40 protein-coding genes and 1 pseudogene are annotated in these 43,329 nt (G+C 54.0%); 35 read left to right on the top strand and 6 right to left on the bottom strand.

Going from position 1 to position 43,329, the window contains the following annotated elements; translation table 11 throughout:
- Nucleotides 1-89 precede the first annotated feature (89 nt).
- Nucleotides 90-1,574 carry a bifunctional 2-methylcitrate dehydratase/aconitate hydratase gene (locus Q1A48_RS15000; RefSeq protein WP_299946449.1) on the top strand — a complete coding sequence of 495 codons (1,485 nt, stop codon included), beginning with the start codon at nucleotides 90-92 and terminating at the stop codon, nucleotides 1,572-1,574.
- A gap of 138 nt (nucleotides 1,575-1,712) precedes the next feature.
- Here Q1A48_RS15000 and Q1A48_RS14995 read toward each other — a convergent pair whose 3' ends face one another.
- Nucleotides 1,713-2,687 carry a porin gene (locus tag Q1A48_RS14995; RefSeq protein ID WP_299946446.1) on the bottom strand — a complete coding sequence of 325 codons (975 nt, stop codon included), beginning with the start codon at nucleotides 2,685-2,687 and terminating at the stop codon, nucleotides 1,713-1,715.
- A gap of 346 nt (nucleotides 2,688-3,033) precedes the next feature.
- On the opposite strand from Q1A48_RS14995, the gene Q1A48_RS14990 reads away from it, so the two are divergent.
- From Q1A48_RS14990 to Q1A48_RS14935, 12 genes are all read left to right on the top strand, one after another.
- Nucleotides 3,034-5,556 (top strand): DNA internalization-related competence protein ComEC/Rec2, encoded by a 2,523-nt coding sequence (locus tag Q1A48_RS14990; RefSeq protein ID WP_299946444.1) that lies wholly within the window; start codon nucleotides 3,034-3,036, stop codon nucleotides 5,554-5,556.
- 81 nt (nucleotides 5,557-5,637) lie between these two features.
- The gene (locus Q1A48_RS14985; RefSeq protein ID WP_299946441.1) at nucleotides 5,638-6,261 is read left to right on the top strand and encodes a MotA/TolQ/ExbB proton channel family protein; all 624 of its coding nucleotides are present in this window, start codon (nucleotides 5,638-5,640) and stop codon (nucleotides 6,259-6,261) included.
- 15 nt (nucleotides 6,262-6,276) lie between these two features.
- The gene (locus Q1A48_RS14980) at nucleotides 6,277-6,696 is read left to right on the top strand and encodes a biopolymer transporter ExbD (protein ID WP_299946438.1); all 420 of its coding nucleotides are present in this window, start codon (nucleotides 6,277-6,279) and stop codon (nucleotides 6,694-6,696) included.
- Nucleotides 6,697-6,782: 86 nt separating this feature from the next.
- Entirely contained in the window at nucleotides 6,783-8,612 is a 1,830-nt protein-coding gene (gene msbA, locus Q1A48_RS14975; protein ID WP_299946435.1) for a lipid A export permease/ATP-binding protein MsbA, read from the top strand.
- 9 nt (nucleotides 8,613-8,621) lie between these two features.
- Complete coding sequence (lpxK, locus tag Q1A48_RS14970) at nucleotides 8,622-9,656, top strand: tetraacyldisaccharide 4'-kinase (RefSeq protein WP_299946434.1); 1,035 nt, start codon at nucleotides 8,622-8,624, stop codon at nucleotides 9,654-9,656.
- The gene (gene kdsB / locus Q1A48_RS14965) at nucleotides 9,646-10,413 is read left to right on the top strand and encodes a 3-deoxy-manno-octulosonate cytidylyltransferase (protein WP_299946452.1); all 768 of its coding nucleotides are present in this window, start codon (nucleotides 9,646-9,648) and stop codon (nucleotides 10,411-10,413) included. The genes lpxK and kdsB overlap by 11 nt, the downstream gene beginning before the upstream one ends.
- A gap of 12 nt (nucleotides 10,414-10,425) precedes the next feature.
- Nucleotides 10,426-11,442 carry a UDP-N-acetylmuramate dehydrogenase gene (gene murB / locus Q1A48_RS14960; protein ID WP_299946431.1) on the top strand — a complete coding sequence of 339 codons (1,017 nt, stop codon included), beginning with the start codon at nucleotides 10,426-10,428 and terminating at the stop codon, nucleotides 11,440-11,442.
- A 356-nt stretch (nucleotides 11,443-11,798) separates the two neighbouring features.
- Complete coding sequence (locus Q1A48_RS14955; protein WP_299946428.1) at nucleotides 11,799-12,011, top strand: hypothetical protein; 213 nt, start codon at nucleotides 11,799-11,801, stop codon at nucleotides 12,009-12,011.
- A gap of 11 nt (nucleotides 12,012-12,022) precedes the next feature.
- Entirely contained in the window at nucleotides 12,023-12,676 is a 654-nt protein-coding gene (gene uvrY, locus Q1A48_RS14950; RefSeq protein ID WP_299946426.1) for a UvrY/SirA/GacA family response regulator transcription factor, read from the top strand.
- A 40-nt stretch (nucleotides 12,677-12,716) separates the two neighbouring features.
- On the top strand, nucleotides 12,717-14,531 hold the full coding sequence (gene uvrC, locus Q1A48_RS14945; RefSeq protein ID WP_299946424.1) for an excinuclease ABC subunit UvrC: 1,815 nt from the start codon (nucleotides 12,717-12,719) through the stop codon (nucleotides 14,529-14,531).
- 104 nt (nucleotides 14,532-14,635) lie between these two features.
- Nucleotides 14,636-15,202, top strand: coding sequence for a CDP-diacylglycerol--glycerol-3-phosphate 3-phosphatidyltransferase (pgsA, locus tag Q1A48_RS14940; RefSeq protein ID WP_299946423.1), 567 nt, complete (start codon nucleotides 14,636-14,638; stop codon nucleotides 15,200-15,202).
- A gap of 706 nt (nucleotides 15,203-15,908) precedes the next feature.
- Complete coding sequence (locus Q1A48_RS14935; protein ID WP_299946421.1) at nucleotides 15,909-16,868, top strand: lipid A-modifier LpxR family protein; 960 nt, start codon at nucleotides 15,909-15,911, stop codon at nucleotides 16,866-16,868.
- 199 nt (nucleotides 16,869-17,067) lie between these two features.
- On the opposite strand, the gene Q1A48_RS14930 is transcribed toward Q1A48_RS14935, so the two are convergent.
- On the bottom strand, nucleotides 17,068-17,448 hold the full coding sequence (locus Q1A48_RS14930; RefSeq protein ID WP_299946419.1) for a YchJ family metal-binding protein: 381 nt from the start codon (nucleotides 17,446-17,448) through the stop codon (nucleotides 17,068-17,070).
- A 173-nt stretch (nucleotides 17,449-17,621) separates the two neighbouring features.
- On the opposite strand from Q1A48_RS14930, the gene Q1A48_RS14925 reads away from it, so the two are divergent.
- From Q1A48_RS14925 to Q1A48_RS14900, 6 genes are all read left to right on the top strand, one after another.
- Entirely contained in the window at nucleotides 17,622-18,149 is a 528-nt protein-coding gene (locus Q1A48_RS14925; RefSeq protein WP_299946416.1) for a TetR/AcrR family transcriptional regulator, read from the top strand.
- 40 nt (nucleotides 18,150-18,189) lie between these two features.
- Nucleotides 18,190-19,254, top strand: coding sequence for an efflux RND transporter periplasmic adaptor subunit (locus Q1A48_RS14920; protein WP_299946413.1), 1,065 nt, complete (start codon nucleotides 18,190-18,192; stop codon nucleotides 19,252-19,254).
- Nucleotides 19,255-19,296: 42 nt separating this feature from the next.
- Nucleotides 19,297-22,407 (top strand): efflux RND transporter permease subunit, encoded by a 3,111-nt coding sequence (locus Q1A48_RS14915; RefSeq protein WP_299946411.1) that lies wholly within the window; start codon nucleotides 19,297-19,299, stop codon nucleotides 22,405-22,407.
- 249 nt (nucleotides 22,408-22,656) lie between these two features.
- Complete coding sequence (locus Q1A48_RS14910; RefSeq protein ID WP_299946407.1) at nucleotides 22,657-23,208, top strand: DUF1524 domain-containing protein; 552 nt, start codon at nucleotides 22,657-22,659, stop codon at nucleotides 23,206-23,208.
- Between the two features lie 78 nt (nucleotides 23,209-23,286).
- Nucleotides 23,287-26,013 carry an ATP-binding protein gene (locus Q1A48_RS14905; protein ID WP_299946405.1) on the top strand — a complete coding sequence of 909 codons (2,727 nt, stop codon included), beginning with the start codon at nucleotides 23,287-23,289 and terminating at the stop codon, nucleotides 26,011-26,013.
- A gap of 135 nt (nucleotides 26,014-26,148) precedes the next feature.
- Nucleotides 26,149-26,400 (top strand): hypothetical protein, encoded by a 252-nt coding sequence (locus tag Q1A48_RS14900; protein WP_299946403.1) that lies wholly within the window; start codon nucleotides 26,149-26,151, stop codon nucleotides 26,398-26,400.
- A 147-nt stretch (nucleotides 26,401-26,547) separates the two neighbouring features.
- Here Q1A48_RS14900 and Q1A48_RS14895 read toward each other — a convergent pair whose 3' ends face one another.
- The gene (locus tag Q1A48_RS14895; protein WP_299946401.1) at nucleotides 26,548-26,862 is read right to left on the bottom strand and encodes a DUF6471 domain-containing protein; all 315 of its coding nucleotides are present in this window, start codon (nucleotides 26,860-26,862) and stop codon (nucleotides 26,548-26,550) included.
- Nucleotides 26,863-27,010: 148 nt separating this feature from the next.
- On the opposite strand from Q1A48_RS14895, the gene Q1A48_RS14890 reads away from it, so the two are divergent.
- The 7 genes from Q1A48_RS14890 to Q1A48_RS14860 are packed head-to-tail and all read left to right on the top strand — an operon-like array spanning nucleotide 27,011 to nucleotide 32,060.
- Nucleotides 27,011-27,415: a DUF2170 family protein gene (locus Q1A48_RS14890; protein WP_299946399.1), complete on the top strand. Its 405-nt coding sequence runs from the start codon at nucleotides 27,011-27,013 to the stop codon at nucleotides 27,413-27,415.
- Nucleotides 27,412-28,107 carry a PspA/IM30 family protein gene (locus tag Q1A48_RS14885; RefSeq protein WP_299946397.1) on the top strand — a complete coding sequence of 232 codons (696 nt, stop codon included), beginning with the start codon at nucleotides 27,412-27,414 and terminating at the stop codon, nucleotides 28,105-28,107. Before Q1A48_RS14890 ends, Q1A48_RS14885 begins: the two co-directional genes overlap by 4 nt.
- Before the next feature lie 4 nt (nucleotides 28,108-28,111).
- Nucleotides 28,112-29,185 (top strand): potassium channel family protein, encoded by a 1,074-nt coding sequence (locus Q1A48_RS14880; RefSeq protein WP_299946395.1) that lies wholly within the window; start codon nucleotides 28,112-28,114, stop codon nucleotides 29,183-29,185.
- Nucleotides 29,170-29,823 carry a YjfK family protein gene (locus tag Q1A48_RS14875; RefSeq protein WP_299946393.1) on the top strand — a complete coding sequence of 218 codons (654 nt, stop codon included), beginning with the start codon at nucleotides 29,170-29,172 and terminating at the stop codon, nucleotides 29,821-29,823. The genes Q1A48_RS14880 and Q1A48_RS14875 overlap by 16 nt, the downstream gene beginning before the upstream one ends.
- Nucleotides 29,824-29,838: 15 nt before the next feature.
- Complete coding sequence (locus Q1A48_RS14870; protein WP_299946391.1) at nucleotides 29,839-30,255, top strand: DUF350 domain-containing protein; 417 nt, start codon at nucleotides 29,839-29,841, stop codon at nucleotides 30,253-30,255.
- A gap of 17 nt (nucleotides 30,256-30,272) precedes the next feature.
- Complete coding sequence (locus Q1A48_RS14865; RefSeq protein WP_299946389.1) at nucleotides 30,273-30,893, top strand: DUF1190 domain-containing protein; 621 nt, start codon at nucleotides 30,273-30,275, stop codon at nucleotides 30,891-30,893.
- A gap of 3 nt (nucleotides 30,894-30,896) precedes the next feature.
- Nucleotides 30,897-32,060, top strand: coding sequence for a glutathionylspermidine synthase family protein (locus Q1A48_RS14860; RefSeq protein ID WP_299946387.1), 1,164 nt, complete (start codon nucleotides 30,897-30,899; stop codon nucleotides 32,058-32,060).
- A 103-nt stretch (nucleotides 32,061-32,163) separates the two neighbouring features.
- Here Q1A48_RS14860 and Q1A48_RS14855 read toward each other — a convergent pair whose 3' ends face one another.
- A complete protein-coding gene (locus tag Q1A48_RS14855; RefSeq protein WP_299946386.1) occupies nucleotides 32,164-33,795 on the bottom strand; it encodes a response regulator in 1,632 nt (543 codons plus the stop codon).
- A gap of 302 nt (nucleotides 33,796-34,097) precedes the next feature.
- On the opposite strand from Q1A48_RS14855, the gene Q1A48_RS14850 reads away from it, so the two are divergent.
- From Q1A48_RS14850 to Q1A48_RS14840, 3 genes are all read left to right on the top strand, one after another.
- Nucleotides 34,098-35,513: an amidohydrolase gene (locus tag Q1A48_RS14850; RefSeq protein ID WP_299946383.1), complete on the top strand. Its 1,416-nt coding sequence runs from the start codon at nucleotides 34,098-34,100 to the stop codon at nucleotides 35,511-35,513.
- Complete coding sequence (locus tag Q1A48_RS14845; protein ID WP_299946381.1) at nucleotides 35,510-36,811, top strand: amidohydrolase family protein; 1,302 nt, start codon at nucleotides 35,510-35,512, stop codon at nucleotides 36,809-36,811. The genes Q1A48_RS14850 and Q1A48_RS14845 overlap by 4 nt, the downstream gene beginning before the upstream one ends.
- A gap of 215 nt (nucleotides 36,812-37,026) precedes the next feature.
- Complete coding sequence (locus tag Q1A48_RS14840) at nucleotides 37,027-37,422, top strand: MAPEG family protein (RefSeq protein WP_299946379.1); 396 nt, start codon at nucleotides 37,027-37,029, stop codon at nucleotides 37,420-37,422.
- 129 nt (nucleotides 37,423-37,551) lie between these two features.
- Here the strand turns inward: Q1A48_RS14840 and Q1A48_RS14835 are convergent, their stop codons facing one another.
- Entirely contained in the window at nucleotides 37,552-37,851 is a 300-nt protein-coding gene (locus Q1A48_RS14835) for a YebG family protein (protein ID WP_299946377.1), read from the bottom strand.
- Between the two features lie 311 nt (nucleotides 37,852-38,162).
- The gene (locus Q1A48_RS14830; RefSeq protein WP_299946375.1) at nucleotides 38,163-38,780 is read right to left on the bottom strand and encodes a LysE family translocator; all 618 of its coding nucleotides are present in this window, start codon (nucleotides 38,778-38,780) and stop codon (nucleotides 38,163-38,165) included.
- 440 nt (nucleotides 38,781-39,220) lie between these two features.
- Between Q1A48_RS14830 and Q1A48_RS14825 the strand changes: the two genes are divergently transcribed.
- The 6 genes and pseudogenes from Q1A48_RS14825 to Q1A48_RS14800 form a co-directional block, all read left to right on the top strand.
- Nucleotides 39,221-39,517 carry a hypothetical protein gene (locus Q1A48_RS14825; protein ID WP_299946373.1) on the top strand — a complete coding sequence of 99 codons (297 nt, stop codon included), beginning with the start codon at nucleotides 39,221-39,223 and terminating at the stop codon, nucleotides 39,515-39,517.
- 70 nt (nucleotides 39,518-39,587) lie between these two features.
- Nucleotides 39,588-40,385 carry a DUF6249 domain-containing protein gene (locus Q1A48_RS14820; RefSeq protein ID WP_299946371.1) on the top strand — a complete coding sequence of 266 codons (798 nt, stop codon included), beginning with the start codon at nucleotides 39,588-39,590 and terminating at the stop codon, nucleotides 40,383-40,385.
- 11 nt (nucleotides 40,386-40,396) lie between these two features.
- Entirely contained in the window at nucleotides 40,397-40,951 is a 555-nt protein-coding gene (locus Q1A48_RS14815) for a sigma-70 family RNA polymerase sigma factor (protein WP_299946369.1), read from the top strand.
- Nucleotides 40,944-41,318 (top strand): hypothetical protein, encoded by a 375-nt coding sequence (locus tag Q1A48_RS14810; RefSeq protein ID WP_299946367.1) that lies wholly within the window; start codon nucleotides 40,944-40,946, stop codon nucleotides 41,316-41,318. Before Q1A48_RS14815 ends, Q1A48_RS14810 begins: the two co-directional genes overlap by 8 nt.
- 145 nt (nucleotides 41,319-41,463) lie before the next feature.
- On the top strand, nucleotides 41,464-42,942 hold the full coding sequence (locus Q1A48_RS14805; protein ID WP_299946365.1) for a serine hydrolase domain-containing protein: 1,479 nt from the start codon (nucleotides 41,464-41,466) through the stop codon (nucleotides 42,940-42,942).
- 90 nt (nucleotides 42,943-43,032) lie between these two features.
- Nucleotides 43,033-43,329 (top strand): annotated as a pseudogene (locus tag Q1A48_RS14800) (transposase); the annotation flags it as partial.

The following is a 43,329-nucleotide window of genomic DNA, read 5'->3' as shown; positions in this document are numbered from 1 at the left end:
TCGAAAGTAGGTTTGGTCATAGGTCATCTCTTTTTTGCTAATGATAAAGAAATGACACAGAATTCTGAACACTACCTGGAAGTCCCGCTATGCACCCCGGCATCGACCAGAATACGCGGCCCGATTACGATCCTGTGATTCAGGATATCGCTGACTATGTCCTGAATTACTCTATTGATTCCGATGCAGCCTGGGATGCCGCACGCTATTGCCTGATGGATGCCCTTGGCTGCGCTCTTCTGGCGCTGCGCTTTCCCGAATGTACCAAGTTGCTGGGTCCTTTGGTGGAGGGGACCTGGGTGCCCGGTGGCGCGCGAGTGCCGGGCACCCGGTTTCATCTGGACCCTGTGAAAGCGGCCTGGGATATCGGCTGTACAATACGCTGGCTGGATTTTAACGATACCTGGTTGGCCGCGGAGTGGAGTCATCCCTCGGATAACCTGGGCGCTATACTCGCGGTGGGCGATTATCTGTCGCAACAGCAGCGGGTACAGGGTGGCCCCCAAGTGCCGATGCAAAAAGTACTTGAGGCCATGGTCAAAGCCTACGAAATTCAGGGCGTGCTGGCGGTGGCAAACAGCTTTAACCGCGTTGGCTTGGACCATGTACTGTTGGTGCGAGTGGCTTCAGCGGCGGTCGCGGCCTGGATGAAAGGTGGCAGTCGAGCGGAAATAATGGCGGCGGTATCCCTGGCCTGGGTGGATGGCAGCGCCCTGCGCACCTATCGGCACACCCCCAATACCGGTTCGCGCAAGTCCTGGGCAGCGGGGGATGCCTCATCTAGGGGTCTATGGCTTGCGCAGATGGCAGTGCTTGGGGAAATGGGAGTGCCCACTGCCCTCAGCGCACATCAGTGGGGTTTTTACGATGTCTGTTTTAGCAAAACCAATGCGGATCAGAAAGTAAAGCTGGAGGGAGACCGGCAGTTTCAATTTTCCTGTGGCTATGGGTCTTATGTGATAGAGAACATTCTGTTTAAGGTCTCCTTTCCGGCCGAGTTCCACAGCCAGACTGCCTGTGAAGCAGCCATTGCGCTGCACCCGCAAGTGGTTGAAAGGCTTACAGAGGTCGACAGGATTGTGGTGACAACGCAGGAGTCGGCGATCCGTATTATCTCGAAACGCGGCCCTTTGGCGAATGCGGCGGATAGAGATCACTGTCTCCAGTATGTGGTTGCCGTGTCACTGTTATTTGGCAATCTGCAGGCTGAATACTACCAAGATGATTTCCATAGGGCGCATCCGGAAATTGATGTGCTGCGCGACAAAATGGCGGTGGTTGAGGACAACTGCTACTCGAGGGATTACCTGGACCCGGACAAACGCTCTATTGCCAATGCAGTGCAGGTCTTTTTTCGAGACGGCAGCTCGACAAAAAAGATCGAGGTGGCATACCCCATTGGACACCGCCGTCGCCGGCAGGAGGGAATTCCACTGCTGGAGAACAAGTTTCGCCAGAACCTGGCTTCCCGCTTTCCCCGGGGCCAAATGGAGAAAATTTTGGCGTTATGCCAGGACTTGCGACGCCTCCGGAACCTGCCGGTACATCGGTTTATGGATTTATTGGTGATTTAGTGCCCCGTGTCGTCAGCGGGGGGAAGGACTGTCAGGTGAGCATTAGGGCGGCGGCCAGTGGCCGCCTATTCAAGCACTCACAGGGTGGGGTGATCAGATGGCCCTTCCCAATTGGAGTCGCCGGCGTATCAAGTGCTCCTAGAATTTGTACTCGGCACCGATGCCAGCGTAGCTGCGGTCGTAGCCTGCGTCTGCGCTTTCATCGGTGTAGAATCCAAAAACCTTGGCCGCGCTGTTGAACTTGTAGTCGACCCCGAGGCTGTAGGTTTTTCCGTCCTCCTTGACAATGTCGGACTGGCCGTACTGGGCTTTCAGGGTCCACTGCTCGACCTTGTAGGCAACAGAACCCATCCAGCCGTCCTGGTTGCTGCCGTCAGCTTTTTCCTGATCTTCGAACAGGGCGCCGACCTGGAGGGGGCCAAGATTGTATTGGGCGACGAAGCGCTGAACGTCACGGTCATTTTCTTCAACGTCCTGGTCAACAGCGTAGGCCAGGTAAACACCGTTGTTGTCGTAGGCGATCGAGACGGAAACACCGTTTTCCCGGGTGATCTCCCTGAGTATTTCGTCACCTGCCTCATTTAGGCCGAGGTCCTCATAGCCAATCACAGCGTCTTTGTGGCTGATGTAAGCGGCAGAGGCTTTAAAACCAGCGAAAGACGGAGTAGTGTATTGAAAGCTGTCTGCTTCGCGGTTGTCGCTCTTGGTGATCAGGCTCTTGATGTCGCCCTCCAGATCGTTGAACAAATCCACCTTCTTCTGGGCAACCTTCAGTGGGGTGTCAAACTTGCCCGCGATCACCTGACCGAAACCGCCTTCCAGGCCAGCGTAGATATTGCGCTGGGAGAAGGTGTCTTCGGTGTCGCCGTCCATATCCACTTCGTATTCCATACGGTAGATACCCTTGATGCTCTCGGTCAGAGCGATTTCGCCCTTCACGCCCAGGCGAGAGGCATTGCTCTGAACGTCGGTGACAGAGCCGTCGCCCTCGTCGGCAGACTGCAGGGCGACATTGGCTTTGCCGTAAAAATCCACTAGTTCGCCTTCATCCTGAGCATTGGCCACAGTGGGGATCAGGGTAACGATGGCCAGAGAGAGCGCGGTCTTGTTCATAATCGTCTCGCACAGTTTATGGTTTTGGGCAGAGGGGGGCGTTCGTTCGCTTTATTGACGACCCCTCAATCTGGTGCGGATTCTGCGACCTGAATATTACAAAAATGTTAAAGATGGCACTTTTTTTAAAATAATATGACCAGCGAGTGTTATGCAAAGGCATTAATGCCGCCTGGAGGCAGCATAAGGTAACGATACCCACTTTCTTTTGGTTCACTTGCTTTTGGTTCACTTGTACCTGCTCTTGGGTTTCTGGCAGTCCCTCAGGTTGATTCCAGTGCGAATGGGGGTATTACCTGTTGATGTAAAGGCATTGAATCGGGCAGGGACAGCGGGGGAAATGGGTATGCCTTATTGGCGGAGGGTATCTGGTGAGAGGCGACTCTGGGGTCCCACCCCGCTGCTCTGGATATTTTCACTGTCCCTCATGGGCGTCGGTTGTCTACCTGAACTTCCTGAAACGGGGCTGCTGTTGGGCGTCTATGTGTCATTGGCCCTGGTGGTGCTCATACAGCCTCGGCACAGGCCCGCACTGATTGTGTTGGTCGCCTCCCTTGCCGGTGCTGGCTGGGGGTTGTGGAGCAACCAGAAAGCGCTGCAACAACGCCTGCCCATTGAGATACACGGCTCCGACCATCTGCTCCGGGTCCAAATCGTATCCCTGCCGGAAATCCGCTCCGGTAGCGGTGATCAATGGGACGGGTCGCAGGCACGCAGCGTGCGTTTCCAGGCGGTGGTCTTGGGGGCGCCTCCGGGCAAAAGGCGGAGCCCGGTTGCAGTGGGTAGCCTCTTGTATCTCACCTGGTATCGTGCCGATGCCGACACGCTGTCCCGATTGCGCGGTACCAGCCGCTGGTTATTACCGGTGCGATTGATGCGCCCGCGGGGCAGTGTGAACCCCCACAGTTTTGATTATGAGCATTGGCTCCTGCAAAGGGGGGTATTTGCGACAGGCTATGTGCGCCCTGGGGACGCGACCCCGCAGTGGTTGGGACAGGGCGCGGGAATAGGGTCGCTGCGCAGTATGTTGCGCGACAGGTTGCAAGCACTGCCGGTGGGGCGAACAGCACTGATCAGCGCGTTATTGCTGGGCGATCGCAGCGGCCTTGTCCAGGCGGATCGAGACCTGTTGAAGCGGACGGGTACAGCGCACCTGCTGGCGATTTCCGGGCTGCATGTGGGCATGGTGGCGGGATTTCTATTGCTGCTCGGTCATGGCATTGCCCGGGGTGTCGGCATTCTGACAGGCGTTACCCCCGCGGCCCTGCCTGTGGCGCTGGCTTTGGCGGGCACCCTGATTTATACCCTGCTAGCTGGTGCGCCCCTTTCGGCGCAAAGGGCGTTGGTGATGACCTGGGTATTGCTGCTGGGTTGGCAATGGCGGCGCAGAATTGGTGCCGGCATTGCCTTTGCCCTGGCGCTTGCCCTGGTGCTCACCCTGCAGCCGCTGGCCTTTTACGCAGTGGGATTCTGGTTGTCTTTCACTGCAGTTGCAGCCCTGCTGCTGGGTTTCAGAGGGCGCCTGGCACTGGCACTTGAGCCTGTATCGACCGCTCAGGCGCTCAAAGCGGGGGCTTTCCCTGCAGTGCGATCCCTGTGGCTCACCCGTATTCTGCAGCTGCTGCGCAGCCAGTGGCTGGTGGCTCTGGGATTGCTTCTGCCTTCGGTCGTGTATTTTTCCGGATTCAGTGCCGGCGGCATGTTGTTCAACTTGGTGGCGATTCCCTGGCTTGGTGTGCTCATCCTGCCTGTGCTGATGCTGGGCGTCCTGCTGATGGAGACAGGCTTAGGGCTTCTTTGTTTCAGGTTCGCCGGTTGGCAGCTGGACCTTTTGATAAGGTGCCTGGAGGCTGCGGATCGTCTGTTGCCCAGTTGGCAGACCCTGGCGCCGCCGCAGGGCCCAGTGCTGCTGGCGGTTGCAGCGCTGGGTGTATTGGCGCTGTTGCTACCGCGAGGTTGGCCGGGGCGCAACCTGGGCTGGCTGTTTCTGTTCCCCTTACTCCAGCCGCTGCTGCCTCTGTCGGTGTCGGAACGCCAGGGGTTTCGGTTCACCGCCCTCGATGTTGGCCAGGGACTGGCGCTGGTGTTTTACTCCTCACAAGCCCATGTCGTCTATGACGCGGGTCCTCTGTCTTCGACAGGTTGGAGCGCCGGCAGCGCCATAATCACCCCCTACCTTGCCGCGGCGCGGGCAGGTACCCTGGATGCGCTGATTGTCAGCCATGGAGACAGTGATCACGCTGGTGGTGTGCAGGGGCTGCTGCAGACCTTTCTGCCGGACAGGCTGTATGCGCCGGGGCGACTGGGATTTAACCTGGCGGGTAATTCCAGTGTGCCAACGGAATCCTGCGTGGCCGGCAGAAGCGCCAGTATTGGCGATATCACTATTGACTGGCTCTGGCCCCAGGGAGAGTCACTAAGCGGTACGGAAAATGACCACAGTTGTGTGGCCCTGGTACAGTGGCGCAAGGTTCGATTGTTGCTGACAGGGGATATCAGCAGTGCGGTGGAAAGCCGTCTACAGCAGATGTACCCCCATTTCCCGCCAGTGGATCTACTGGTGGCGCCACATCATGGGTCGCGGACTTCGTCATCGACAAGCCTGCTGGTTTGGTCGAAGCCGGAGCGGGTTGTTTTCAGCGCAGGTTTTCGCCATCACTTTGGCCATCCCCATGCCGAGGTGGTCGAGCGTTACCGCAAAATGGGTACTCAAATTTTCAATACTGCGCAAAGCGGCGCGGTGGCGTTTTTTTGGCGGGAGGGAATCAACCGGCCCCAGGTGCGCCTGGCCCGGTCCGCTGCGCGATTTTGGTATGCGGGTCACAGTGATGAGGCAGGCCACGATGGAGGACTTAGCCGCCGGGAATAGCTGTGGTAAAGTGCTAAACCCGCATCTGTGATGCAGTAGTTAAATTCCCGAAATCCCTCTCGCTGTTTGGGGCTGAGAAACGTGTTAGAAATCATAAAATCCGGCGGCTGGCTGATGCTGCCGATCCTGCTCTGTTCTGTTGCCGTAATTGCGATCTGTATTGAGCGCCTTTGGACATTGCACCCCCAGCGCATAGCGCCACCGACCCTGTTGAGCGAAGTTTGGGGGTGGCTGAAAAACAATCAGCTGGATGCGGAGCAACTGAAAGCGTTGCGGGACTCCAGTCCATTGGGGCGCATTTTTGCCTCCGGCCTGTCCAATTCCCGCCATGGTCGCGATGTGATGAAAGACAGCATTGAGGAGACTGCGAGTCAAGTGGTGCATGAACTCGAGCGTTATTTGGGTGTGTTGGGCACCATTGCAGCGGTTGCACCACTGATCGGCCTGCTCGGCACCGTGATTGGTATGATCCAGGTATTTACCGCCATTATGCTGGAGGGAACCGGCAATGCCGGGGTACTGGCCGGTGGCATCAGCCAGGCCTTGATCACCACCGCTGCGGGCCTGACCGTGGCTATCCCCGCGCTGATGGCACACAGATATTTCCAGCGCCGGGTGGATACCATAGTGGTGGCGATGGAACAGGAAGCCGTGAAGCTTGTGGATGCTTTGCACAGCGACCGCAACATCAAAGCCGCGGCCTGAGCGAGGTAGCAACCCATGCACTTTCGCCGTCAAGCCAAAGAGTCTGATGGAGTGAACCTCACGCCGCTGATTGACGTGGTTTTTCTCCTGTTGATTTTCTTTATGGTGTCTACCACCTTTACCAAGGAGAGCCACCTCAAGCTGAACCTGCCGGAAGCCGCTGGGCCCCAGGCGGCAGAGCAGCCCCGTGCTGTGGAAATTTTGATCAGTGCGGATGGTGGTTACGCTGTGGAAGGTCAGCCTTTAATCAACAAAAAACTGACCACCTTGAAATCCGCGCTGTCAGAAGTTTCCGCAGGCGAGTACAATCGCCCGCTTGTGATCACCGCCGACGCCACAGCCCATCATCAAGCCGTGGTTCGGGCAATGGATGCCGCTGGACAGTTGGGTTTTGTCAACCTAAGCATTACTACACGGCAACCGGAACAAAACTAGCGCGCAGAGTCTGTATCTGGCCGTGGTGGATGGTGAGATTCGCGCGTGCATTCATCCCGTTTGGGTGAATCCATTCATTGGTCTGTATGAAGAGAGAAATCCCGTCCCCCAGCAAACCGCAACGAGGGGCGCAAACCTATCGCCGTCTGCTCATTTACGCCCGACCGCATATTGCCATCTTTGGTGTTGCAGTCCTGGGTTTTTTGCTGTTTTCTGTGATGGGGGTCAGCCTGATTGCCGTAACCGAGCTGCTGCTCGATGCGGTGGGGGCGGGTATTCAGGAGAATCGCGGTTTTCTCTCAAAATTTGTAGCCTCTCACTATGCCGGAGGCGTGATGCCCCAGGAAACCGCGCGCTGGCTGGTTCCCCTGGCGATGTTCTTGATTATTGTGTTGCGGGCGCTGGGCAACTTTATTGGCAGCTACGGTCTTTCCCATGTGGCGCGCGCAGTGATTCACCAGCTTCGCACCGAATTGTTCGAAAGGATCGGCCAGCTTCCCAGTGCCTATTTTGACCGTTATACCGGCGCCTACCTGATTTCCAAGGTCTCCTATAACGTCGAGCAGGTTACCAACGCCATCACCAAGGCGATCAAAGTGCTTTTCCGCGAATCCTTTACCACGCTTGGCCTGTTGATATACCTGCTGTTGGTGAACTGGAAACTCACGTTGACCTTTTTTCTGTTTGCGCCACTGATCGCCCTTATTGTGCGGGTGGTCGGCAAGCGGTTTCGCAAATTGAGTCATCGTATCCAGAACTCCATGGGAGATGTTACCCACGTCACCCAGGAAGCCATCAATGGCTACCAGGTTGTACGTATGTATGGTGGCCAGGCTTATGAGCGTTCCCGTTTTCTGTCAGCCAGTGACAACAATCGCAGACAATTTATGAAGCTGGTGGTGACCAATACTGCCAGTGTGTCGGTTATCCAGATTTTGGTGGGGCTCTCGACGGCTACCATTGTATGGCTGGCTCTGGCACCAGGTATGGTGGAGTCCATGACTGCGGGGGTTTTTGCCGCCTATATCGGCGCTGCGGCCTCCCTGGCGAAACCGGTACGCAGTCTCTCCGAGGTGTTTGCGGATATTCAAAAAGGCATTGCCGCGGCGGAGAGTATTTTCGAGGTGATGGATGCACCCAAGGAGCCGCAGGGGGGCAAGCAGAGGTTACCCAGGCCGGTGCGCGGGGCGGTCAGTTTTGAAGCGCTGGAGTTCAGCTATGATGAGGCGGCACCAAAAGTCCTTGAAGGGATCAGCTTTTCTGTGGGAGTGGGTGAAACGGTGGCCCTGGTCGGGGCTTCGGGTTCCGGCAAAAGTACCCTGGTAAGTCTGCTGGCCCGTTTTTATGAACCCAGTGGCGGGTGCATTCTGGTGGATGGCACAGATATCTCCGCTGTACCTGTCACCGAATTGCGCCATCATATCAGTATGGTATCGCAGAATATCGTCTTATTTAACGATACCGTTTACCGCAATATCGCCTATGGCGAACTGGAAGATGCCCCTCGGGAAAATGTACTGCGCGCCATAGAACAGGCGCATGCGGCTCAATTTATCGAAGCACTGCCACAGGGGCTGGAGACCGCCCTGGGTGACAATGCGCAGACGCTCTCCGGCGGTCAGCGCCAGCGTCTGTCGATCGCACGGGCCCTGCTCAAGGATGCTCCCATTCTTATTCTGGACGAGGCGACTTCGGCATTGGATAATGAGTCCGAACGCCATATTCAGGCCGGCCTGAAGGAGGTGATGAAAAACCGCACTACGTTTGTCATTGCCCATCGCCTGAGTACGATCGAAAATGCCGATCGGATCCTGGTGATGGAGAGGGGCCGTATAGTGGAGAGCGGTAGTCACACGGAGTTGCTCGCACGCGGGGGGCATTATGCCGTATTGTTGCAACGGCAGGCGATGGGGTAGGGCACAGGGATGTCACTGGAAGACTGGTTGAATACGCGCTGGTATCCGAAACAGGGCGGGAGGCGGGCTCTGTACCTGCTCACACCACTGGAGATGCTCTACCGTCAATTGATCGAGCGGCGCAGGGTCAGGCTGGCCCGCACGCCGCCACCGCCACTACCGGCGCCGGTCATTGTGGTGGGTAATATCACAGTTGGTGGTGCCGGCAAAACGCCGTTGGTGGCGGAACTCGCGCGCTGGTTGAAAGAGCGGGGTAGAAACCCCGGTATTGTCAGTCGCGGATACGGCGGCCGCGCCAAGCGCTATCCCTACCAGGTTACGGCCCAGTCGCACCCGCTGGAATCCGGTGATGAACCACTGATGCTGCACCTGATTTCCGGTGTGCCGGTGATGGTTTCCCCCAATCGAACAGAGGCGGCCCGGGCACTGATTGATTATCACCAGTGCAATGTCATTTTGTCCGATGACGGTTTGCAGCATTACAATCTTTGGCGCAGCCTGGAAATTTGTGTTGTGGATGGCCTGCGCGGTCTCGGCAATGGCCATTTGCTGCCCTGTGGCCCCCTGAGAGAGCCCGAAACCCGTTTGCGGGCTGTGGATATTGTGGTGAGTAACGGCAAGCCCGATACGGGAGTCAGGCAGCAGTGCGGAGATCTGCTGGATTTCCAGATGACACTGGAGCCATCCTGCTGGCATCAATTCAACCTCGATCAGACTTCTACACTGCGACTGCTCTCGGGGCCGGAACCCGGTCCCTGCCACGGGGTGGCGGCGATCGGCAACCCGCAGCGCTTTTTCCGCGCACTTCGCCAACTCGGCTTTAAGGTGATGGAGCAACCCTTTGCCGATCACCATCAGTTCAGTCCGCAGGAGCTGCACTTTGATGGCAAAACACCGGTCATCATGACGATGAAGGATGCGGTAAAATGCCGCGACTTCTGGCAGAGCCACTGGTGGGCGCTGGAGGTACGCGCCAAGTTACCCGATCTATTTTATCAAAAGGTGCATCGGCACCTGCAGCAGTTTTCTGATGATGAAAAATAATTGCTCTTTCGATGTTATTATTCCCGCCCGTTTCGCGGCCAGTCGATTACCGGGCAAGCCCCTGGCGGATATTGCCGGCAAACCCATGGTGCAGCATGTCTATGAGCGGGCGCGGGAGAGCAGTGCCGAGCGGGTGATTGTCGCCACTGACGATATGCGCGTAGCCGAAGCTGTGCGGGCATTCGGTGGGGCGGTGTGTATGACCTCGGCGGATCATGCCTCCGGCACCGATCGCCTGCAGGAAGTGGCGATGAATCTCGGGCTCGCCGATGACCGCGTGCTGGTGAATGTACAAGGGGATGAGCCTCTGATCCCGGCCCGGGTTATCAATCAGGTCGCGCACAATCTCGCGGTAAATGGGCGCGCCGGTGTGGCCACCCTGGCGGAGCCTATTCATACCCCGGACGACTTTCGCAATCCGAATATTGTAAAAGTCGTCACTGCAAAATCGGGGATGGCGCGCTATTTTTCCCGCGCACCAATACCCTGGCCGCGGGATGCCTTTAGCCTGGAAGCCATTGAACTGCCCGTTGGCCTGGAACCTCGCCGACATATTGGTATCTATGCCTACCGGGTGGCGCTGTTGCAAAGCTTCGTATCCTGGCCTGTGGCCCCGCTTGAGCGGTTCGAAGCGCTGGAACAGCTGCGTTTTTTGTACCACGATGAACATATCCATGTGGCCGATGCCTGTGCGGAAGTGCCTGGCGGTATAGATACCGAGCGGGATCTTCAGCGTGTACGGGCACTTTTCGGCTAAAGCTGTTTCCCGATGATAGAAGCCGATATCGATTTACAACCCCATAATACCCTGGCAATACCTGCTCAGAGTGCCCATTTTGCGCGGGTGCGAACGCTGGATCAGTTGCGGGAAGCTTTGGCGTTTGCGCGGCGGCGGCGCCTTCCCATTTTGCCCTTGGGTGGCGGCAGCAATATCGTGTTGACCGGGGATTTCCCCGGTCTGGCTATCCAGTTGGATCTTCGTGGTCTCTCACTTAAGTCGGAGGACCTTGGTCACACTGTCAGCGCCGCCGCCGGTGAGAATTGGCATCAATTGGTGATGACGACGGTGAAAAAAGGATTGGGTGGGCTGGAAAACCTTGCCTTGATTCCGGGCAAGGTGGGTGCAGCGCCAATTCAGAACATCGGTGCCTATGGGATTGAGTTGCGCGATCGCTTTAGCAGCTTGCAAGCAATGGAAATTGCCAGCGGGGAAATACATACATTCGATACCGGGGACTGCGCCTTTGCCTACCGCGACAGTGTGTTCAAAGGCTCGCTGCGAGACCAGTACATCATCACCCAGGTGAGCCTGGTGCTTCCCGGCAAATGGCAGCCCTATATCGGCTATCCTGCACTGCGCGAGTATCTACAAAAACGCAACTGGGACCGCGCCGCGCTGACGCCGGCTCTGGTGGCGCGAGCAGTGAGTGATATCCGCAATAGCAAATTGCCTTTGCCGGAAATAATTCCCAATGCCGGCAGTTTTTTCAAGAATCCTGTCGTAGATACCGCTCGCTATGAAAGCCTTAGGGTGGCACACCCGGATTTGGTGGCTTTTGCGGTGGGGGATCGCTGGAAGTTGGCTGCGGCATGGTTGATTGATCGCGCCGGTTGGCGGGGGGCCCGGCGCAATGCTGTGGGGGTGCACGATTCTCAGGCCCTGGTGCTGGTCAACCCCGGCAGAGGTAATGGGGATGAACTGACGGGGCTGGCCAAGGAGATCGCCGCTGACGTGCGTGCAAAATTTGGTGTGTCACTGGAACCCGAGCCACGCTACTACCCATAGTGGGGCGCTCCGGCTGAGCGGTGGCCCTTGACGGCGCCAATCCAGCGCCTTCTACAGCCCTGTTATTTCCATATCGCTCCCTGCTGCCTATGCGGTTACCCTGGCACGAGGCTTTAGGCGGAATCTTGACGTCCAATCATTGCTTAAGTCATCGGGTTCAACAGAGATTTGTGTTGTGGCGCAGATCCCAGTATCTATAACTAAAAGAAATTTAATTGTATTAAATATATTTCTAATTCTATTATCCATAGAATCTTCGTTATCTGACTTTTTGCCGTGCAAATCGTGCGGAATAAAAACCTGTTGATTGCAGGAAAATAACTTGGTACGTTTTTACAGTGTAACGATTGCGTATAATGGCAGCAGAATTCTTTGCCGATCAGACTTTTTGGCAGCATTTGAAACGCCAATTTTGCTTTGCGGTAGCGTTTTTGTCTGGTATGTTGTCGTTGGATTCTTGGGGTGGATCTGTGCGGGGCAGTTTCCCCGCAATTAAGAAAAAGAAGGCAGTTTCGAGGGCGCAGGCGGTGGGGATGAAGACGCTGCGCAATCGCTGCACTTATCCGTAGTTGGGGATAGCTTGATCAAAGTCTTGGTGGTAGACGATCACGATCTTGTGCGAATGGGGATTTCGCGCATGTTGAGTGATGTCGAGGGAGTAGAGGTCGTTGGCGAGGCAAATTGTGGCGAGGAAGCCCTGGAATTTGTGCGCCAGCGCGAAGTCGATGTGATTCTCATGGATGTAAAAATGCCCGGCATGGGCGGGCTCGAAGCGACCCGAAAGCTGCTCCGCCGTTGTCCGCAGGCGAGAGTTGTCGCGGTGAGTGCGCTGGATGACGATTTGTTCCCCGGTCGCTTGATCGAGGCGGGCGCCCGGGGGTATGTCACCAAGGGCGCCGACCTGGCAGAGATGGTCCTCGCAATTCGCACCGTGGTGTCCGGTGAACCGTATATCAGCAAGTCCATGGCGACCAAAATGGCACTGCGCAATGTCTCCGGCCAAACGGGTAACCGCTCTCCGTTCGAAAAACTTTCCAAGCGTGAACTGCAGACCGCTGATATGATCGTCAATGGGGCCAAGGTTGCAGAGATCGCCCAGACGCTCTCTGTCAGCCCCAAAACAGTAAACAGCTACCGTTACCGGATTTTCGAGAAGTTGAATATCAGCAGTGATGTTGAATTGACCCTGCTCGCAGTCAAATACCAGATACTCGATCCCGAGGCGGCCCTTTAATTTTAGCGGGCAGGTGCCGGCCCATAAAAATGACTGCCAGATGTTTGACAGCAAGCGTTTTCTTTCCACCGTTACCCGAAAGCCGGGCGTCTACCAGATGTTTGACGCCAACAATTATATTCTCTATGTGGGCAAGGCGAAAAATCTGCGCAACCGCCTTTCCAGTTATTTTCGCAGTTCTGGCCTCACCACCAAGACCATGGCCCTGGTGCAGCGCATCAACACCATAGAGGTTACTGTCACGCGCAGTGAGACGGAAGCGCTGGTGTTGGAACAAAGCCTGATCAAGTCGCAGCGCCCACCTTTCAATGTCATGCTGAAAGATGACAAAGGTTATCCTTATATTTTTCTTTCCAGCAGCGATGCTTTCCCACGCATTGGTTTGCATCGCGGTGCCAAATGCAGGAAGGGACGCTATTTTGGCCCTTTTCCCAATGCGTCCTCGGTGCGTGAGAGCCTGAATTTCCTGCAAAAGACTTTTCGAATCCGCTCCTGTGAAGACAGCGTATTCCGTAACCGTTCAAGACCCTGCCTGCAATATCAGATCCAGCGCTGCACGGCGCCCTGTGTGCATTTCATCGGTGAGGAGGAGTACCGTCAGGATGTGCGTCACGCTGAGATGTTTCTCAGCGGCAAAAGCGACAGTATTATTCGGGAATTGGCCGATGAAATGGACGATGCCTCCAAGGCTCTGGCATTCGAGAAGGCCGCGCGCTTGCGCGACCAGATTTCCGCATTGCGACGCCTCCAGGCTGATCAGGTGGCCGAGGGCGACAGCGGTGATGTGGATGTGCTTGGGGTTGCCAGTGAGAGCGGCAGCTGTTGTGTACATGTGCTGTTTATCCGCCTGGGGAGAATATTGGGCAGTCGCAGTTATTTTCCCAGCGAGCGTCTCGGGCTGAGCCATGCTGCGCTGTTGTCTGCCTTTGTACCGCAGTTCTATATCGGCAGTGCGCGGGAAATCCCCCGCGAAATTCTTGTGTCCGAAGCCCTGGAGGATGTGGTGCCGCTGCAGCAGGCCCTGGGCGCCCAGAGTGGGCGCGAGGTTACCATAGCGCACAAATTGCGCGGCAAGCGCGCCACTTGGGTGGAGATGGCGCAACAGGCGGCCCGGCAGAATTTGAGCAGCCGTACCGCCGCGCAGCAGAGGCTGTTCGATCGCTTTGAAGCGCTGCAGGACGCGCTTGGGTTGGAGCAGCTTCCGGAAAGGTTGGAGTGCTTCGATATCAGCCATTCATCAGGTGAGGCTACGGTGGCGTCATGTGTTGTATTTGATACCGGCGGTCCGGTCAAGTCGGATTACCGCCGGTTCAATATTAAGGGCATCCAGGCCGGGGATGATTATGCGGCCGTGGGTCAGGCGCTCAAGCGACGTTATACCCGCTTGTCAGGGGGCGAGGGCAAGTTTCCCAATATTCTGTTGATTGATGGCGGAAAGGGTCAGGTTGGTCAAGCGGTGGACGCTCTCAATGCACTGGGTGTGGTTGGTGTACAGATCATCGGCGTTGCCAAGGGCACGACGCGCAAAGCGGGCTTTGAAACCCTCCATGTGGTTTCCAGTAACAAAGAGCTTGTACTGTCTTCCGATTCGCCCGCTTTGCATTTGATTCAACGGGTTCGCGATGAGGCACATCGGTTTGCCATTGCGGGCCACCGGGCGCGCCGGGACAAGAAGCGGCGGGAGTCGCCCCTGGAGGGCATCGCCGGGGTGGGGCCCGCTCGTCGACGGGCATTGCTGCGCCATTTTGGCGGTCTGCAGGAAATCAAGCGGGCCACAGCGACAGAAATTGCCAGTGTGAAGGGAATCAGCCGCAAACTCGCACAAACTATATACTCGCTACTGCACCAGGAATAATTGGGTGATAGAACTGATGAATTATTGTCCGGCTGTTTCACTGGACGTTTCATTTTGTGCAACGGCTTGTTAACGTACGCCCCCCATCAAGAACAGAGAAAAGTATGACACTTGCCAACCAGTTGACATTGCTTCGTGTCGGATTGATACCCGTCTTGGTGATGGTTTTCTATCTGCCGTATCAATGGAGCTATGTCGCCTCGGCAGTTATTTTTGCCGCCGCCGCCGCAACCGACTGGCTCGACGGTTACCTGGCAAGAAAACTGAATCAAAGCACGGCATTTGGTGCCTTCCTGGACCCCGTCGCGGACAAGCTGATGGTGGCTACCGCCCTGGTGCTGCTTGTGGGCTTGCACAAAAATGCCTGGTTTACTATTGCAGCAGCAGTGATTATTTGCCGGGAAATTGCGGTATCCGGTCTGCGGGAATGGATGGCGGAGTTTGGTCAGCGCAGCAGTGTTGCCGTATCCTATGTGGGCAAGGTCAAGACTACGGCACAGATGGCGGCTATTATCGTATTGCTTGCCTTCGATGTGCGGGAGTATCCGCTAATGGAAACCCTTGGGTATTTACTGTTGTATATCGCCGCTGCGCTGACCCTGTGGACAATGGTTATGTACCTGCGCGCTGCCTGGCCAACCCTGATGGCAAATAATCACACCCCCCCCTAGCCCACTGTCTTTTTAAGTCACTGTTGGTACCCATCGGCGCCATAAGGCAAAGGGGGGTACCGCAGCCGCAATGTGATAGCCCCCCTCATTAGGTGTATTTCGGCTCCAGAAGCGGACCGAGTCCGTTGCGGAGTGGCTCTGCCAGCCATTGTGATTTTTGAACGGGCGCTTCTCATCTCATCCTTTTGTTGCCAATTTGCTTGCAGACTGTTGAAAAAACATTTTTTAGCAGCCTGATAACGCGAACAGGGATGTTCGGGCCGCAAATCAAGCCTGTAAGTGTTTGATTTGTCGTGGAGGGTTTGCGGGCATGCGCCGCAAACCCAAGTTGAAAAAAGTCATGGAAGGCCTTTTTCAACAACCTGCTAGAGTTCAAATTGAGCTGCGAGTATTTGTATTGTGATGTTGATTCAGGGGCCAGTATATCGCTGTTGCGCCCGCCACGGAGTAGAGCTGGGTCAGTGAGGGGCAAGTTGATTGGGACTGGTCACCATTTCTGCTCCGGCCTTTAGGTAAACAAGCAGTACTTCACCCGACACAATTGGGCTGTTGACACTGAAAAGGTGAGAGGTGGCAGAGTGAGGGGGCTCCTCCAGTCAGGGCTTTGAGGGGGCTGGAATACCCTTGTTGCAACCAGTAGTGCGAGAGTGCAACGGAGCGAGATCGGATTTGGCTTCTTAAGGGACAGGCGAAGTAAGAGTGGCATATGGAGCACAGTGCCAAGAATTTCCTGTTGTTAGTGGTTGTTTTGCTCTCTGCCATGGATTCGCTGCCAGTTGGGGCGGCCGGTACAGCAAAAGGCCAGCTTCAGATCGAGGTGGCGAACGACGCTCCTTTCCAGACGGATAGGGATTATACCGGCGGACTCCTTTTAACCTGGAGGTCGGCAAGCAGTCCGTTTACGCTGCGTTTGGGCCAGGATATCTATACTCCGGAAAATCTTGCAAAGCCCGCGCCGGCCAATGGTGAACACCCCTATGGCGGATGGGCCTATTTGGGCGTCAACTACCACTACCAGATTTCCGCCAACTGGCGTGCTGATGTTACCTTGGATATTGGCAGCACGGGCCCCAGATCCGGTGCGCGAGTGATGCAAGAGTGGATACACAGGGCTACCGGGTCCACGTTCCCCAAAGGTTGGCGCTCCCAAGTTTATAACGAATGGGGATTCATGCCAGAGTTACAGCTTGACTATAAAATTCCTCTGTCCGCATTTCAAAAAGGGGGGTTGGTTTACCGCGCGGTACCTTACCTTCGCTGGAGAAGCGGTAATATTATTAGGGAGCATGGGGTTGGGCTTCGTTTGATGCTGGGCAGTCGGCTGCCGGCTTTCAGCAGTGTCTCAACCCAACCTGACGGTGATTTTTATTGGTTTGTTCAAGCCGGTCTTGAACATACAGCAGTGGTGAGAAATATTTTTTTGGAGGGAAATTCAAAAGTTAGAAGCGGCGTAAAGCAATATAGTTATGGGGTGATCCCAGAGAAAGCGCTTACAGTGGCCAATTTGGGGGTGTTTTGGGGTTTTGGCGCTTATGAAGCGGGTGTGGATATAAGGTATAATTCCAAGGCCTATGCATCACAAAGTCGTATGGAGAGTAGCTTTTTAATTGGTGGCACTCCCTCCGGAAACTTTGTTATGTCTCTAATTTTCAAAAAGTTTTTTTAAAATAGATCTTCTCGCGGCCCGCTTGAGAGGCGCCGCTGAAAAGCCAGTGCAGCCGAAGATCACAGATGTTTGCTTTGTCAACGTAAAAGGCGGTGAGAAAAGCCTGGATGCCAAAACGTTTCTGCGGGGATGTTGTCCCACGGAGCCTGCTCGGCCCATGTATTGTTGCAGAATAATTAAAGCAGTATTCCAGGACTTTTTATGGCCAATCCGCGCAAGTTTGCAGATAGACCCAGCGCTTCCTGTACAGTTTGAACAGGGAAATCTCGCGAACTTCACACTTCTGATCTCCGTCCCTGTACAGCGCTTTAAACTCCGCGACAGAGTGCTTCAGCCCTGGCTTGACCCTGATTATCTGCAGATGTGTCCATTGGGTTACCAGGTCTTGCGCGCGAAGATTTGGGCGGGTATCGGGGTGCCAGGTCTTGTGCAAATAGGTCAGGTTGCCTGTGGCATAGGCACTGTAGCGGCTGCGCAACAGAGATGTGGCTGTACTTGGGTAGGCTTTGCCGGAAAGGTAGAGGCCGCAGCAGGCTTTCAGATTTTCGCCCGAATCGCAGGGGCAGAGTAGGATCGACATTAAATACTCCAGATAGGAAACTGCAGGGCAGTGTCCAATGGGTCATAGAGTGCCCTGGCACACACTTTTTAACCTTGAGTGATGGGGCCGTAGAGTAACATGGCTTGACATTGCCTCGGCTTGAGATAATATACCGACCAGTCGGTTTTATTTGAGGGTTCCCAGGAGGCCATGTGCCAAAAGTCGATAAGGCTACCATAGTGCGCGCGGCGGAAGCGGTGGTGCGGGAGAGAGGTGCGCGCAAGCTCACCCTGGATGCAGTCGCTGCCCATTGCGGCCTCAGCAAGGGGGGGCTCATTCATCACTTTCCCACCAAGCAGTCGCTGATCAAGGCCATGCTGCAGGCAGCCGTTGACAGGGAATATGCCAGTACCGAGGCCTCCGTCGCGTCGGGAGCTGGTTTGCTGATCGCTCGGCTCAATGCCATTTTTGAACTGATGGAGGATGATGAATCCCTGCCGCGATCTCTGATAGCGGCTGTGGCAGAGAATCCGGCACTGCTCGACCCTTTCAAGGCCAAGCAGGCTGCGTTGCGCAGTGAATTGGCCAAAATCTATCGTGACCCCGAATTGGCCCTGCTTTTGATCCTGGCGGCCCAGGGTATGTTTCTCGGGCGTGTTTTGGGGGTTTTGGAGATTGAGGACCCATTGTTCGAGCGTCTTCGCGAACGCCTGCTAATGCTTTCGACCGATCTCGCCTGAAGCTTTGATTTCCAGTTAACCAAGTTTGTGGATAAGGAATATGAATTTGTCGATACATTGTCGTTGCTCCCTGCTCTTGCTGGTGGCCACTGTGGTGCTTTTTGCAGGGTGTTCCGGCTCGGAAGGGGATGAGCGCCAGATCGAGCACCTGTTGCCGGTCAAGGTTGCCACTGTCACCAGCGATGCTGGGTCTACGGATCGCCAGTTTGCCGGACGGGTGAAAGCGGTGCAGAGTGTGGATCTCTCATTCCAGGTGGGGGGCAAACTGAACAGGTTGAATATTCGAGAGGGAGAAATTCTTCCCAAGGGTACCCTGATTGCGGAGTTGGACGACCGGGACTACCGCCGCAGGGTAAAAGAGGCCCGTGTCAATGTAGAGCTGCTGGAGAAGACCCTGAAACGCCAGCGCTCTCTGGCGGGATCAAAAGTGATATCCCAGCAACAGCTCGACGAAACCGAGAGTAATTTCAATCTGGCAAAAGTGGCTCTGGAAAAGGCCGAGCAGGACTTGGCCTATACCAAACTGCGCGTGCCCTTTGATGCGCTTGCTACCCGCCAGCTGGTGGAAAATTACACCAATGTGCAGCCCGGCCAGGCCATTGTGCGGCTGCAGAACATTTCTGAAGTACGCATCCAGATTTCGGTGCCGGAAAAAATGCTGGCAACTGTCAGTAAGGACCAGATCAGTTCGGTCAATGCAGAATTTGAATTCCTGCCGGGACAGGCATTTGCTCTTGAATACCGGGAGCACCAGGCGGAGGCGGACAGCGTGACCCAGACCTATATCGTTGAACTGGGCATGCCGCGCCCAGAGAAAGTACAAATTCTCCCCGGTATGACGGCACGGGTGAAGGTGAAGTTGAAACAGGAAAGGGGAGATCTGTGGGTTCCGCTGGCGGCAATCCAGACTGATGCCGAAGGTAAGCCTTATGTCTGGCAGATCAATGTGGACCAGTCAGTATCCAGAGTCCAGGTCGCCCTCGGGCGCACTGACGGTGAAGCGGTGCAAGTTGTTGAAGGCTTGTCGCCAGCGATGAAACTGGTCGCCGCTGGCGGTCAGCATCTCTATGACGGTGCAAAAGTACGCAATTATGTACAGCGCTAATATCCGTTTGACCTGTGGGCCTGGTAGGGGTGGGGAAGTATCTTGAAAATTTCTGATGTTTTTATCCAGCGGCCGGTATACAGCTGGCTGCTGATACTGATTTGTCTAATCGGCGGCCTCTGGGCGCTAACGGATATTGGCCGTCTTGAAGATCCTGCCTTTACCATTAAAGAGGCCCGTGTTTTTACCTTGTATCCGGGGGCCAGTGCTCGTCGGGTTGAAGAGGAGGTCACCGAAAAGCTCGAGGTTGCTATCCAGCAGATGGGACAGCTCGATAAGGTGACCTCCACTTCCAGCCCCGGCATGTCGGAAATTCGGGTACAGGTCAAGGATCAGTATAATTCGGAGGAGTTGGCACAGGTTTGGGATGAACTGCGCCGCAAGGTCAACGACACGCAGAGTGAGCTGCCCAGTGGCGCCATGGAATCTGTGGTCAACGACGATTTCGGTGAAGTGTACGGCATTTACTATGCGGTCACCGGTGATGGTTTTTCGCAGGCGGAAATGCGTGAAATCACCAAGGCCATTCGTCGCGAGCTATTGGGTGTTGAGGGGGTGGCTAAGGTATCCCGCTCTGGCACCATTGATGACGTGGCCTACCTCAATATTGACGAATCCCGCCTCGCACAGTTTGGTTTCTCCCTGGATGACCTGGCTCAGGTGCTGCGGGTGGAAAGTGTCACCCAGCAAGAGGGGGAGATCGGCAGGCAGGACCTGCGCACCCGTATTGTGGTGGACAATCCGGCCAGTGATCTGGAATCGGTTCGCAACATTCTGGTGGGTGTTCCCGGTTCCACCGCTATGCTGGCAGTGCGGGATATTGCCGATGTCTCTCTGGGTTACCATGAAAACCCGGGTTTTAGCGCGCGCTTTAATGGTAAGCCGGCCATTTTGATTGGTGTGGCTGGTGCTGAGGACACCAATATCGTCGATGTGGGAATGGCTGTGGGAGCCAAGCTGGCAGAGCTCAAGCAGGGCTTGCCTCTGGGTGTGGACATCCACCCGGTTTACGAACAACACAAAGTGGTAGAAGAGAGTGTTACGGGGTTCCTGTTCAATCTTGTTTCTTCCATAGTGATTGTTACCCTGGTGTTATGTGTGTTTATGGGCTGGCGCTCTGGTGTGGTTGTCGGTGTTGTGCTCGGTCTTACGGTGCTTGGTACCGTGCTGATTATGAATTTGTTCGGTTTGAATCTGCAGCGCATTTCTCTCGGTGCCCTGATTATCGCCATGGGGATGCTGGTGGATAATGCCATTGTGGTGGCCGAAGGGATGCTGATGGGTGTGCAGAGGAAAGAGGCACCCCAGAGTGCTGCCCGGCGCGTGGTACGTCAGACATTCTGGCCGCTTCTGGGAGCGACCATCATCGGCATTATGGCTTTTTCCGGAATCGGGTTGTCCGATGATGCCACCGGTGAATTCCTCTTCTCCCTGTTTGCTGTGATTGGTATTTCCCTGGTGCTCAGCTGGGTGCTGGCGATTACTATTACGCCCTATTTGGGTTATCACCTGTTCAAGCCGGTAAAAACTGCCAGGAGCGACGATGATCTTTACAGTGGGCGCTTTTATCGTATGTATGCCCGTGCCCTGTCCGGTGCGTTGAATCGACGCGGCCGCACCATCGCGGTGCTGGTTGTGGTGACGCTGCTCAGTTATATCGGTTTCGGTTTTGTCAAACAGGGCTTTTTCCCCAACTCCAATGCCGCCCTGTTTTATGTGAATTATTTCCTGCCCCAGGGTAGCGATATCAAGCGCACTGAAAGCGCGCTGCAGGAAGCCACCGAGTTTATGTTGGCGCAGGACGCAGTGATTTCCGTAACAGCGGTTGCCGGCAGAGGGGCGGACCGTTTTATGCTGACTTATGCTTCTGAGCCGCCCAACCCCGCTTACGGCCAGTTGATTGTGCGTACGGAAAATCGTGAGCAGATTGAGGGGTTGATCGAGCGTGCCAAGACAGGGTTGCGCAACGCGCAACCGGAGGCCTTGATCACCTTCAAGCGCTTGGTATTTGGCCCTGGCGGGGGCGCGGATGTGGAAGTGCGCATCTCGGGTCAGGATTTCAATACCCTGCGTGCCCTGGCTGAGGAGGTCGAACAGCTTTACCGAAAAGGCGATTTGGAAGATATCCGGCACAACTGGCGCAGCCGAGAGGCCACTGTTCGCGTGCATCTCGACCCTGAGCGGGCGCGTGTAGCGGGGGTGACCAATACGGATATCAGTCGCACCATTCAGTTTGCCACATCTGGCTACCGGGTGGGGGAATTTGAAAGTGGCGACCGGATTATCCCGATTATTGCGCGTATGCCGGAAAAAGACCGCAACCGGGTAGGCTCCCTGCAGGACCGGCTTATATGGAGTCCCAACGAGCAGGGTTATATTCCCGCCGGCCAACTGGTTACGGAATTTGAGACCACCGCAGAAGAGAGCCTGATTCAGCGCCGCAACCGGGTGCCCACTATTACAATCAGTGCGGAAGCGCCCGAGGGCGTGACTGCCATGGCGGCATTCAATAGAATCCGCAGCGGGGTGGAAAGTTTGTCACTGCCCCTGGGTTATACTGTGGAGTTTGGTGGCGAATACGAAAGCTCTTCGGATGCACAGGAATCCCTCGGCAAGAAGTTGCCACTTGGCTTTCTGGTCATGGTCCTGATCTCTATTTTGTTGTTTGGCACTGTGCGTGAACCGCTGATCATCTGGTTGGTTGTGCCTATGTCTCTGGTGGGTGTGGTGGTTGGCCTGTTACTGACAGGGTTGCCGTTTGGCTTTATGTCGCTGCTCGGCGTACTGAGTCTGTCTGGCATGTTGATCAAAAATGCCGTGGTGCTGGTGGATGAAATTGAGGTGCAGACTGAAATGGGCCTTCCGCGCCTGACGGCCATCCAGCGCGCCAGTGTCAGCCGTTTACGCCCGGTATTTCTCGCTGCCGTTACGACCATACTGGGGATGTCGCCGTTACTGTTTGACGCTTTCTTTGCCGATATGGCGGTGACCATCATGGGTGGACTGGGTTTTGCAACGGTGCTGACTCTGATTGCGGTGCCGGTCTTCTACGCGGTTTTCCACAAGGTCAAGGCCACTGAGGTGGCCGGATATGAGGAGCATTCCGCACGGGAGCTGCAGCGGCAACCCCGCACAGAATCCGTGTCTGCCTAGAGTCAGGGAAGACCCGGTAAGAACACCCGGTATACTGGGTAATTCGGGGGGCAAAAGAAGATGAATGTTTTGCCCCCATTCTATTTCTGAGTGTACTTACAAACCTGAATCCATCCTGTTCTGGGGTTTTTCGTATAAAATATTCACGCTTCAAACTTGTACCTCCCCGGTAAAAATCTGAAGTATGCGATAGCCTAAAGCAGGCCTTTCCATTAAGCTGCAAATTTGGATTTGATTGGTAGTCGTTGTATGAGTGTTCGGTCAATTTCAAAGCTGCTGACGGCTTTGTCTTTTCTTTTGTTTGGTTTTTCTGCGGTAGCGTTACCGTATAAACGTGCGGAATGGCTGCCCCGCTGGTCCGATTTCGATAGTGACTGTCAGGATACCCGTCACGAGCTGTTGATGCGTTTCTCCCTCTCCCCCGTGCGTTTTACCCACAGCAATGGCTGCAAAGTGGATACGGGATTGTGGTTGGACCCCTATACCGGCAATTTTTACAGCAAGGCATCTGATCTGGATGTGGAGCATATAGTACCTTTGAAGTGGGCCCATGATCACGGCGGGGCCGAATGGAGCAGTGAGCGGAAACGGCAATTTGCGGAGGATATTGAAAACTTGTGGTTGGTGGATGATGGGCATAACCAGAGCAAAGGGCACAGAGGCCCCGATCGATGGATGCCACCTTACGCACCGGTGGGAAAAATTTATGTCCGGCGTTTTATGTCGATCGTGAAAAAGTATGGCCTGCGCCTGAGTGTGGCTGAAAAGAAACAATTCCACGCACTGGCGGGTGAGCGTTAAGATGTGGTAAGAGATCATTTGTCCCGGCCTTTTTATTTCAGGTAGTATTTTGTCGAAAAGTAGTATCAGCGGACGGTTATGCAGGCAAACTTTCAATTATTGATTGAATATTTTCGACGCTGCTACCTGGCGGACAGTCACGATCTGTCGCTGGCCAATATTGCCAGACTGCCGGGCAACCGCCGTTTGTTTTTAAAGGAGCCGGATTATCTCAGCAGCGGCGAACTGCCACGAATTCCATTGATTAACCCTGTTGCGGAAAAACTGGCCAAACTGGCTGATACCTATCGAAAAGAGCGACGCCTGATTTATGCCTGTTTTTTTGTCTGCGGAAATCTCACCACTCAAGGTGGTTTCACCGCCAGGCGCACACTGTGTTCACCGCTTCTGTATTTTCCCGCTCGAATTTATCGCGAAGATGATTATTTTGCCGAAATAAATACCACCGATATCCGCATGAATCTGCCCCTGCTCCGGCAGATTTTGAAGCCGGATATCGATTCGGCGGTGACGAATACTTTTCCTTTACCCCGGTTTCCCATGGATACCTCCCAGGTGGCGGATATGGGGCGATGGCTGCGGGAATACAGTCTGTTGGAAGAACTTGAGGAATTGAGTCGCTGGCCAAACCTTCAGCCTGAGACATTGGTGCAGGAACGGATGGAAGCGTCACGGCTGGGTCCGGTCAGTGCCGGTGCGGTAATTTTGGCGGACAGGCCCAGAGGGTCTCGCGGAGTCCTGCACGAACTTGGTCAATTGGTGCAGGCGCGAAATTTCCAGGCCCCTTTACAGGTTGCCCTGGGAGGAGAGCCTGCGCGGTTGATTGAAAGTGACAGCGAGCCTGAAATGTTGCCGGGGCTCTTCAGTAGTGCCCAGGAGCGGGCGTTACGCAATGCGGCACGTTTGCCGCTCAGTCTCGTATCAGGCCCCCCGGGTACGGGCAAGAGTTTTACCATTGCCGCCATGGCGATCGACCAAATGCTGCATGGTGACTCAGTGCTGGTTGTCTCAAAAACCTCCGAAGCCATTGATGTTGTAAGAAACAAGTTACAGGAAACCTATGGACTGACCGAGGGCTACGTACATGCGGGCGAGCAGAGTTTTGTTCGCAGCTTGAAGACCCACCTCGATACCCTGCTCAAGGAGGGGGTTGATTTGCCCGAGGTGAGTGCCACCAAGTTAAAGCGCAGTTTGAGGGCTACAAATACATCATTGCACAGAGCCGAGCGTCGCTTTGCGCGGGCGCTGCGGCTTGCCAGGGTCCTCGGCCCCGGACGCTGGGCAGCTTGGTTATTACGTGTGGGTGCGCCACTGTTTGGTCGGGACCTACAGACAGAAGCCTTGTGGGGCTTTCAGGATGGCATCAGCCAGTTGCGTTATAGGTTTGAACGGCAGGCTGCCCGTTACATCAATACCTACCGCCAGGAAAAGCTTGCCCGGTTATTAACTACAGATCGGCGCAGCCTGGCCAGTTTCCACCAAGCACTGAGGGCGAGGACTTCAAAAACCCAGGCGGAAAGATTTGCACAGACGAATATGCATCTTGTCCTACAAGCCTATCCTATCTGGCTTGCAAGTCTGGACGAGCTCAACGAGATACTGCCGCTTTCTTGTGGCATGTTTGATCTGGTGATCTTTGATGAATCCACCCAGTGCGATATTGCAAGTGCGCTTCCAGCGCTCTACCGGGCGAAACGCGCGGTTGTGGTGGGGGATGGAAAGCAGCTTCGGCATGTCTCCTTCCTTCCGGCAAACCAGCAGCAGCGCTTGTGGGAAGAGACGGTGCATTGCGGCGAGTTACCGGAGGCATTTAGCTACCGGGACCAGTCCCTGTTGGACTTGGTGTCTGACGCCCTTGGCAGCCAGGATGCGGTGACCCTGCTCGATGAGCACTACCGAAGCCAACCCGAGCTGATCGCTTTCAGCAACCATGCGTTTTATGCTGACCGTCTCAAAGTTATGCAGGCGCGGCCCGGGAACTCGCGCGCTTCGGCGTTGACTTTTCACCGGCTGGAGGGGCGGAGAGCCAGAAACGGCAGGAACAGGGTTGAAAAAGACTGGGTCATATCCCAGTTGCGCGATCATTTTAACCGCTACGAAAATGCGCCGCTTAAACCATCTGTGGGTGTGCTGTCTCCCTATCGGGAACAGGCCAACTACCTGGCTAAAGAGGTCTCCAGAGCTTTTTCCGCGGACAAGCTGCACAGCTTTTCGGTACGGATCGCCACACCATACGGTTTTCAAGGGGAGGAGCGGGATGTAATGTTTCTCTCAATGGCCATCGATAGCCAATCCCTGCGGGCCGCGACGTATCTCAATGGTGCCGCTATGTTTAATGTGGCGATTACTCGGGCTAAGGAGCGGCAACTGGTGGCTTATTCAATCAGCCCCGAGTTGCTGTCATCAGATCACTTACTGCGCCGTTATATTTCCTTTGGTCATGGCGCGGGCCGTAGTTACCAAGAGGGTACCTTCTCCTGTGAATTTGCCAGGGCGGTCAGTGCGGGCCTTAAAGAGGCGGGTGTCCGGCACTGGATCGACTTTCCCATCGCAGGCCAGCGTGTCGATGTCGTGTGTGAGTATCAGGGTTGCATCCTGGGGGTGGACTTGATTGGCTACCCGGGAGAGTACCAACAGCACTTTACGACCCGGACCTACAAGATTTTGCACCGGGCTGGCATCCGGGTTCTGCCGTTGCCCTATCTTCACTGGTCTGTGGGTCAACGGGAATGCATCACGCGTATTATCGGGGTTTTGCGGGGTGAGCAGTGTAGGGAAGAGGAGACAGGGGCCATCCCGGAGTGATTGATTCGGTCGCCTGAAATAAAAGCTGCGCCGGGGCTGCTAGGCTTTAAGGGAGTCCAACTGTGACTTTCACCGAGTGCATCTATGAAACTGTGGTTGTTGATTCCCTGCTTTTGGGTATCTGCTGTCGGGGCTATGGATATCATGGTTGCGGATGCCCAACAGCAACAGGGCGTGCGAAGTCCGACTTTGAGCTTTTGCCAGGCGCGCTTTTACGAGGAAGATGATGGCCGCCTGTACTGCAACTGGGCGGTCAACTTTCGTTACGCCTGCTTTGTCTGGTGGCCCACCAATAAGATAATTCCGGCTGGGGCAAAACTGTCTGAGCCGGAAGTTGTGGGTAAGTGCGGCAATGGCGAACCCGTGTACAAGCTTCACCATTATTAGTGCGGTGTTGACTGTCTCGGGTTTTTCCTCACAGTTCAATCGGTGGCTCTTAAGGCTAAAACAGCCCCAAAACTCCAGTCAGGCATGGGTCTTATAGCGGCTGCATCGCGTGTGATCCTGTGTACTGGCCCGGAAGAGAAGAAGATGTTAGCTTTTCTCCCGACCGATGTTGAGTCCGTGATCTTGCAGTTCCCGAGCCTGCTTAAGGATTTCAGTCATGGCGCTGTCCTCTAAGGATAAGGCATCAATGATGGCCGCGAGCAGATCCGCTGAAAACATGCATTTGCTCACTTTGCTGCGCAGATTTTCTGTAGTCATTGAAATACCCCTTTCGGCCAGGGCCTGGGCCAGATCACTGTAGCGCATGCCCTTCAAAGCCATGGAGGCACGCACATAGCGGGCAATGGCCTGCTTATAGGGAGCCAGTGCCTGCTGATTACTGAGGCTTTGTTTGTGATCCATGGGCTTTACTCCATTCTGGTTAATAGTCATTAAGTGGCAAATAGTATCTTTTTGTGTATTATTTGCAATATAAGTTTGAAATAACCTATTGACTGTTGTTTTTTTGATGCTATATTCGTGACCAATATTCCACAGTAAGGGGGTTGAGATGACCTGGAACAATGAGAGCCTGCGCCAGCTGGCGGAAAGTCATACCGGTTGGGTAGTGGAGCCGGAGGGAGACTGCCTCAGTATTTCCAACGATGAGGGCGTTGACGCCTTTATTTATGTGGGTGAGAAGCAGATCGTTGTCGAGAGTATTCTTTTTCCGGTGAGCCAGGTCGGCGATGTGGCCGCGCTCAATGAGATGGTATTACAAACCCATCAATTGGTTCCCCTGACGGCTATCGCGATTAAAAATATTGGCAGTGAGCACTATTACGTCGCCTTTGGCGCGCTCTCTGTGTCCAGTAAAGATGAAGTTGTCATCGAGGAGGTAGAGACCCTGTTTTCCAATGTGAGAGATTTCCTGGATTTGTATGCAGAGCATTTTGAAATGGAGGGTGTAGCATGAGCCTGAGAAAGATCTGGACTGCCTTGAAAGGTGCGGTCAACGAAGGCACTGAAGCGGTAGCGGACAGCCAGTCAATCCGTATTCTCGACCAAGAATTGCGCGAGGCGAAAACTGAGTTGAAAGCCTGTGACGAGAACCTGACCAAAATTATGGCCAAGCGCAAGCTGGCGGAAGGTAAAGTGGAATCCCTGCGTGCGGATATTGAAACTTACAGCGCCCACGCGGTTAATGCCAGTGAGAAGGGCGATAATAACCTGGCGTTGGAGTGTGCCGAGCGGGTTTCTGAGCTGGAGACGCAGTTGCAGACCGAGCGCAGCCTGCTGGATGGGTTTCTGAACTCAGAGCGTTCCCTGAAGGGCAATATTGCCAAGGCCAAGACCAATGTACGCCGCATGGAACAGCAGATCGACCAGATCAAGGCCACTGAATCTGTGCAGAAAGCCCAGGTTGCTGTCTCTTCCCGCCACTTGGGGGCCAACAGCAGGATCAAGACGGCCCTGGACAGCCTTGACCGAATCAAGAGCAAGCAGCAGGAGCGCGCGGCCGAATTGGAAGCGGCGGAAGAGCTGGCCTCTGAAGAGAGCGGCTCGAGCCTCGATGCCAAGCTGAAGGCAGCGGGTATCCAACCCGGTGGTCAGGTCAGCAGTAGTGACAAACTGGCTCAATTGCTGGCGAATCGCGAAAAGGCCTGAATCGGTGCTACTGTATCGCGTGCGACGCCTTCTGGCGTCGCTGTTTATTCAAGCCGATAAAACGACTGTTTTTGTCTCTGTCCTGGTCTATGTGGCGGGCAGCTATCTGCTGCTGAGTGCCGCCGGAGAAAGCGAGATTATCGCGCCCGATAACTTTCTCTACTGGCTGGTAGTGACCGCATCGACGGTGGGTTACGGCGATTTCTCACCGGCTACACCCGCGGGAAAAATGGTGGTGGCGGCCTGGGTGATCCCTTTGGGCCTGAGCCTGTTTGCGTTGGTGATTACCCGGGTGGGTTTTGCAGTTTCGGAGTTTGTACACAGAGGAAAAAGAGGGTTGCGCATGACGAATCATGTAAATCATACGGTCATTATTGGCTGGAACGGAACGCGGACCCTGCGCCTAATCGAACTTCTGTTGTCAAAGACCAATGGTGCAGCTGCTGAAGTAGTACTTTGCGTAGAAGCCGATATTGAAAACCCCATGCCCGGCAGAATTGACTTTGTGCGGGTTGAATCCTTTTCCCATATTGAAAGTATGCAGCGAGCCGGTTTGGCCGATGCTGCACGGATTATTATTGACAACCCGCTTGATGATGTAACACTGACCACGGCTTTGTTCTGCGACAAGTACAGCCCCAGCAGTCACAAGACTGCCTATTTCCAGGATGAAAATGTCGGTGAATTATTGCGCGCGCACTGTCCGAATATTGAATGTATCCCCTCGGTAGCGGTGGAGCTGCTGGCAAAATCCTCTCTGGACCCCGGATCCGCCCGCTTGCACAGGCAGTTGCTGGATAGTACTTACGGGATGACACAGTACAGTGTTGAGTACCTTGGAGAGGAGCCTTTGCCGGTTGCTGCCCTGTTTGATCATTTTAAACGGGACCTGTCGGCAACACTGATCGCTGTGCGCCGCAAGGGTATGGTAACAATAGCGGTGAATCCGGCGCTGACAGATCAGGTGGGCAAAGGGGATATGCTGTATTACATCTCCGCGAAGCGACTGGATGAGAAGCACTGCTTCGATATAACAATGAATGAAGGGGAAGGTGTTGGTACATGTTTGCCAAGCTGATCGATAAATTGAAGGGGACACAGGCCCCGGCAGTGAAAACACCGGAGATTATGGGGTTGCGCCTGGGAGCCAGTTTTGAGCTGGATCCACTGGCAATTCGTCTGATACTGGATGAACTTACGATTGATTCCTGTTCCCCCACGCAAATCATCAAAGCCGCAGGCGTTGTAGAGCTCGATGGCACCTGGGTTTACCGTTTCTATACAGACGATGATGCCTGGCTTCAGGTTGTGGCTGAAGGTGGCCGGGGAGACGAGCATGTGGTGGATGTCAAGTTGTTCCACTTTTACGACACCCTGGATGTGGCCAATCAGCAGGCCTGGGACAGCCTCCTGAAACAGGAGATAGGCGCTGAAAGTTACCAATTGCAGGAGCGGTCCTACAACAGAGTCTGGACTTCGGCCGGTGACTACCACAATCCGGTACATATGTCCGAAAAGACCTATGACGTAGGCGGAGACTATTCGGTAACGGATCAATTCACCATGCTGTTCGAACGCGAACTGTCCGACCAGCGTACGGAATCCCTCTTCCTCTCCGCAGAAGAGAAGGAGGAGCATGCGGGCTATCTGAGCCGCAGCCTGGTGATCAGTACCGGTATCACACTGACATCTTCACAGCTGACTATTCACGGATAATAAGGAGAAGTATCAATGGACCAGCCCTATGATTTACTGACTGGTATTGTACATTTTGCGGCCTACTTTGGCCTGTCATTACTATTTTTGATCGTGTTTAAATTTCTCTACACAATGGTGACGCCCCATGACGAGTGGAAATTAATCCGCGAAGATAAAAATGCGTCAGCGGCTATTGGATTTGGTGGTGCGATTCTGGGCTTTGCCATCGCTGTCGCCGGTGCTGCGAGTAACTCTGTAACACTGATTGATTTCGCCACCTGGGCTGCGGTCGCGTTGATTGCCCAATTACTTGCCTTTGCAATTATCCGCTTTGGTTTTATGCCGCGTATTGTAGAGCGTATTGAAGAGGGCGAGATAAGCGCGGGTATTATGCTGGCCGCAACCACAATCTCCGTTGGTGTGCTCAATGCCGCCTGCATGAGCTACTGACTGATGGGGAAATAGTGATGAAACGTACTAAAAATATTGATCTCTCGCGCATGCGCAAGAGCAGGGGACCAAGCTTCTTATTTCGCCCCCTGGCGATCGGTGTTGCTGCAGCTCTCATGGGATGCTCTTCAGATGAAGAAGTCAAGGTTGTTTCCTCGATAGAGGACTGTGTAGACAATACCCAGTTGGATGAAGCCCGGTGCGAGGCGGCTTATCAGCGCGCTCAGGCGGAGGCCGAGCGCACCGGCCCCAAATATGCTTCCCTGGCGCAGTGTGAAGGGGAATTTGCGCATTGCCGGGAAAATAGCAGTGGTTTCTGGATGCCGCTGATGACGGGTTTTATGGTTGCCTCCATCCTCAATGATAGCGACCGACGCTCTCATGCCCGCGGCTACTACAATCCAGTCTACCGTTACGCCGCGTCGGGTTCACGCTACTATGATCGTTTGATGACTGCCGATGGCCAGGTTATCGGGCGTTATGGGAAAACAAGCTATAGAGTTGACAAGAGTACCATGCAGCCCAAGCCCAAGGTCACCAAAACGGTTTCCAGGGGCGGCTTTGGTGCTGTGGCCTCAGCCAAGTCCAACTGGGGCGGTGGCCGCTCCAGCAGCCGTTCCCGTGGCTGGGGGGGCTGATTGGTGCTGAGGTTGCCTATCGGTGAACGTCCGCACTGGAAGGCGCGAGCAAAGGAGTTTGGCTTTCATTTTCACACCCTGTATGGAGAGCCCTACTGGGATGAAAGTGCCTATTACCAATTCTCCCTGAAGCAGATCGAAAAGGATATTGAAGACCCCACCGAGGAAATTCACCAGATGTGCCTGGAGGTGGTGGCATTGGTGCTTGAGGATGAGGAATTGCTGCGGCGTTTCTGTATTCCTGAACAGCACTGGGACTTTGTGCGCAGTTCCTGGAGGAACGGTGATCCCAGCCTGTATTCCCGCCTGGACTTTGCCTATTCCGGACAGGGGCCCGCTAAGCTCTATGAGAACAATGGGGACACTCCAACTAGCCTATACGAGACTGGTTTCTGGCAGTGGCTCTGGTTGCAGGACAATGTGGACAGGCGCGCTCTGCCGTTGCAGTCAGACCAGTTTAACAGTTTGCAGGAAAAGCTGGTGAATCGCTTTTATGACCTGCAGATTTTGACCCCTGGTCGCCCATTGCACTTCGCTTGCTGCAAGGATAGCGAAGAGGATTTCGGTACCGTCCAATATCTCAAGGACTGCGCCAGTGAAGCGGGTATCGAAAGCCACTTTGTTTTTATAGACGATATTGGCCGCGATGCCGCGGGGTATTTCACGGATCTGCGGGATCAGGTGATCACCTGGATGTTCAAGCTGTATCCCTGGGAGTTTATGTTCCGCGAGGACTTTGGTGCGCTACTGGGCACCAACAATGTACGCTGGCTGGAGCCCCCGTGGAAGGCGATCGTATCCAACAAGGCACTTCTGCCGATGTTGTGGAAACTGTTTCCCGGCCATCCCAATCTGTTGCCCTCTTTCTTCGAAGATGAGTTGGACAGGGCCAGGGAGGGCGATCTGGTGAAAAAACCGATTTTTTCCCGTGAAGGTGCCAATATTTCTATCGTGCGCAGCGGAGAAGTCCAACCGCTGTCCGATGGCCCCTATGGCGAGGAGGGGTATATTTACCAGGAGATGCACCCGTTACCGAAGTTCGGCAACCATTTTACCCTGGTAGGCAGCTGGCTGGTGGGCGATGTGGCCGCCGGCATATCAATCCGGGAGGATCAGACCATGGTGACCCAGGATATGAGCCGCTATTTACCGCACATTATTCTCTAGTTTTGATTGGTCACAGTTACCAGAATACCTTTCTTAACCGCAGTCGCTACCCCCAACAAGGCTGGTCGAGGCGCTTCGTCTATAGTTGCATTTGTCCCGTTGTTTAGCTTGATGGGGCCAGTTGACCACTGGCGATCATCTCTTCAATTTTTTTGCTGAGCCTATCGTAAGTAAAGGGTTTTTGAATGCAATCGAGCACCCCCTCCGCAATCACCTCCTGAACTTTGCTGTCAACACTGTAGCCTGTGGAAAGGATGGCTTTGATGTTGGGGTTAATGCGTTTTAGGAATGCAAAGAGTTCCTGCCCGTCCATACCCGGCATAATCATATCGAGTAAGACCAGGTCCACATTGTCACAATGCCGTCGATAATAAGTAATTGCCTGCTCTGCTGTGGCAAAGGTTTCTACCCTGTGGCCATGCATTTCAAATATTGCCTTGGAATAACTGCGTACAATGGCTTCATCGTCAACCACCATAATCCGGAGCTTTCGCTCCTTTAAGGGTGCGGCCGGCGGTTTGGGCTGCTTGCACGTGCCGGCTTCTGCGATGGGCAGGAAGAGTTTAAAGCAGCTGCCCTCGCCCTCATGACTGTGGCATTGAATAGCGCCTTTGTGCAGGTGAATGGTACCGTGCACAGCGGCAAGGCCGAGTCCAGCGCCGCGTCCGCTCTCTTTGGTGGTGAAAAAAGGCTCGAATATACGTCGGCATACCTCGGGGGGCATGCCGGTGCCACTGTCGCTGATTTCGATGACCAGATATCGACCTGGTTGGACTTCAAAATCTGCAATAGTGCTGACCTTCTTCATGGATGAGTTAGCGCTTGTAAAGCGCAGTGTACCGCCATTGGGCATAGCATCTTTTGCATTAATGCCAATATTGAGTAAAGCGCTCTTTAGCTGGGCCGGGTCGCCGATGATACAGGGGCAACTGGCTTCAAGTTGTTGTTCTATGCAGATACGACGGTCGATTGTGCGCCCCAGCATGGCACTGACATCGCGTATGATTTCATGGGTGTTGCACTCTTTGAGCTGATAGTTGCCTTTGCGTGCGAAGGTAAGCAATTGTCTGGTCAATTCTGCTGCATGACGCGCAGTGGTAAGAATATGGTGACTATATTCACTGATCAGGGGGTCCCGAGAGATTTTCTGGATGACCTCTGCGTAGCCGCTGATACCATGGATCATATTGTTAAAATCGTGGGCGATACCGCCGGCCAGTTCTCCAATCGCCTGCATTTTTTGTGCCTGGCGTAACTCCTCCTCCAGCAGGCGCTGCTTGGTAATATCGGTACCGATACTGAGGATACCCCCGGGGAGGCCTTTCTCACCGGAGATGACTTTATTGGTCCAGGCAATCCAAACCCGCTTACCACATTTAGTGATATTTTCATTAATGTTATAGCGGTGTTCCTGGGGGTGATTGCAGATGTGATCAATCAGCTTGCGCAGGTCACGGCCACTGGTTTCACTGGCCGGTACAATAGTGCCAATCAGATGTCGCCCAATAATCTCCTCTTCCGAGTAGCCAAACAGCTGCTGTGCGTATTCGTTAAAAAAAGTGATCCGCCCGTTTCTGTCGTAGCGCATGATAATCGAGTTTGCATGGGCGACCAGTTCTCGGTAGCGCTCCTCGCTTTTGCGCAATGCCTCATAAACCTGGTTGGAATCCATTGCCTGGACGGAAGCGATGACTGGAGAGGAGGGGAAAACCTGCAAGTTACCTTCCTTGATCATCTGTTCTCCTCCTGAGTTGGTGTTATGCATTTTCTCAGCAGAAATTGCACCAGAAAGGGTGAGATAAGTATATGGAGTTCGCCGTGTTTTTGAGTCACTACACAGTTTATGGTGTCAGGCTGCTCTTTATGCTTCTTGGTTGTAATTGCCTCAGGGCTATCAGCAGTGCCCGGGCCCCTGGCAGGGCCCGGTCGGCAGCGTATTGGGAGCAAGGGTTCCAATTTGTAGGTTGAAATAGTGGCTATCACCAGACAACCTGATAGCATGTACCATCCTATTCAAAACCATCTGGATGAATTCCTATGCAGCTGCATTCTCGAGTTTTCGGACGCAGTATCGCGGTTCTGCTTTTTGCCTCGGTACTGCTGTCTGCGTGCGGAGAGACGAAAAATGGTGAGAGCGGGCAGAGATCCCTGGATTTCGCCCGCCTCGACGCCTTTCCCTCCACCTATGCGATCAAGCAGTCGCGCCCTGTCCTGATTCAGGGGGCTACATTACTCACCGGTTCCGGCGCGCAAATGGAAAAAGCAGACCTGTTGCTGGAAGAGGGCAGCATTGCCCAGATTGGCAAAGCCCTCAAGGCGCCCGAAGGGGCCCTTATCGTCGATGGCGAGGGCAAATGGGTCACCCCCGGTATTATCGATGTGCATTCCCATCTGGGTGATTACCCCGCACCGTCCATCGAGTCCTCTCAGGATGGCAACGAAATGACCTCCCCCAATACGGCGCAGGTTTGGGCTGAACACTCGGTGTGGACTCAGGACCCCCAGTTCCCCCTGGCCCTGGCCGGTGGAGTAACCACGCTTCAAGTTTTGCCAGGCTCTGCCAATCTCTTCGGCGGACGCAGTGTTACCCTCAAGAATGTACCGGGCCGCAGCGTACAGGATATGAAGTTCCCCGGGGCTCCCTACGGGCTGAAGATGGCCTGTGGTGAAAATCCCAAGCGCGTCTACGGTGGCAAGGGGACTTCCCCCTCCACCCGCATGGGTAATGTAGCCGGTTATCGCAGTGCCTGGATAGAGGCGAGCAATTACAAGAAGCAGTGGGAGGACTATGTTGAGAGCGGCGGTGACGAGCCGGAGCGCGATCTGGGGCTCGAGACACTGGCCGGTGTACTCAACGGCGATATTCTGGTGCACAATCATTGTTATCGCGGTGAAGAAATGGCGGTGATGATGGATATTGCCGACGAGTTCGATTTCAAGATCTCCACATTCCACCATGCTGTCGAGGCTTACAAGGTGGCGGACCTGCTGGCAGAGAATAACGTCTGTGCGGCTATGTGGGCCGACTGGTGGGGCTTCAAACATGAGGCCTTTGATATGACAGAGGCCAATATCGCCATTGTCGATCAGGCCAGGGCCTGTGCAATGATTCACTCGGACTCCGGGGTGGGCGTGCAGCATCTGAATCAAGAGGTGGCCAAGGCGATGGCTGCCGGCCAGCGTGCGGGCTTCGATATCCAGCCCAAAGATGCCGTTGCCTGGATGACACTAAACCCGGCAAGGGCCCTGGGTATTGACGCGCAGACTGGCAGCCTGGAGAAGGGCAAGATGGCCGATGTGGTGGTTTGGTCCGGTAACCCCTTTAGTGTCTACACCCAGGTGGAACAGGTGTTTATCGATGGCGAACTGGTGTATGACCGCACCGACAAGAAGCGCCAACCGCGCAGTGATTTTGAGTTGGGTATTCTCAATGCCGAGGGAGAGCGACTGTGAATAAAGTAGTTGTTTTTTGTACTCTGGCCCTGGGATTGCTTTTCAGTAACGCCCAGGCCGAAACCATCCTTGTCAAAGGTGGTAAGGTTCACACCCTGTCCGATAAAGGTAGCCTGGATACTGCCGATATCTTGATTGCGGATGGCCGCATTGTGCAAGTGGGCCCCTCTTTGGATGCCTCTGCCGAGCGGGTAATTGATGCCGGTGGCAAGGTTGTCACCCCGGGGATTATCGCACCGATTTCGGAGCTGGGCCTGGTGGAAATCAGCGCTGCCAGTACCACCAATGATCAGGCGGTCACGGGTGAAAGTATCGGCAGCGCCTTTAATCCGCTGCCGGCTTATAACCCGAAGTCCACTCTGATTCCGTTTAATCGCGCAGGTGGTGTAACCAGTGCTGTGGTGTTTCCCAGAATCAGTCCCTGGGACAGCGGTGCGGTGGAAGCCCAGCGGGTATTCGCCGGGCGCAGCTTTGCGATCAAATTGAATGGCGAGTTCGACAGTGTTGAGGCCAGGGATGTTGCCCAGAAGGCCTATCTGGGAGAGGCGGGCGCACAGTTGGCTGGCGGTAGCCGTGCCAGTGCCTATGCCAAAGTGGAGAGCGCTCTGCGTGAGGCCATAGAGTTCCGGGAAAACCGTTCGGCCATTCGCCGTGGCGAATGGCGTCAGCTGGACTACAGTTTGGCCGATCTGGAAGCCCTGCAACCGGTAGTGGATGGCAAGACGCCCCTGGTGATCACTGCGAACCGCGCCAGTGACATCCTCGCAGCCATAGCGCTGGCAAAAGCCTTTGACGTAAAGCTGGTGATCCTGGGTGCGGCAGAGGGCTGGATGGTGGCGGATCAATTGGCCGAGGCCCAAGTGCCGGTGGTGATTGATGCGATCAACAATCTGCCAATCTCCTTCTCGAGCCTGGGCGCACGACTGGATAATGCCGCCTTGTTGACCAAGGCCGGAGTCAAGGTGGCGATCAGCGGCCCGGATTATGCCTCGACACACAATATCTATCTCTCGCGCCAGTCCGCCGGTAACGCCGTCGCCCATGGCCTGCCTTATGAGGCGGCACTTAAGTCTATTAGTAGCAATGTTGCCGATATCTTCAGTCTGGAGGGTGGTACCCTGGAGACGGGAGCTGTTGCGGATATTGTGATCTGGAGCGGAGACCCGCTTGAAGTGACCAGTTACCCGGAGCAGGTACTGATTGCGGGGGAGCCCCAGTCATTGGTGACCCGGTCCACCCGCTTGCGTGACCGTTACTTGAAGCCATCCAAGGGCCACAATTTTGGTTACCGGCATTGAGCGCGCGCAATATTTGATGACGGCGATAGTCAATAGACAGGAGCGGGCAATAGGCCCGCTCTTTTTTTGGTGGAATATTTCAGATAGTACGGTGTCATTTGCCAACGGCATAATGCGCCAAAAGGTCATACACTTGGATAGTATTTGTGTGGCTGGTGAACAGATTAGAGCGATATAGTGGATCAGCGGCTCAATAAGAAAAAAGGAACAACAGGATGGCGAATGTAACAGCCCTTTATACCGGTCTCTGCGCAATTTTAATCATCTATCTTGCCGTTAGGGTGGTGCAGTTTCGGCGCACGAAAAAGCTCGGAATGGGCACCGGGAATGATCTGTTCAATGAGATTCGCGTGAGAGTGCATGCCAATGCCATCGAATATATCCCCATAGCACTACTGTTGTTGCTGGTCGCCGAGCTGAGCGGTCTGGCTCGAATGTGGTTGCATTTTTTTGGCAGTGCATTTCTTTTGTCCAGAGTCTGTCATGCCTATGGTCTGTCGGCAGGCAAGGGCGGAGCCCATATGGGGCGTTTCTGGGGCACGCTGATCAGCTGGGTGGTGATACTGGTTCTGGCGATCATCAATATCGTTATAGCTGTGATGGCGATGTAAACTGGCGTTTTGCCGTTGTCCGGGAGCTGGGTGCAATCGCACTTGAGGACTGGTTACAGGCGCAGGATCTGCTGGTGATAAAAAAGCCCGGTAGAACCGGGCAGAGTACAGGGATAAAAATACAAGTGCCTACTGATTTGCCACAAAAGGGGTAACGGTTTCCTCTCCGCCTTCATGCGCACCGTTCTCTTTTTGTTCCAGCAGAGCTTCCGGTTTGCCCTTGCAGGCCTTGGCCAACGCGTCGCGACGCTTGGCCAGTAACAAGCCTATCTCTTCACCGGCCTGTTCATTGATGCCCTCAATATGGCGCTCAATCAGCGCGGTAATATTGGCAGCCAGTTCCAGCATTTTGTCGTGTTCTTCAGCGTCTTTTTTATTGTCAAACATTGCTCCGTCTCGATCACATTTCCAAACAGCTACTACGGCCATGATATGACTCCCACTTGTCTTGCAGACAGTTCAGGTTATTTGTATGGGCGTACATTAGCTGTATAAATATTCAGTGTCAACAGCCAATTTAAAAAAGGGACAGCCGTGAATGATGCTATTGCTGGAGCGAAAGTGGATTGGTGCCTGAGGAATAGGCTGCAATATCCCTTGACAGTCCAATAAGCTAAACAGGCTTTCGGATCAGTAAAATTGCGCCACCGGTGGGTGCATTCTGCGAGCGCAAGCTACAAAGGTGCCGGTGCGTTTCGCCGACCGGGTCAGTAAAGGGCAATCGGTAGTCTTGCAGAATGTTAAACAGAGAGCAGAAGCCGTGCGGCAAGGGCAATTAGTAGCAAACCAAACAATTGTTGTATGCGTTGTCCCAGAGGTTTACTCACCAGTTGTCGCTTGCGGCTGGCGTGAACAGTCAACGCAATGATGCAGTACCAAAGTGCATCCACTCCGGCCACCAACGTGGCCATACCCAGTTTGGTTGCCAATGCCTGTTGCTCTGATACGAACTGGCTGAACAAGGCGGTGAAGAAAACAGCAATTTTGGGATTAAAAAAGGCAACGCCGAAACCCTGGGCGATCGAGCGCCTGAGACTCTGGTGATTGGTTTCCAGATTGACGGCATGGGAACCCAGGGTGGGGCCGCTCAGGGCTTTCCAGCCCAGATACACCAGCATGGCGGCACCGGCCCATTGCAGGATGCCAAATAAAAGCCCCGAGCGGGTAATGAGTACTGCCAGGCCGAAAGCGGTCAGTGTGGCATAAATTGCGACACCGGCGCCATGGGCAATGGCGCAGGCAAGTCCCTGGCGCCAGCCGGAAGCGGCACTGCGCAACACGATCAGGAGGCTGGGACCGGGCGACATGGCCCCGAGCGCGCAGATACCTGCAAGAGATAACCAGCCGAGTAAATCCATTATTTTAACTGCCCTCTGTATCTGCCATTACTTATTCCATGTAGTGGATTCACCATCCCAGGATTGCATTGCACATCAGGTGCTGCCCAAACCTCTTATAAACCACTTAAAAAGCAGATCAACAGAGGTGGAGCACAGGGAACTCCTCAGGCCCTATCCAGACTGCTGCTGCGCATTGGCAAAGTATGCCACAGTGGAGGCATCTAGCGAGAGGTTCTCACTGTACTGGCCAGATATGCTGAGGTAACTGGGCTGAAATTACCTCACTCAATGGCATGCGCTCAGCAGAAGGTCGGCTCGATTATTATGCTATTGAACTCATTCTGGCTGGAACATTATTTCCCCTAATAGACTAAAGGAAAAATTATAGTTTATTGCATCCAAAGCCATGCCTGACCCCGTCTCAGAGGTGTACAAGAAAAAACGATCTGGAGGTCACAATGTTCACTGCGGTATCATTCCGGAAGGTACAGTTTTGCGCCATGTTGGTGTTGATATTAGGTGGATTGCCAGTTGGTCAGAGTAGGGCGGCGGAATTGGGTTTCTCGATGGAGAAGATCAACCGGGAGCTTACTGAGAAGATCGACCAGCACTTTATGTTCAAGCTTAATAAATGGCGAGCCAAGCATATTTTCCAGGGTAGCGGTTTCCCCTATCCGGTGCGAATCGCCGAGGACAAGCCCCTGCGCGGTGCAACACCGGGTCCTTACTCAAAAGGCCGGCTCACGGTCATGTAACGGCAGCGGGATTTGACACTTGCCTGACTGTGCAACAACGCGAGTAAAGAGAACGATTAGAGAGCAAAAAATGAAAGCGAGAACTATCTTTTCGGTGCGGGCAGGCACCCATTGGTTCATGGCAGTAGCAGCCTTATTTGTCGCCCAGGGCAGTTGGGCACAGGAGAATACCGCCACTATGCCGGAGCCTCCAGCCCCTCCTGCAGTGGACATTGAAGCCCCGGAGGCCGCGTCGCGCGTGCGTATCCTGCGTGATGAAAATGGTGTGCTCACGATTAAAACCCGTGGAGAGGATGGTGAGCGCAGTGAGGTTCAGGTGGATCTTGGTGAGGAATTCGGTGGTCCACTAAGCCAGCGCATTATTGAGAAACTCGAACGCAAGGGGATTCTCGATGAGCGCGGTCAGGTGGTTGAGGAGGCGCTTGACAGTGTCCCGGAGAATGTGGAAATCGGCCTTTCCCGGCGTTACGACCACTCTTCCAGCCACTGGTTTAGAGATCACGAGGTTGAGCAGCTAGATGAATTGTTGATACCAATCGTTGCCCTGCTCTGTGTTTTTGGTATGCCGGTGTTGATTGTGTGGTTGGTCACCCATAATAGCTATCGCAAGAAGCAACTGTTGATGGACAACATCAACCGTATGGTGGCAGAGGGCCGGGATGTTCCGCCGGAGTTGTTTGATGCCCTGGATGGCAATAGTCCGGGGAGCCCTAAAGACCGGGGTATCACCCTAATAGCAATTGGCTCGGCGGTATTTATATGCCTTACAGCCTTGGCGGGTATCGAAGTGGGTAGTCTGGGAGTGATCCCTCTCTTTATCGGTCTGGCCCGCTTTATCAACTGGAAGCTGGATAACAAGCAGGCGTAAGGACAGCGAATATGGACCTCGATGATGAGGGGCTGATCAGACGCGCCGTCGAAAACGGGGACCAGCGGGCCTACGCGCAGCTGGTTCGCCGCTATCAGTCTCAGCTGCGATTCTCGCTCCGGCAGCTGTGTGGTGGTGACCAGGGCCTGGCAGACGATATGGCTCAGGAGGCATTTATCAAGGCCTACAAAGCGTTGCCGGCATTTCGGGGAGATGCCCGTTTCAGCACCTGGCTGTACCGTATTGCCTACAATCTTGTTATGAGTCACAAGCGTAAGAATACGCCGGAAGTGGATCAGGAAGCAGTAGATAAGGCCCAGGCTGATGAAAGTGTGGAGGAAGCCCAGCAATTGGCTATGGCCAGGGACCTTGACTCCGCCATGGAATCACTCAGTGATGTGCAACGCCAAGCCATACACTTATCCCTGCAGCGGGGTTTTTCTCATGAAGAAACGGCGAATATCATGAAGTTGCCACTGGGTACGGTAAAATCTCATATCAATCGCGCCAGGGCCAAGCTGCGCAGCTTGCTGCAACCTTGGCACGAGGAGGTGGTCAATGGTTAATTTTGAACAACATCACAGAAAGGGCAGCGCTTTGCGCGATACAGCTATAGAGGGCAAAGATCCGGTGTTCGATGCCTGGTTGAGTGAACAGCTGCAACTCGGGGAGCCCTACCTGGATGACAATGGCTTCTGTGACCGGGTGATGGCCGAGTTGCCGGTGTCATCAAGGCGTGCTGAGCGCCGTGCCAGTGGATTCCAGTATCTCGCTGTGCTGGCTGCCTCCGGTATTGTTGCCTGGCAGTTTCCCTTTGGAGAGGTATTGAGCGAAGCCGCCCGACAATCTATCAGCCTTTACAGTCTGGTTGGTATGGGGATGCTCTCCTCTCTGGTGGTTATGGCCGGCGGTATTCTTGCTGCCCGTCACTAAGCCTTGAGCATTAAGGGGTTCTCTATAAATTAAGGAAAACTTAATTTATAGAGAACCCCTTAATGGAATGATAGTGAGGTGAAGGAATTACAGGTGTTTTTGCCTTCCAGTTTCACTTAAAAAAGTAAAAAAACGGGAAATATCCATGAATTGGAAAGTGCTATTATGTGTGGCAGCTTTGTCTGTGGCTGCTTATGACTGCTTTGCAGGTAACGATAAAGTGAAATCAGATGTGTCATCTACTTTAAAAGAACTGATTGATAAAAATAATTTAACGGGTTCTTATTTTGTTGCACTTGTAGATTCAGATGGACTTTCTTTTTTCGACACTTATTCAAAAGGTGATCGCCAGTTAAGCAAAGACACCCCAATTCTTATCGCGTCTCATACTAAGGCATTGACTGGCACATTATTGGCTATTCTTCATGATGCAGAAAGAATAGATTTAAGTAAACCCATATCCTATTATGATCCTACCCTAATTACCAGCGGAAAGATTGACGCTAACAAAATTACAGTGGAACAACTGCTTACACATACATCCGGTTTTACGAGTGTTCCATTTACCTTTAAAACGGCATTTCTTGGTTACGCCGATCAGCTTGAGTTAACCAGAGCTTTAAATGAGCATATGCTTGTTGCGCCGGACCATCAGTTTAGATATTCAAATACGGGGCCAATTGTGGCTTCAATGCTTGCTGAGTCTGTTATGGGCAAACACTGGGCTGAGCTCATCTCATTGTATATTACCAAGCCTTTAGGTATGAGTGCTACAACTGCAAATATTTCTGGGGTTACGAATATATTGCCTGCAATTACCACTGCAAAAGACGGTGGTGTTTTTGATTATGGGCACCACAAAACAAATGCCACCATGCACCCTGCAGGCGGTCTGGTTTCTACAGCAAGCGACCTTGCTGCCTGGCTGAAAACCAATATCAACCAGGATGCCTCAAAATTATCCAAAGGCGATATTTTTGAGAAAATGCACGATAAACAGGTCGCTCAAAAAAGAACCTATTTCACTTATGCGCGTGATGGCTATACATTGGGATGGGATGTGGCGGAATACAATGGTGAAGCCCTATTGACGAGGTTTGGTAATTACGGTGGCTACAGTATACATGTGTCCTTTATGCCCGAGCGAGAAATAGGGGTCATAGCCTTTACCAATCAAGATATTGCGTTCACTCTGCCCCATGTGATTGCTAACTATGCTTATAATTCTGTGCTTGAGAAAAGCAATCGTTATGAATTACTGGAGCAGGAATCGAAACGTTTAGCGGAATCGATCAAAGCGGAGCTGATGGATGCGCCTGATAGTGACCTGATAGTACAAGCTGATGAGTTGCCGTCTAATTTGTTAGGGACTTACAGAAATAATAAAGGCTGGCCGGAACATAAAATTTATATTACCAATGGCCAGGTAAAAATAGATTGGGGCAAACTTAAAGGGGCTCTATTGAAAGATGAGCAGGGTTATAACGCTCATTTTGGTGTATTCAGTAGGAAGATTTCAATTATCCTGGGGCAGAACAATAGGGCTACGCTTAAAAATGGCTCACTTATTTATAAAAAGCCAGGCGCTAGTGTTCAGGAACCTGATGTGTCAGGCAAAGTTTAAGCACTGGCAAAACTGGCAACAGGAGGTCTGATCTTGCCCACCAACGACGGACACTCTCTTAAGCGATAAACTACGCGACAGAGGTGACCTATGGCAAGACCAAAGAAATCAACCAAAACCACTCGCAAGCAATACTCCGAGGAGTACAGGTCAGAGGCCCTGGCGCTGGCGGCTAAGGTGGGCGTAAGCGCTGCAGCCAAACAGCTCGGCCTGCATGCCTCCCAGATCTACGGCTGGCGGAGTAAGGCTAGATTACACCAGGATCGAGGAGATGCCGAGAAACAGCTAACGGCTGAGAATGCCCGGCTGAAACGGCAGCTGGCGGAGCAGGCAGAGGAACTGGCAATCTTAAAAAAAGCCGCGGCGTACTTTGCAAAGAGCCTGAAA

The sequence above is a fragment of the uncultured Microbulbifer sp. genome, from assembly GCF_947489355.1.
In the GTDB taxonomy this organism is placed as follows: Bacteria; Pseudomonadota; Gammaproteobacteria; order Pseudomonadales; family Cellvibrionaceae; genus Microbulbifer.
The sequence above is the reverse complement of the archived record's forward strand: the minus strand, read 5'-3'. Positions and strand labels throughout refer to the sequence as shown.

What these genes read in the sequence shown, in the direction of transcription:
- lpxK (WP_299946434.1), top strand. Translation starts at nt 8,622, where the DNA reads ATGTCACTGGAAGACTGGTTGAATACGCGCTGGTATCCGAAACAGGGC.
- murB (WP_299946431.1), top strand. Translation starts at nt 10,426, where the DNA reads ATGATAGAAGCCGATATCGATTTACAACCCCATAATACCCTGGCAATA.
- Q1A48_RS14875 (WP_299946393.1), top strand. Translation starts at nt 29,170, where the DNA reads ATGTTTGCCAAGCTGATCGATAAATTGAAGGGGACACAGGCCCCGGCA.
- Q1A48_RS14820 (WP_299946371.1), top strand. Translation starts at nt 39,588, where the DNA reads ATGAAAGCGAGAACTATCTTTTCGGTGCGGGCAGGCACCCATTGGTTC.
- uvrC (WP_299946424.1), top strand. Translation starts at nt 12,717, where the DNA reads ATGTTTGACAGCAAGCGTTTTCTTTCCACCGTTACCCGAAAGCCGGGC.
- Q1A48_RS14825 (WP_299946373.1), top strand. Translation starts at nt 39,221, where the DNA reads ATGTTCACTGCGGTATCATTCCGGAAGGTACAGTTTTGCGCCATGTTG.
- Q1A48_RS14855 (WP_299946386.1), bottom strand. Translation starts at nt 33,795, where the DNA reads ATGATCAAGGAAGGTAACTTGCAGGTTTTCCCCTCCTCTCCAGTCATC.
- pgsA (WP_299946423.1), top strand. Translation starts at nt 14,636, where the DNA reads ATGACACTTGCCAACCAGTTGACATTGCTTCGTGTCGGATTGATACCC.
- Q1A48_RS14815 (WP_299946369.1), top strand. Translation starts at nt 40,397, where the DNA reads ATGGACCTCGATGATGAGGGGCTGATCAGACGCGCCGTCGAAAACGGG.
- Q1A48_RS14900 (WP_299946403.1), top strand. Translation starts at nt 26,149, where the DNA reads ATGGATATCATGGTTGCGGATGCCCAACAGCAACAGGGCGTGCGAAGT.
- Q1A48_RS14830 (WP_299946375.1), bottom strand. Translation starts at nt 38,780, where the DNA reads ATGGATTTACTCGGCTGGTTATCTCTTGCAGGTATCTGCGCGCTCGGG.
- Q1A48_RS14955 (WP_299946428.1), top strand. Translation starts at nt 11,799, where the DNA reads ATGGCAGCAGAATTCTTTGCCGATCAGACTTTTTGGCAGCATTTGAAA.
- Q1A48_RS14835 (WP_299946377.1), bottom strand. Translation starts at nt 37,851, where the DNA reads ATGGCCGTAGTAGCTGTTTGGAAATGTGATCGAGACGGAGCAATGTTT.
- Q1A48_RS14810 (WP_299946367.1), top strand. Translation starts at nt 40,944, where the DNA reads ATGGTTAATTTTGAACAACATCACAGAAAGGGCAGCGCTTTGCGCGAT.
- Q1A48_RS15000 (WP_299946449.1), top strand. Translation starts at nt 90, where the DNA reads ATGCACCCCGGCATCGACCAGAATACGCGGCCCGATTACGATCCTGTG.
- Q1A48_RS14930 (WP_299946419.1), bottom strand. Translation starts at nt 17,448, where the DNA reads ATGTCGATCCTACTCTGCCCCTGCGATTCGGGCGAAAATCTGAAAGCC.
- Q1A48_RS14905 (WP_299946405.1), top strand. Translation starts at nt 23,287, where the DNA reads ATGCAGGCAAACTTTCAATTATTGATTGAATATTTTCGACGCTGCTAC.
- Q1A48_RS14850 (WP_299946383.1), top strand. Translation starts at nt 34,098, where the DNA reads ATGCAGCTGCATTCTCGAGTTTTCGGACGCAGTATCGCGGTTCTGCTT.
- Q1A48_RS14980 (WP_299946438.1), top strand. Translation starts at nt 6,277, where the DNA reads ATGCACTTTCGCCGTCAAGCCAAAGAGTCTGATGGAGTGAACCTCACG.
- Q1A48_RS14885 (WP_299946397.1), top strand. Translation starts at nt 27,412, where the DNA reads ATGAGCCTGAGAAAGATCTGGACTGCCTTGAAAGGTGCGGTCAACGAA.
- Q1A48_RS14895 (WP_299946401.1), bottom strand. Translation starts at nt 26,862, where the DNA reads ATGGATCACAAACAAAGCCTCAGTAATCAGCAGGCACTGGCTCCCTAT.
- Q1A48_RS14990 (WP_299946444.1), top strand. Translation starts at nt 3,034, where the DNA reads ATGCCTTATTGGCGGAGGGTATCTGGTGAGAGGCGACTCTGGGGTCCC.
- msbA (WP_299946435.1), top strand. Translation starts at nt 6,783, where the DNA reads ATGAAGAGAGAAATCCCGTCCCCCAGCAAACCGCAACGAGGGGCGCAA.
- Q1A48_RS14920 (WP_299946413.1), top strand. Translation starts at nt 18,190, where the DNA reads ATGAATTTGTCGATACATTGTCGTTGCTCCCTGCTCTTGCTGGTGGCC.
- Q1A48_RS14890 (WP_299946399.1), top strand. Translation starts at nt 27,011, where the DNA reads ATGACCTGGAACAATGAGAGCCTGCGCCAGCTGGCGGAAAGTCATACC.
- Q1A48_RS14840 (WP_299946379.1), top strand. Translation starts at nt 37,027, where the DNA reads ATGGCGAATGTAACAGCCCTTTATACCGGTCTCTGCGCAATTTTAATC.
- Q1A48_RS14870 (WP_299946391.1), top strand. Translation starts at nt 29,839, where the DNA reads ATGGACCAGCCCTATGATTTACTGACTGGTATTGTACATTTTGCGGCC.
- Q1A48_RS14910 (WP_299946407.1), top strand. Translation starts at nt 22,657, where the DNA reads ATGAGTGTTCGGTCAATTTCAAAGCTGCTGACGGCTTTGTCTTTTCTT.
- Q1A48_RS14805 (WP_299946365.1), top strand. Translation starts at nt 41,464, where the DNA reads ATGAATTGGAAAGTGCTATTATGTGTGGCAGCTTTGTCTGTGGCTGCT.
- kdsB (WP_299946452.1), top strand. Translation starts at nt 9,646, where the DNA reads ATGAAAAATAATTGCTCTTTCGATGTTATTATTCCCGCCCGTTTCGCG.
- Q1A48_RS14935 (WP_299946421.1), top strand. Translation starts at nt 15,909, where the DNA reads ATGGAGCACAGTGCCAAGAATTTCCTGTTGTTAGTGGTTGTTTTGCTC.
- Q1A48_RS14995 (WP_299946446.1), bottom strand. Translation starts at nt 2,687, where the DNA reads ATGAACAAGACCGCGCTCTCTCTGGCCATCGTTACCCTGATCCCCACT.
- Q1A48_RS14865 (WP_299946389.1), top strand. Translation starts at nt 30,273, where the DNA reads ATGAAACGTACTAAAAATATTGATCTCTCGCGCATGCGCAAGAGCAGG.